This window comes from Belnapia sp. F-4-1, from assembly GCF_000802185.1.
Lineage (GTDB): Bacteria > Pseudomonadota > Alphaproteobacteria > Acetobacterales > Acetobacteraceae > Belnapia.
In genome coordinates this window covers 586,418-639,321 of sequence record NZ_KN676113.1, presented here as the reverse complement: position 1 = coordinate 639,321, position 52,904 = coordinate 586,418, and the positions used below count along the sequence as shown (strand labels likewise).

Annotated in this window: 61 protein-coding genes (2 of these 61 running past the window's edge); 32 read left to right on the top strand and 29 right to left on the bottom strand. The window is 72.1% G+C overall.

Annotation, left to right across the window (positions count from 1 at the left end; translation table 11 throughout):
- Positions 1-276: the final stretch of a maleylacetoacetate isomerase gene (gene maiA / locus LH62_RS03285; protein ID WP_043359240.1), read on the top strand. 381 nt of this gene lie to the left of the window's left edge; only the last 276 of its 657 coding nucleotides appear in the window; its start codon lies beyond the left edge, outside the window; the stop codon is at positions 274-276.
- 17 nt (positions 277-293) lie between these two features.
- Here the strand turns inward: maiA and LH62_RS03280 are convergent, their stop codons facing one another.
- From LH62_RS03280 to LH62_RS03270, 3 genes are all read right to left on the bottom strand, one after another.
- Complete coding sequence (locus LH62_RS03280) at positions 294-1,304, bottom strand: alpha/beta hydrolase (protein ID WP_144404357.1); 1,011 nt, start codon at positions 1,302-1,304, stop codon at positions 294-296.
- An 86-nt stretch (positions 1,305-1,390) separates the two neighbouring features.
- Positions 1,391-1,837 carry a MaoC family dehydratase gene (locus LH62_RS03275; RefSeq protein ID WP_043359237.1) on the bottom strand — a complete coding sequence of 149 codons (447 nt, stop codon included), beginning with the start codon at positions 1,835-1,837 and terminating at the stop codon, positions 1,391-1,393.
- 11 nt (positions 1,838-1,848) lie between these two features.
- Entirely contained in the window at positions 1,849-3,009 is a 1,161-nt protein-coding gene (locus tag LH62_RS03270) for an MFS transporter (RefSeq protein ID WP_052213655.1), read from the bottom strand.
- A 99-nt stretch (positions 3,010-3,108) separates the two neighbouring features.
- Here LH62_RS03270 and LH62_RS03265 point away from each other — a divergent pair, with 99 nt between their 5' ends.
- From LH62_RS03265 to LH62_RS28005, 3 genes are read left to right on the top strand one after another with little or no spacing between them, the layout of a single operon-like run.
- The gene (locus LH62_RS03265; RefSeq protein ID WP_043359235.1) at positions 3,109-3,573 is read left to right on the top strand and encodes a MaoC family dehydratase; all 465 of its coding nucleotides are present in this window, start codon (positions 3,109-3,111) and stop codon (positions 3,571-3,573) included.
- Complete coding sequence (locus tag LH62_RS03260) at positions 3,570-4,541, top strand: tripartite tricarboxylate transporter substrate binding protein (RefSeq protein WP_043359233.1); 972 nt, start codon at positions 3,570-3,572, stop codon at positions 4,539-4,541. The genes LH62_RS03265 and LH62_RS03260 overlap by 4 nt, the downstream gene beginning before the upstream one ends.
- Positions 4,538-4,975: a GNAT family N-acetyltransferase gene (locus LH62_RS28005; protein WP_052213654.1), complete on the top strand. Its 438-nt coding sequence runs from the start codon at positions 4,538-4,540 to the stop codon at positions 4,973-4,975. Before LH62_RS03260 ends, LH62_RS28005 begins: the two co-directional genes overlap by 4 nt.
- On the opposite strand, the gene rlmN is transcribed toward LH62_RS28005, so the two are convergent.
- Both rlmN and LH62_RS03245 read right to left on the bottom strand, forming a co-directional pair.
- The gene (gene rlmN, locus LH62_RS03250; RefSeq protein ID WP_043359231.1) at positions 4,972-6,135 is read right to left on the bottom strand and encodes a 23S rRNA (adenine(2503)-C(2))-methyltransferase RlmN; all 1,164 of its coding nucleotides are present in this window, start codon (positions 6,133-6,135) and stop codon (positions 4,972-4,974) included. The two genes, LH62_RS28005 and rlmN, sit on opposite strands and share 4 nt — an antisense overlap.
- Entirely contained in the window at positions 6,132-6,626 is a 495-nt protein-coding gene (locus tag LH62_RS03245) for an invasion associated locus B family protein (protein WP_043359229.1), read from the bottom strand. Before LH62_RS03245 ends, rlmN begins: the two co-directional genes overlap by 4 nt.
- 182 nt (positions 6,627-6,808) lie before the next feature.
- Between LH62_RS03245 and LH62_RS03240 the strand changes: the two genes are divergently transcribed.
- From LH62_RS03240 to LH62_RS03215, 6 genes are all read left to right on the top strand, one after another.
- Positions 6,809-8,053: a methyltransferase gene (locus LH62_RS03240; RefSeq protein ID WP_043359227.1), complete on the top strand. Its 1,245-nt coding sequence runs from the start codon at positions 6,809-6,811 to the stop codon at positions 8,051-8,053.
- Positions 8,050-8,553, top strand: a complete 504-nt coding sequence (locus LH62_RS03235; RefSeq protein ID WP_043359225.1) for a YdcF family protein — start codon at positions 8,050-8,052, stop codon at positions 8,551-8,553. The genes LH62_RS03240 and LH62_RS03235 overlap by 4 nt, the downstream gene beginning before the upstream one ends.
- Positions 8,554-8,605: 52 nt before the next feature.
- Positions 8,606-9,688: a TauD/TfdA family dioxygenase gene (locus LH62_RS03230; protein WP_052213653.1), complete on the top strand. Its 1,083-nt coding sequence runs from the start codon at positions 8,606-8,608 to the stop codon at positions 9,686-9,688.
- Positions 9,689-9,699: 11 nt separating this feature from the next.
- Positions 9,700-10,659, top strand: coding sequence for a tripartite tricarboxylate transporter substrate binding protein (locus tag LH62_RS03225; protein WP_043359223.1), 960 nt, complete (start codon positions 9,700-9,702; stop codon positions 10,657-10,659).
- Between the two features lie 95 nt (positions 10,660-10,754).
- Positions 10,755-11,981, top strand: coding sequence for a cupin domain-containing protein (locus tag LH62_RS03220; RefSeq protein ID WP_043359221.1), 1,227 nt, complete (start codon positions 10,755-10,757; stop codon positions 11,979-11,981).
- A gap of 136 nt (positions 11,982-12,117) precedes the next feature.
- Positions 12,118-13,059 (top strand): N-carbamoyl-D-amino-acid hydrolase, encoded by a 942-nt coding sequence (locus LH62_RS03215; RefSeq protein ID WP_043359219.1) that lies wholly within the window; start codon positions 12,118-12,120, stop codon positions 13,057-13,059.
- 9 nt (positions 13,060-13,068) lie between these two features.
- Here LH62_RS03215 and LH62_RS03210 read toward each other — a convergent pair whose 3' ends face one another.
- The 7 genes from LH62_RS03210 to mutM all read right to left on the bottom strand — a co-directional run bounded on the left by LH62_RS03210 (position 13,069) and on the right by mutM (position 20,825).
- The gene (locus LH62_RS03210) at positions 13,069-14,208 is read right to left on the bottom strand and encodes an HlyD family secretion protein (protein WP_052213652.1); all 1,140 of its coding nucleotides are present in this window, start codon (positions 14,206-14,208) and stop codon (positions 13,069-13,071) included.
- Complete coding sequence (locus LH62_RS03205; RefSeq protein WP_082012321.1) at positions 14,205-15,737, bottom strand: MFS transporter; 1,533 nt, start codon at positions 15,735-15,737, stop codon at positions 14,205-14,207. Before LH62_RS03205 ends, LH62_RS03210 begins: the two co-directional genes overlap by 4 nt.
- Before the next feature lie 79 nt (positions 15,738-15,816).
- A complete protein-coding gene (gene dnaN / locus LH62_RS03200) occupies positions 15,817-16,944 on the bottom strand; it encodes a DNA polymerase III subunit beta (RefSeq protein ID WP_043359215.1) in 1,128 nt (375 codons plus the stop codon).
- 83 nt (positions 16,945-17,027) lie between these two features.
- A complete protein-coding gene (gene dnaA, locus LH62_RS03195; protein WP_043359213.1) occupies positions 17,028-18,440 on the bottom strand; it encodes a chromosomal replication initiator protein DnaA in 1,413 nt (470 codons plus the stop codon).
- 334 nt (positions 18,441-18,774) lie between these two features.
- Entirely contained in the window at positions 18,775-19,041 is a 267-nt protein-coding gene (rpsT, locus tag LH62_RS03190) for a 30S ribosomal protein S20 (RefSeq protein WP_043359211.1), read from the bottom strand.
- 126 nt (positions 19,042-19,167) lie between these two features.
- A complete protein-coding gene (locus LH62_RS03185) occupies positions 19,168-19,947 on the bottom strand; it encodes an enoyl-CoA hydratase (protein ID WP_043359210.1) in 780 nt (259 codons plus the stop codon).
- Positions 19,948-19,979: 32 nt separating this feature from the next.
- Positions 19,980-20,825 carry a bifunctional DNA-formamidopyrimidine glycosylase/DNA-(apurinic or apyrimidinic site) lyase gene (mutM, locus tag LH62_RS03180; protein WP_043359209.1) on the bottom strand — a complete coding sequence of 282 codons (846 nt, stop codon included), beginning with the start codon at positions 20,823-20,825 and terminating at the stop codon, positions 19,980-19,982.
- A gap of 41 nt (positions 20,826-20,866) precedes the next feature.
- Here mutM and LH62_RS03175 point away from each other — a divergent pair, with 41 nt between their 5' ends.
- Together LH62_RS03175 and LH62_RS03170 are read left to right on the top strand one after the other, a co-directional pair.
- Positions 20,867-21,625 (top strand): class I SAM-dependent methyltransferase, encoded by a 759-nt coding sequence (locus LH62_RS03175; protein WP_043359208.1) that lies wholly within the window; start codon positions 20,867-20,869, stop codon positions 21,623-21,625.
- Positions 21,626-21,830: 205 nt separating this feature from the next.
- Positions 21,831-22,880: an SH3 domain-containing protein gene (locus tag LH62_RS03170; RefSeq protein ID WP_043359207.1), complete on the top strand. Its 1,050-nt coding sequence runs from the start codon at positions 21,831-21,833 to the stop codon at positions 22,878-22,880.
- Here LH62_RS03170 and LH62_RS03165 read toward each other — a convergent pair whose 3' ends face one another.
- Positions 22,881-23,711 (bottom strand): cation:proton antiporter, encoded by an 831-nt coding sequence (locus LH62_RS03165; RefSeq protein WP_236552634.1) that lies wholly within the window; start codon positions 23,709-23,711, stop codon positions 22,881-22,883.
- Complete coding sequence (locus LH62_RS31790) at positions 23,641-24,069, bottom strand: hypothetical protein (RefSeq protein WP_236552459.1); 429 nt, start codon at positions 24,067-24,069, stop codon at positions 23,641-23,643. Before LH62_RS31790 ends, LH62_RS03165 begins: the two co-directional genes overlap by 71 nt.
- Positions 24,070-24,234: 165 nt before the next feature.
- Between LH62_RS31790 and LH62_RS03160 the strand changes: the two genes are divergently transcribed.
- Entirely contained in the window at positions 24,235-25,209 is a 975-nt protein-coding gene (locus LH62_RS03160; RefSeq protein ID WP_043359205.1) for a 2-dehydropantoate 2-reductase, read from the top strand.
- A 20-nt stretch (positions 25,210-25,229) separates the two neighbouring features.
- Here LH62_RS03160 and LH62_RS03155 read toward each other — a convergent pair whose 3' ends face one another.
- A complete protein-coding gene (locus LH62_RS03155) occupies positions 25,230-25,448 on the bottom strand; it encodes a hypothetical protein (protein WP_043359203.1) in 219 nt (72 codons plus the stop codon).
- Positions 25,449-25,538: 90 nt separating this feature from the next.
- Between LH62_RS03155 and LH62_RS03150 the strand changes: the two genes are divergently transcribed.
- The 3 genes from LH62_RS03150 to LH62_RS03140 are packed head-to-tail and all read left to right on the top strand — an operon-like array spanning position 25,539 to position 27,174.
- Positions 25,539-26,165 (top strand): NeuD/PglB/VioB family sugar acetyltransferase, encoded by a 627-nt coding sequence (locus LH62_RS03150; RefSeq protein WP_043359201.1) that lies wholly within the window; start codon positions 25,539-25,541, stop codon positions 26,163-26,165.
- Positions 26,162-26,872 (top strand): AzlC family ABC transporter permease, encoded by a 711-nt coding sequence (locus LH62_RS03145; RefSeq protein ID WP_043359199.1) that lies wholly within the window; start codon positions 26,162-26,164, stop codon positions 26,870-26,872. The genes LH62_RS03150 and LH62_RS03145 overlap by 4 nt, the downstream gene beginning before the upstream one ends.
- On the top strand, positions 26,869-27,174 hold the full coding sequence (locus LH62_RS03140; RefSeq protein ID WP_043359197.1) for an AzlD family protein: 306 nt from the start codon (positions 26,869-26,871) through the stop codon (positions 27,172-27,174). Before LH62_RS03145 ends, LH62_RS03140 begins: the two co-directional genes overlap by 4 nt.
- Here the strand turns inward: LH62_RS03140 and LH62_RS03135 are convergent.
- The 4 genes from LH62_RS03135 to LH62_RS03120 all read right to left on the bottom strand — a co-directional run bounded on the left by LH62_RS03135 (position 27,165) and on the right by LH62_RS03120 (position 31,843).
- Positions 27,165-27,890: a DUF305 domain-containing protein gene (locus LH62_RS03135; protein ID WP_201445412.1), complete on the bottom strand. Its 726-nt coding sequence runs from the start codon at positions 27,888-27,890 to the stop codon at positions 27,165-27,167. The two genes, LH62_RS03140 and LH62_RS03135, sit on opposite strands and share 10 nt — an antisense overlap.
- A 56-nt stretch (positions 27,891-27,946) precedes the next feature.
- On the bottom strand, positions 27,947-28,312 hold the full coding sequence (locus LH62_RS03130; protein ID WP_043359193.1) for a cytochrome c family protein: 366 nt from the start codon (positions 28,310-28,312) through the stop codon (positions 27,947-27,949).
- Entirely contained in the window at positions 28,309-29,301 is a 993-nt protein-coding gene (locus LH62_RS03125; RefSeq protein ID WP_043359191.1) for a lyase, read from the bottom strand. The genes LH62_RS03130 and LH62_RS03125 overlap by 4 nt, the downstream gene beginning before the upstream one ends.
- A 61-nt stretch (positions 29,302-29,362) precedes the next feature.
- A complete protein-coding gene (locus LH62_RS03120; RefSeq protein ID WP_043359189.1) occupies positions 29,363-31,843 on the bottom strand; it encodes a mechanosensitive ion channel domain-containing protein in 2,481 nt (826 codons plus the stop codon).
- 86 nt (positions 31,844-31,929) lie between these two features.
- Here LH62_RS03120 and LH62_RS03115 point away from each other — a divergent pair, with 86 nt between their 5' ends.
- From LH62_RS03115 to LH62_RS03100, 4 genes are all read left to right on the top strand, one after another.
- Complete coding sequence (locus tag LH62_RS03115; RefSeq protein WP_043359187.1) at positions 31,930-32,124, top strand: twin transmembrane helix small protein; 195 nt, start codon at positions 31,930-31,932, stop codon at positions 32,122-32,124.
- 291 nt (positions 32,125-32,415) lie between these two features.
- Positions 32,416-33,165, top strand: a complete 750-nt coding sequence (locus LH62_RS03110; protein WP_043359185.1) for an electron transfer flavoprotein subunit beta/FixA family protein — start codon at positions 32,416-32,418, stop codon at positions 33,163-33,165.
- A 2-nt stretch (positions 33,166-33,167) separates the two neighbouring features.
- Positions 33,168-34,097, top strand: coding sequence for an electron transfer flavoprotein subunit alpha/FixB family protein (locus tag LH62_RS03105; RefSeq protein WP_043359183.1), 930 nt, complete (start codon positions 33,168-33,170; stop codon positions 34,095-34,097).
- A 3-nt stretch (positions 34,098-34,100) separates the two neighbouring features.
- Positions 34,101-34,979, top strand: coding sequence for a 3-hydroxybutyryl-CoA dehydrogenase (locus LH62_RS03100; protein WP_043359182.1), 879 nt, complete (start codon positions 34,101-34,103; stop codon positions 34,977-34,979).
- A 38-nt stretch (positions 34,980-35,017) separates the two neighbouring features.
- On the opposite strand, the gene LH62_RS03095 is transcribed toward LH62_RS03100, so the two are convergent.
- On the bottom strand, positions 35,018-35,533 hold the full coding sequence (locus tag LH62_RS03095) for a pyridoxamine 5'-phosphate oxidase family protein (RefSeq protein WP_043359180.1): 516 nt from the start codon (positions 35,531-35,533) through the stop codon (positions 35,018-35,020).
- A gap of 107 nt (positions 35,534-35,640) precedes the next feature.
- Between LH62_RS03095 and LH62_RS03090 the strand changes: the two genes are divergently transcribed.
- Entirely contained in the window at positions 35,641-36,660 is a 1,020-nt protein-coding gene (locus tag LH62_RS03090; RefSeq protein ID WP_052213651.1) for an enoyl-CoA hydratase/isomerase family protein, read from the top strand.
- A gap of 32 nt (positions 36,661-36,692) precedes the next feature.
- Here the strand turns inward: LH62_RS03090 and LH62_RS03085 are convergent, their stop codons facing one another.
- From LH62_RS03085 to LH62_RS03060, 6 genes are all read right to left on the bottom strand, one after another.
- Entirely contained in the window at positions 36,693-37,607 is a 915-nt protein-coding gene (locus LH62_RS03085; RefSeq protein ID WP_043359178.1) for a DMT family transporter, read from the bottom strand.
- A gap of 23 nt (positions 37,608-37,630) precedes the next feature.
- On the bottom strand, positions 37,631-38,608 hold the full coding sequence (locus LH62_RS03080) for a tripartite tricarboxylate transporter substrate binding protein (RefSeq protein WP_043359176.1): 978 nt from the start codon (positions 38,606-38,608) through the stop codon (positions 37,631-37,633).
- 56 nt (positions 38,609-38,664) lie between these two features.
- Positions 38,665-39,381 (bottom strand): transposase, encoded by a 717-nt coding sequence (locus tag LH62_RS03075; protein WP_052213650.1) that lies wholly within the window; start codon positions 39,379-39,381, stop codon positions 38,665-38,667.
- Positions 39,382-39,455: 74 nt separating this feature from the next.
- Positions 39,456-40,034: a sugar O-acetyltransferase gene (locus tag LH62_RS03070; protein WP_043359174.1), complete on the bottom strand. Its 579-nt coding sequence runs from the start codon at positions 40,032-40,034 to the stop codon at positions 39,456-39,458.
- 26 nt (positions 40,035-40,060) lie between these two features.
- Positions 40,061-41,116 (bottom strand): DUF6817 domain-containing protein, encoded by a 1,056-nt coding sequence (locus tag LH62_RS31785; protein WP_043359173.1) that lies wholly within the window; start codon positions 41,114-41,116, stop codon positions 40,061-40,063.
- Complete coding sequence (locus LH62_RS03060; RefSeq protein WP_043359172.1) at positions 41,113-41,577, bottom strand: L-2-amino-thiazoline-4-carboxylic acid hydrolase; 465 nt, start codon at positions 41,575-41,577, stop codon at positions 41,113-41,115. Before LH62_RS03060 ends, LH62_RS31785 begins: the two co-directional genes overlap by 4 nt.
- 99 nt (positions 41,578-41,676) lie before the next feature.
- Between LH62_RS03060 and sppA the strand changes: the two genes are divergently transcribed.
- The 11 genes from sppA (at position 41,677) to LH62_RS03005 (ending at position 50,131) form a co-directional block, all read left to right on the top strand.
- Entirely contained in the window at positions 41,677-42,591 is a 915-nt protein-coding gene (gene sppA / locus LH62_RS03055; RefSeq protein WP_043365059.1) for a signal peptide peptidase SppA, read from the top strand.
- A gap of 19 nt (positions 42,592-42,610) precedes the next feature.
- Positions 42,611-42,937, top strand: coding sequence for an integration host factor subunit beta (gene ihfB / locus LH62_RS03050; RefSeq protein WP_043359171.1), 327 nt, complete (start codon positions 42,611-42,613; stop codon positions 42,935-42,937).
- Between the two features lie 13 nt (positions 42,938-42,950).
- Positions 42,951-43,295, top strand: a complete 345-nt coding sequence (locus LH62_RS03045; RefSeq protein WP_043359170.1) for a lipopolysaccharide assembly protein LapA domain-containing protein — start codon at positions 42,951-42,953, stop codon at positions 43,293-43,295.
- A gap of 5 nt (positions 43,296-43,300) precedes the next feature.
- A complete protein-coding gene (pyrF, locus tag LH62_RS03040; protein ID WP_043359169.1) occupies positions 43,301-44,011 on the top strand; it encodes an orotidine-5'-phosphate decarboxylase in 711 nt (236 codons plus the stop codon).
- Positions 44,011-44,667 carry a phosphoribosylanthranilate isomerase gene (locus LH62_RS03035; protein ID WP_052214925.1) on the top strand — a complete coding sequence of 219 codons (657 nt, stop codon included), beginning with the start codon at positions 44,011-44,013 and terminating at the stop codon, positions 44,665-44,667. Before pyrF ends, LH62_RS03035 begins: the two co-directional genes overlap by 1 nt.
- Positions 44,668-44,950: 283 nt before the next feature.
- Positions 44,951-45,406, top strand: a complete 456-nt coding sequence (locus LH62_RS03030) for a response regulator (protein ID WP_052213649.1) — start codon at positions 44,951-44,953, stop codon at positions 45,404-45,406.
- A 52-nt stretch (positions 45,407-45,458) separates the two neighbouring features.
- Positions 45,459-45,821, top strand: coding sequence for a DUF4087 domain-containing protein (locus LH62_RS03025; protein ID WP_043359165.1), 363 nt, complete (start codon positions 45,459-45,461; stop codon positions 45,819-45,821).
- A gap of 63 nt (positions 45,822-45,884) precedes the next feature.
- Complete coding sequence (gene trpB, locus LH62_RS03020; protein ID WP_043359163.1) at positions 45,885-47,102, top strand: tryptophan synthase subunit beta; 1,218 nt, start codon at positions 45,885-45,887, stop codon at positions 47,100-47,102.
- Positions 47,099-47,917: a tryptophan synthase subunit alpha gene (gene trpA / locus LH62_RS03015; protein ID WP_043359161.1), complete on the top strand. Its 819-nt coding sequence runs from the start codon at positions 47,099-47,101 to the stop codon at positions 47,915-47,917. Before trpB ends, trpA begins: the two co-directional genes overlap by 4 nt.
- Entirely contained in the window at positions 47,914-48,846 is a 933-nt protein-coding gene (gene accD, locus LH62_RS03010; RefSeq protein ID WP_043359160.1) for an acetyl-CoA carboxylase, carboxyltransferase subunit beta, read from the top strand. The genes trpA and accD overlap by 4 nt, the downstream gene beginning before the upstream one ends.
- A 10-nt stretch (positions 48,847-48,856) precedes the next feature.
- On the top strand, positions 48,857-50,131 hold the full coding sequence (locus LH62_RS03005) for a folylpolyglutamate synthase/dihydrofolate synthase family protein (protein WP_043359158.1): 1,275 nt from the start codon (positions 48,857-48,859) through the stop codon (positions 50,129-50,131).
- On the opposite strand, the gene LH62_RS03000 is transcribed toward LH62_RS03005, so the two are convergent.
- The 3 genes in view from LH62_RS03000 to LH62_RS02990 are tightly spaced (each overlapping or abutting the next) and all read right to left on the bottom strand, a layout consistent with a single transcriptional unit that may run on beyond the window.
- Positions 50,089-51,138, bottom strand: coding sequence for an amidohydrolase (locus tag LH62_RS03000; RefSeq protein ID WP_043359157.1), 1,050 nt, complete (start codon positions 51,136-51,138; stop codon positions 50,089-50,091). The two genes, LH62_RS03005 and LH62_RS03000, sit on opposite strands and share 43 nt — an antisense overlap.
- Entirely contained in the window at positions 51,135-52,262 is a 1,128-nt protein-coding gene (locus LH62_RS02995) for an acyl-CoA dehydrogenase family protein (protein ID WP_043359155.1), read from the bottom strand. Before LH62_RS02995 ends, LH62_RS03000 begins: the two co-directional genes overlap by 4 nt.
- Positions 52,262-52,904, bottom strand: partial view of an acyl-CoA dehydrogenase family protein gene (locus tag LH62_RS02990; protein ID WP_043359153.1) — the 3' portion only. Its footprint extends 563 nt past the window's final position; only the last 643 of its 1,206 coding nucleotides appear in the window; the start codon falls outside the window, past its right edge; it ends in the stop codon at positions 52,262-52,264. Before LH62_RS02990 ends, LH62_RS02995 begins: the two co-directional genes overlap by 1 nt.

Sequence of the window (52,904 nt, the reverse complement as noted above, 5' to 3'; positions counted from 1 at the left end):
GGCCTGCCGGAGGAGGCAGTGACCGGCTGGGCGCGCGAGGTCATCGCCGAGGGCCTCGCCGCCTGCCAGGCGCTGGCGCCGGCGGGGGAGGGGCCCTTCCTCTTCGGCCCGGCGCCCGGCCTCGCCGAGCTCTGCCTGGTGCCGCAGCTCTTCAACGCCCGCCGCTTCGGCGTCGACCTCGCCCCGCTCGGCCGGCTGCTCGCGGTCGAGGCGACCTGCCAGGCGCTCCCGGCCTTCGCCGAGGCCGCGCCGGACCGGCAGGTGGATGCCGAATAGGCGCTACCCGCGATACTCTACCCGCATTGGCCCGGACGGCCCTCGATGAAGTCGAGCAGGCAAGGCGCGTAGCGCTGGGTGAAGGCCGGTTCCGACCCGCCGCCATGCCCGGCCAGGCCTGCCGGCCGGTCGAGGAAGAGCAGCCCCTTCACCCGCCGTGTCAGCGCATGGAACAGCCGGGCCCGCGCCCCGGGGTCCGGATCGTACTCGTCGCCCTCGAAGGTGGCGACGGCGACGCGGGCGTCGCGGTTGCGGGCGCGCTCCAGCACCTCGCGCAACTCCGCCACTGCCCAGCCCCAGGCCGGGCTGCCGCGCGGCCCATGCGCTGCGGGGGCGATGGCCACCACGCCATCGACCAGCCCCGGCTCGTCCAGCGACTGCAAGGCATTCCAGGCCCCACGCGACTGCCCGCCGACGACGATCCGCTGGTAGCCCTGCGCCCGCAGCGCCCGCAGCGCGCCGCGCAGCCAGCCGGCGGCGCTCTCCGTCTCGTCCAACAGCGGGTCGCGGTCGAAGCGCAGCACGTCCCAGCCGGCATTGTTGAACAGCCGGACATGCGGCTGCGGCTGGCTGCCGCGGCTGTCCTGCCCGCCAGCGGCGCGGCCATGCGCCCAGACATAGGCCCCGCGCGCCACCCGCGGCCCCTGCCAAAGGAAGCGCCCGTCCGGCACCACCGCCCAGCCCGGCCCGCCCTGCACCGGCCGGGCCGGGGCCGGTGGCGGCGCTCCTTCCCGCCCCGGCCAGACTACGGCGAGGTCGCGCGCATAGATGCGGCAGCCCTCGTCCCGCCCGCCCTCGCCGACCCACTGGGCGCAGAGGGCGATGGCCCGCGCCTCGGTGGTGGCGAGGTCCGGCTGCGCCGCCGCCCAGCCCCAGGCCCCGCTCGGGCTAAGGGCAAAGGCACGCGGCGTCGATTGCCGGAGGAAGCGGGCGTAGTCGGCATGGCCCTCGGTGCCGAGATGCGGCACAGCTTCCACATCCAGCACGGAGGCCGGCTCGGCGGCGGCGGGAGCGGCAAGGGCCAGCACCAGGGCTAGCCACAAAAGTATGTGATATCCCATGTTCGTGATGGAACCATGGGAAGCGCCGCCAGATCAACACAATTGGCTCGCCGTCAGCTGCGGCGCGGCACAACCAGTCTTGGCACGATCACCTGCACCACCTCGTCCCGCTGGTTGAGGGTGGTGCAGCGCGCGCGAAGCGTCCCCTGGTGCGGCTTCGACTGGCTCGGCCGCACCTCCAGCACCTCGATCTCCAGCCGCAGCTCATCCCCCGGCCGCACCGGCCGGGGCCAGGCCAGCTCCTCCATCCCGCCGCCGATGATGCCGCCCACGGGGCGGAATTCGCTGCCGACCAGCAGCTTCATGGTCAGTGAGGCGGTATGCCAGCCGCTTGCCGCCAGCCCGCCGAACAGCGTCCCGCGCGCCGCCGCGTCGTCGAGGTGGAAGGGCTGCGGGTCATATTCCCGCGCATAAGCGATGATCGCCTCCGGCGTCACCGTCAGCCGGCCGGAGCGGAAGACCTGCCCCGGCGCGAAATCCTCCAGATACCGCTCTTCCATGGCCCTGCCCCCTACTTGCGGGCGGAGTTTGCCCTCGCCGCGAGCGCCAGCGCCAGCACCCCGCCGCCCGCCACGGCGAAGGCGGCGCGGTAGCCGACCACCGCCAGCCCCAGCCCGAAGGCCAGCGAGCCGGCGCTCTGCCCGAGAAAGAGCGCAAGGGCGAAGGCGCCGACCGCGGTGCCGCGCGCCTCCGGCAGCGCCTCCGTCGCCCGCGTCTGCAGCACGCCATGGAACATGTAGAAGGCGAGGCCGAGCACCACCTGCAGCCCCGCCACCGCCTCCCAGCGATCGGTGAGCGCCAGCAGGCCAAGCGCGATGGCCACCGCCACCCCGCCCAGCGTCAGCAGCCCCCGCTCGCCGAAGCGCGCCAGCAGCGGCCGCGCCATCCGCGTATAGGCGAATGCGCCGAGGCCGAAGCCGGCGACGATCAGCCCCGCCTCTGCCGCATTGCGGCCGAACTGCTCGATCAGGAAGGAGCCGATGAAGGGAAAGGCCCCGCCGAACAGCAGGAACCCATCGAAGAAGGCGAGGCCGGCCAGCCACCGGCCGGAAGGCTTGCCGAGCAGCTCCAGATAGGCCCGCATGCCGCGCCCGCCGCCGTTCCCCTCCGGCCGCCGCCAGAGCGCGGGCCCGAGCCACCAGGCGAGCAGCCCGCCCACCGCCAGCGCCATCCCGCCCAGCAGCAGGAAGGGCAGCCGCCAGCCCGCCGCCTCCGCCACCATCCCGCAGGCCGGGCCGGCGACGAGCTGCGCCATCACCATGCCGGTGAGGAAGCGGCTGATCGCCACTTGCCGCTCCGCATAGGGCACCGCGTCGGCGATATGCGCCATCAGCAACGGGATGACGGCGCCGGCGAAGAACCCGCTCCAGGCGCGGAGCGCGATCAGCCCGGGCAGGGCCGTGGCGAAGCCGCTCGCCACCAGGCCGAGGCCGAAGAGCAGCACCGCCAGGCAGGCGATCCGCACCTTGCCCAACCGGTCGCCGAGCGGCCCGGCCACCAGCTGCACCAGCCCGTAGGGCAGCACGAACCCCGCCACCACCGCGCTCGCCTGCGAGACGTTGACCTCGAAGGCGCGGGCGATGGCGGGCAGCAAAGGGTCCAGCATCCGCATGCCGGAGCCGGTGGTGAAGCCGGCAAGCGCCAGCAGGGCGATGGGAATGGCGGGCGGCATGCAGGGCGATAGGGAGCCGCTTGCCGTGCCGCGTCAAGCGGCGGCGGCGCCGTTGACAGCGGCGCAACGAGCGCCGAGCCTTGCGGCAGGGGAGGGACCATGACGGATCGCACGGCACCGCTCGGCATGGGCTTCACCTGGCAGCAATTGCGGCCGGGGCAGCGCTTCCGCACCTTCGGCCGCACCGTCACCGAGCACGACCTGATGGGCTTCGTGGCGCTCACCGGCATGCAGGAGCCGCTCTTCGTCGATGCGACCCATGCCGGCGCGTTGGGAGCCCGCCCGGTGCCGGGCGCGCTGACCCATGCGCTGATCGAGGGGATGGTGCTGGCCGGCATGGCCCATGGCACCGGCCTCGCCCTGCTCGAGACCCATATCCGCCCGCTGGCGCCGGTGCGCGTCGGCGACACGATCCATGCCGAGATCGAGGTCACCGAGATCCGCCCCACCAGCCAGGGCGGCCGCGCCGTGGTCCGCAGCGCCATCCGCGTACTGAACCAGCGGGAGGAGCGGGTGATGGACTACGATGCGACGCGACTGATCCGGGGAGACGACACCGCATGATCCACCGCCGCCACCTGCTGGCACTCGGCGCCGCCGGCCTCGCCGCTCCGGCCCTGGCGCAAGGAGGGTTCCCGGATCGGCCGGTGCGGCTCGTCGTCGCCTTCCCGCCCGGCGGCCCGACCGATGTTGTCGCCCGCATCCTCGCCGAGCGTATGGCGCGCGAGCTGGGCCAGGCGATCGTCGTCGAGAACCGCGGCGGCGCCAACGGCAACATCGCCGCCGAGGTCGTGGCGAAGGCGGAGCCGGATGGCTACACGCTGCTCTACAACACCTCCTCCATCGTCATCAGCCGGGCGCTCTACCGGCGCCTCAGCTACGACCTGCTGAAGGATTTCGCGCCGGTCTCGCTCACCGCCGCCTCGCCGCTGGCGCTGGTGGTGAATCCGGCCGCGCCGCCGCGCACGCCGGCGGAGTTCGTCGCCTGGCTGCGCGCCAATCCCGGCAAGCTCAGCTATTCCTCCGGTGGCGTCGGCAACATCTCGCACCTCGTCACCTTCCTGGTGCTGAACCATATCGGCGGCGAGGCCGTCCATGTCCCCTATCGCGGCACCGCCGCGGCGCTGACCGACACGGCGGCGGGGAACGTGCAGTTCACCTCCGACACGGTGGTGACGGCGCTGCCGATGATTCAGGAGGGGAGGGTACGCGCCATCGCCGTCTCCTCCGCCGAGCGCTCGCCCCTGCTGCCCGAGGTGCCGACGATGACCGAAGCGGGGCTGACGCCGCCCGGCTTCGACCTCGGCGCCTGGCAGGGCATCCTCGCTCCGGCGCGGACGCCGCCGACGGCCATCGCCCGGCTGAATGCGGCGGTGGCGGCGGCGCTGACCGATGCGGATGTGCGCGCCCGCCTCGCCGCCCAGGGCGCGCGGCCGACCGGCGGCAGCGCGGCCGACTATGCCGCCTACATCCGGTCCGAGATCGGCTTCTGGACCAAGGTGGTGGCCGACAGCGGGGCCACGGCGGAATGAGCGGCGGCATCGCCATCCGGCCGGTGGAGGAGGCCGACCTGCCGGCGCTCCCCGGCCTGCTGGCCCAGCTCGGCTACCCGATGGCGGCGGAGGAGGCGGCCCGGCGCCTCGCCACCGTCCTCGCCGCGCCCGGCCATGCGGTGCTGGTCGCGGTGCGGGAGAAGGCGGTGCTCGGCCTGATGCACCTGTTCCTCCGCCCGGCACTCGAGAAGCCGCCGGAGGTGGTGGTGCAGGCGCTGGTGGTGGAGGCGGGGCTGCGCGGCTCCGGCCTCGGCGGACGGCTGCTGCGCGCCGCCGAGGACTGGGCGCGGGCGCAGGGCCAGCCCTCCGTCTCGCTGCATTCCGGCGCGCAGCGTGAGGCGGCGCACGCTTTCTACGCGGCGCAGGGCTACGGGCGCATCGGCGGCGCGGTGCTGTTCCGCAAGGCGGTTTAAGCGCTGACGCGCCGCGTCCGCTCGCTCTCCGTCTTCAGTTGCCCGCAGGCCGCCAGGATGTCCCGCCCGCGCGGCCGGCGGATCGGGCTGGAATACCCCGCATCGTTGAGGATGGCGGCGAACTTCGCCGTCTGCTCGTAGGTGCTGGTCTGGTACGGGCTGCCCGGCCAGGGATTGAACGGGATCAGGTTGATCTTCGCCGGGATGCCCTGGAGCAGCCGCACCAGCTCCCGCGCCTCCGCCTCGCTGTCGTTCACCCCGCGCAGCATGACGTATTCGAAGGTGATGCGCCGCGCATTGCTCGCCCCCGGATAGCGCCGGCAGGCATCGAGCAACTCCTGGATCGGATACTTCCGGTTCAGCGGCACGATCTCGTCGCGCAGCTCGTCGGTGACCGCATGCAGCGAGACGGCGAGGTTGACGCCGAGCTCCTGCCCGCAGCGGTCCATCATCGGCACGACGCCCGAGGTGCTGAGGGTGATGCGCCGACGCGACAGGCCGATGCCCTCGCCATCCATGATGATGCGCAGCGCCTTCGCCGTGTTCTCGTAATTGTAAAGCGGCTCGCCCATCCCCATGACGACGATGGTCGAGAGCAGCCGCGGCTGGTCGTCCTTCGGGCTCGGCCACTCGCCGTAGCTGTCCCGTGCCGCCATGAACTGGCCGACGATCTCGGCGGCGCCGAGGTTGCGGACCAGCTTCTGCGTCCCCGTATGGCAGAAGCGGCAGGACAGCGTGCAGCCCACCTGCGTCGAGATGCAGACGGCGCCTCGGTCGGCATGGCGGTCGGGGATGTAGACCGTCTCCACCTCCTGCCCGTCACGCCAGCGGAACAACCATTTGCGCGTCTCGTCGGCGCTGGTCTGCACCGTCGCCGCCTCGGGCCGGCCGACGGTGAAGCGCTCGGCGAGCTTCGCCCGCATCGGCCCGGCGATGCTGGTCATCGCGGCGAAGTCGGTGACGCCCTGGTGGTAGATCCAGTGCCAGAGCTGCTTCGCCCGGAAGGGCTTCTCGCCGAGCGCCGCCAGCTCCGCCACCAGCTCCTCGCGCGAGAGGCCGACCAGCTCCCGCCGCCCGTCCGGCAGGGTGGCCTCGGGCGGGTTGAAGAGCGCGGACTTGGCGAGGATGCGCTCGCGCTCGACGCTGGTGAGATCGCTCATCCACGGCCTCCCGAGGGACATTCCTTGCTGATCGCCTCATAGGCGGCGGTGAAGCCGGCGAGGGGGAAGGTGTCGGAGGTCGTGCCCCGCCCATTCGCCCCCGGGCCGCGCAGCAGCATCTCCCGGCCGTTGCGCATTGCCTGCACCACCATCTTGCCGTCCCGCGCCGCGGCGGTGGAGCCGGCGGTGTAGAAGGGCAGGTCCGTGCCGCTGATCACCGCCGTCGCCTCGGCACTGCGCGGATAGGTGTAGCCGGCCGAAACCGTCACCGTGTCCCGCCGCCCCGGCCGGTGGGTCACCGTGAGCAGCACCCCCTGCCGCGTGGTGCGGGTGAAGGCGTAGCAGACCTTCTGCCCGCCCTCCGTATAGGCCGCGGCGATCCAGGACTGGTAGTCGCCGAGCTTCTGCGGCCTGGCCTGCTGGGCATGGGCCGCCGAGGAGGCCACCGGGGCAAGGACTAGGGCGAGGAGGAGGCGGAGAAGCGCACGCATGCCGCTGGAAGCACCTGTCAGGGCCGGACCGGCACGGCCGCGGGGGAGGCGGCGCCGGGTCGGCGGAGGTCGGATGAAGGTGAGGCCGCGGGGGAAGCGGTCTTGGCCGCTAGATAGGCCCGCCGCCGCGCCGCAGCAACCGGGCTGGTGCCCCGGCGCGCCCCGCCTTATGCAACCCGGCCATGACCGACGCTCCCGACCGGCATCTGGCCGCCCAGTACGAGGCCTTTCCCTACCCCGCCCGCGACCCGCGGGAGGAGGCCCGCCGCCTGATCGTCGGCAGCCCGAGCCATCTCCGCGAGATCGACCACTGGATCTTCGGGAGCCGCCGGCCAGCTTCGGTCCCATTGCGCGCCCTCTTCGCCGGCGGCGGGACGGGCGACGGCACCATCATGCTGGCGCAGCAGATGGCCTGGGCCGGCCGCCCCGGCGAGGTCACCTGGCTCGACCGCAGCGCCGCCGCCCGCCGAATCGCCGATGGCCGCGCCGCCGCCCGCAAGCTCGGCAACATCCGCTTCGAGAACGGCTCCCTGCTCGACCTGCCGGGGAGCGGCCTCGGCCCCTTCGACTACATCGACTGCTGCGGCGTGCTGCACCACCTGCCGGACCCGCTGGCCGGGCTCTGCTCCCTGACGTCCGTGCTGGCGCCGGGCGGCGGCATCGGGCTGATGGTCTATGCCCCGCATGGCCGCACCGGCGTCTACATGCTCCAGGACGCGCTCCGCCTGCTCGCACCCGATAGCGAGGCGCCGCCCGCGCGGATCGACATCGCCCGCCGGCTCTGGCGCCAGGTGCCGGAGACCGCCTGGCTGAAGCGCAACCCCTGGCTGACCGACCACATCTCGGGCGGCGATGCCGGGCTCTACGACCTGCTGCTGAACCCCCGCGACCGCGCCTATACCGTCCCCGACCTTGCCGCGCTGGTCGCCGAGGCCGGCCTCCGCATCGCCTGCTGGGTGGAGCCGGTGCGCTATGACCCGGACGCCTACCTGCCCGACCCACGCCTCCGCGCCCGGACCGCCACGATGACGCCGATCGAGCGTGCGGCCTTGGCCGAGGCCATCACCGGCAATATGGGCATCCACATCCTCTACTGCCGCCGCGCCGACGAGGCCGAGCCGGAGCGCCCCTGGGAGGACCCGGCTTCCGTCCCCACCCTCCGCGAGATGGACGGCGCCGCCCTGGCGAAGGGCCTGCCCCGCGACGGCACGCTGCCTGTCACCTTCGACGGGCTGCGGGTGAACCTGCCGCTGCCGCGCCTTGCCGGCGCCATCCTCCAGCGCGTCGATGGCCGCCGCAGCTTCGGCGCCATCGCCGACGAGCTGGCGGCCAACGGCGTCTCCCGCGAGGCCTTCTGGCGGGACCTCGCCGCCCTCCGCCAGAGCATGGAGGCGATGAACCGCCTGCTGATCGCTGCCCCGGCGTGAGGGCGGCGATCATCATCTTCGGCGCCGCCGTCCGCCCCGATGGCAGCGCCAGCCCGACGCTCCGCCGCCGCGTCGAGGCCGCCGCCCGCTTCGGCGCCCGGCTCGCGGACCCGCTCTACATCCCGACCGGCGCGCAGGGCCGCTTCGGCCCCGCCGAGAGCCATGTCATGTCGGAGCTGCTGCAATCCCTCGGCGTGCCCGCCGGCAGCATCGTCGAGGAGCCGACGGGCACCGACACGCTCTCCTCCGCGCTCGCCAGCGCCGCCCTGCTGCGGCGCCTCGGCCATGCCGGCCCGGTCCTGGCCGCGACCAGCCGCTTCCACCTGCCGCGCTGCCTGCTGCTGCTGCGGGTCATGGGCATGCCGGCACGCCCGGTGCCGATCGGCGGCTCCGCCGGGGCCGAGGGCTGGCGGCGCCGCTGGTACTGGCGGCTGCGCGAGGTGCCGGCCATTCCCTACGATGCCGGGCTGGCGCTCTGGCACCGGCTGCGCGGCCGGTAGCTCGACAGCCCCCTCCCGCCTTGCCATCCTCCCTTCCGGAGGAGAACCAAGAATGATCCAGCCCATCGCAACCGCGGCGGCCTGGCGGCCGGCTGCGCTCGAAGCATCCGGCGCCTGGCTCCGCCCGCTTGCGCCCGCCGAGATCGAGGATCTGCGAAGCGCCTTCCGCCGCCTCCAGGCAACGGGCAAGCCGATGCTGGATATCACCCGCGAGGACTTTCCCCTCGGCCCTTTCGGCGCCGTGCTGGCCGAGGCGGCGCGGGAACTGGAGGGGGGCATCGGCTTCCGCACCCTGCGCGGCATCCCGGTCGGCGACTACACGCCGGAGGAGGCGCGGCTGCTGTTCTGGGCGATCGGCACGCATCTCGGCGTCGCCCGGCCGCAGGGCAAGGCGAGCCAGCTGATGTCCGACGTGCGCGATGCCGGCGGCACCTATCGCGGCCATGGCGGCCGCGGCTACAACACCAATGCCGAGCTCGACTTTCACACCGATGGCAGCGACGTCGTCGCCCTGCTGTGCCTGAAGACGGCGCGGAGCGGCGGCCTCAGCCGCCTCGCCAGTTCGGTCGCCATCCATGACGCGCTGCTGGCCGAGCGGCCGGAACTGGTCGAGACGCTCTACGGCCTCCTCCCCCATAGCCGGCAGAAGGAGGAAGCGGCCGACGAGACGCCGACCTACATGGCGCCCGTCTACAGCCTGCAGGACGGCCACTTCGCCGCCCGCTACATCCGCAACCACATCCGCGCGACGCAGCAGATCGAGGGCGAGCCGCGCCTCTCGGAGCGGCAGCACGAGGCGCTCGATGCCATCCAGGAGATGGCGAGCAGCGACGCCTTCTGCTTCTCGATGTGGCTGGAGCCGGGCGACCTGCAGCTCGTCAACAACCACGTCCTGATCCACAGCCGCACCCATTACGAGGATTTCGAGGAGCCGGAGCGGAAGCGCCACCTGCTTCGCCTCTGGCTCGCCGTGCCGGAGGGCCGCCCGCTCTGCGACGCGATGCAGGAGGTCTACAAGAGCACGGCCCCCGGCAGCGTGCGCGGCGGCTTCAAGGGGCAGAACCTGCCGCCTGGCCTCGCCGCCTGGCAGGCCCGCGCCGCCGCCGCGCTCGGCATGCGCGACACCCCCTACTGAGGAGCGGGCCGATGACCCTCACCCGCCGCACCGCCCTCGCCGCCGCGTTGCTGGCCGGCAGCGCCCGGGCACAGCCCGCCTGGCCCAGCCGCCCCGTCACCATCATCGTCCCCTATGCGCCGGGCGGCGGCACCGACATCTTCGCCCGCGCCCTCGCCGAGGGGATGCGCGAGGCGATCGGCCACCCCGTCGTCGTCGAGAACCGCGCCGGCGCCAATGGCGTGGTCGGCGCCGAATACGTCCAGCGCTCGCCGCCCGATGGCCACATGCTGATGGTGGCGACCGGCGCGCATGTCATCAACCGGTATGCCATGCCGGCCATTCCCTTCGACCCCGTCAAGGACTTCGCCCCGGTCTCGATGCTTTCCGGCTATCCGCTGGTGCTCGCCGCGCATGGCGGGCAGCCCTATGGCGACATCGCCGGACTCATCGCCGCGGCGAAGGCCCGGCCCGGCGGCATCGCCTTCGGCTCCACCGAGGCGGCGACCAGCTATGCCGGCAACTCCTTCGCCCGCCAGGTCGGTATCCGGCTGATCGAGGTGCCCTATCGCGGCAGCGGGCCGCAGCTGAACGACCTAGTCGCCGGCCACATCCCGCTCGCCACCACCAGCACCGTCGCCGTGCTCCAGCATGTGGCGAGCGGCGCGGTGAAGGTGCTCGCCGTCACCTCGGCCCGCCGCTCCGCCCTGCTGCCGCAGGTGCCGACGATGCAGGAGGCCGGGCTCGCCGGCTACGAATTCAACGGCTGGTACGGCCTGTACGGCCCGCCCGGCCTGCCGCCAGCGCTGGCGGCGCGCGTCTTCGCCGCGGTGCAGGCCGCGCTGGCGAAGCCTGCCATCGGCCAGCGCCTCGCCGAACTCGGCGCCGACCTGGCGACGCTCGGCCCCACCGACTTCGCGGCCTTCCTCGAGCGCGACAACCGCCGCTGGGCCGAGGCCGCCGCCGCCGGGCTGATCACCGCTGCGAACTGAACCCGGTTAGCGGCGGATGAAACTCCTTTCACTCCGCGACTTCCATCCCGGGGCCCGCGCTACAGCCAGGTCCCCAGGTTAGGAGGTGCGTGACCATGGATGCATTTTCCCGTCGCGGCGCGATCGGCGCCGCGGCCGGCGGCTTGCTCGCCGCCCAGGCAGCCCGCGCCCAGGGCCCAGCCCCCGCGGGCACGCCGAATGCCCCGGCATCCGACCCGCGCCACCGGATCCTCGGCCCGCAGAACGAGGCACGGCAGGGTCAGAACCCGGATCTCCTGACGCCACCCTCGACTGACCACGGCACGCTGCCCAACCTCCGCTTCGCCTATTCCGACGCGCACCGGCGCCTCGAATCCGGCGGTTGGACGCGCGAGATCACCACGCGCGAGCTGCCGATCTCGACATCCATGGCCGGCGTCAACATGCGGCTCAATGCCGGCGGCGCACGGGAGCTGCACTGGCACAAGGAGGCCGAGTGGGCCTTCATGATCGCCGGGAAGGCTCGCATCACCGCGGTCGACGAGCGGGGGCGCTGGTTCATCGACGACGTCTCGGCCGGCGACCTCTGGTACTTCCCGCCTGGCATCCCGCATTCCATCCAGGGGCTGCAGGACGACGGCTGCGAGTTCCTCCTCGTCTTCGACAACGGCGCTTTCTCCGAGGACAGCACCTTCATGCTGACCGACTGGGTGAAGCATGTGCCGCGCTCCGTCCTGGCGAAGAATTTCGGCCTGCCGGAAAGCGCCTTCGAGAATCTGCCGAAGGAGCACCTCTACATCTTCGACGCGCCGATGCCGGCCGCCATGCAGGCCGAGATTCCCCGGAGCGTCGAAAAGGTGCCGGTGGGCTTCAGCCACCGCATGACGGCGCAGGAGCCGGCGGCGAGCGGCCGCGGCGGCAATGTCCGCATCACCGACAGCTCGCACTTCCCCGCCTCGAAGACCATCGCCGCCGCGCTGGTGGAGCTGGAGCCGGGCGGGCTGCGCGAGCTGCACTGGCACCCGAACGGCGACGAGTGGCAGTACTACCTCGAGGGCGAGGGACGCATGGGCGTCGTCGGGCCGGAGGAACATGCCCGCACCTTCGACTACCGCGCCGGCGACGTCGGCTACGTGCCCTACGCGATGGGCCACTACATCGAGAACACCGGCAGCGGGCCGCTCCGCTTCCTCGAGATCTTCAAGAGCGACCACTATGCCGACATCTCGCTGAACCAGTGGGCGGCGGTGACGCCGCAGGCCCTGGTGCAGGCGCATCTCCGCCTGCCGGACGGCGCGCTGGCGCGGCTGCCGAGGGATAAGGAACCGGTGAAGCCGGCCTGACCCGGCGAGGCGCCGCGCCGCGCCCTTCCGCGCAGCGGCTCGTTGCGCGGAAGGGCATTGAAATGCCAGCCGATCCGGCGCCTTCTGCGGCCGTTCAGCGGTGCGCCGCACCGCCCGGCCCAGAGGTAGCCTTGCCATGTCCCGCATCCTTCGCCTTGCCGCCGCGCAGATGGGTCCCAACCAGCGCGCCGACAGCCGCGAGGCCATCCTCGCCCGCATGATCGCGCTGCTGGAGCAGGCGGCGGGGCAGGGGGCGAAGCTGGTGGTCTTCCCCGAACTCGCCTTCACCACCTTCTTCCCGCGCTGGCTGATCGAGGGCGCGGAGCTCGACCAGTATTACGAGGGCGCGATGCCCAACCCGCAGGTGCAGACGCTGTTCGACCGGGCGCGCGCGCTCGGCGTCGGCTTCTATGTCGGCTATGCAGAGCGGACGCCGGACGGGCAGCGCTTCAACGCCGCCATCACCACCGGGCCGGACGGCGCGATCCTCGCCAAGTACCGCAAGGTCCACCTGCCGGGCTCGGTCGAGCCCCGCGCGGGCGACCGTTTCCAGCAGCTGGAGAAGCGCTACTTCGAATACGGCGACCTCGGCTTCCCCGCCTTCCGCGGCCCGGCCGCATGGGGCTCGCCGGTCATGGGCATGCTGATCTGCAACGACCGCCGCTGGCCGGAGGCCTGGCGCGTCTACGCCCTGCAGGGGATGGAGCTGATGGTGCTCGGCTACAACTCGGCCGCCTACGACCCGAATGGCGGCACGACCGAGAACGAGGAGCTCCGCACCTTCCACTCGGTCCTGGCCGCGCAGGCCAATGCCTACATGAACGCCACCTGGGCGGTCGCCGTGGCGAAGGCCGGGAACGAGGACGGCTCGGGCCTCATCGGCGGCTCCGTCATCGTCGATCCGAACGGGGTGGTCGTGGCACAGGCGAAGACGCTCGGCGACGAGGTGCTGGTGGCCGATTGCGACCTCGACCTCTGCCGCCAGGGCAAGGAGAAGATGTTCAACTTCGCCGCCCATCGCCGGCCGGAGCATTACCGCCGCATCGTCGAGCAGGTGGGCGCGGAGCCGCCGCGGTAATCGCGGCCCCTACCGGCCGGAACCCGGCGCTGGGTCGAGCCCGGGACGCAGCGGCTGCCGCGGCAGGCTCGGCGGCCGCCGGGCGCGCGCCGCATCGAAGCGGCAGCCCGCCACCTCGGCCTCGCCGACGCCCACCCGCACCACCGCCGACATGCCCGGCCGCAGCAGCCCGGCATTCGGCTCGGTCGCGTTCGGCCTGAGGCGGACGGGGAAGCGCCGCACGATCTTGGTGAAATTGCCCGTCGCGTTGTCGGCCGGGATCAGCGCGAACTCGCTGCCCGAGGCCGGACCGACCGACTCCACATAGCCGCAGAGCCGGAGGCGCGGGTAGCGATCCAGGCGGAAGGCCACGGGCTGGCCGGGCGCCATCCGCTCCATCTGCGTCTCGCGGAAATTCGCCTCGATCCAGAGCCCATCGAGCGGGACGATGGAAAGCATCCGCGTCCCCACCGCGACATACTCGCCGACGCGCGTCCGCCGGTTGGCGACGATGCCGTCGATGGGCGCCCAGACCTCGGTATCCTCGAGGGCGATGCGAGCCGAGGCAAGCGAGGCCCGCGCCGCGGCCAGCGTCGCCCGCGCCACCAGCGCATCCGCATCGACCTGCTGCAGGGTCTGGCGTTGCAGGTCGAGATTGGCCTTGGCCTCCAGCGCCGTGGCGCGCGTCGCCTGGTCGGCCGCGGTCGCATCGTCGAGCCGCGCCTGGGTGCCGGCGCCGGTCGCCCGCAGCTCCCGTGCGCGCGAAAGGTCGATGCCGTTGCGCTGCGCCTGGGCCTGGGCGGAGCCGAGCGCCGCCTCGGCCGAGGTAATCTGCAGCTGCTGGTTCTGCCGCTGTACCTCGGCGCGGGCGAGCTGCGAGATCGCCTGCCGCACCTGCGCCTCGGCCCGGTCCACCGCCGCCTGGTAGTCGCGCGGGTCGAGCCGGACGAGCACCTGGCGCGCCGTCACCGCCTCGTTGTCATCGGCCGTGATCTCGACCGCATAGCCGGAGACGCGCGGCGAGAGGGCAGTGATGTCGCCCCGCACATAGGCATCCTCGGTGGATTGCACGGCACGCGACCCGTCCCAGGCCCGCCAGCCATACCAGCCGAGCGCGGCCAGGGCGATGACGAGGGCCAGCACGACCCCCAAGCGGCGCAGGGCACTCATGGACGATCCCCGAGCCGCGGCAGCAGCGGGATGAGCAGGGCGGCCACGGCGAGCACAGCCGCGATGCCGAGGAAGACATCGCCGAAGGCCAGCGCATAGGCCTGGGCCGAGGCCTCGGCGGCGAGGCGGGCGAGCGCCGCGGAGGCCGCCGCCCCGGCATCGGTGGTGACGCTGCCATAGAGGGTGCCGAGCTCCGCCATCCGCTCGGCCGCCGCCTGGCTCGCCGGCGTCACCTCCTGCACCAGCCGGGCGGAGTGGAAGCCCTCGCGCAGCCGGAGCAGCGCGCCGAGCATCGCCGCCGCCCCCGCCTGGCCGAGGACGCGGCTGAGGTTGAACAGCCCGGCCGCCGTGGAGCCACCCGTCGCCGGCACTTCGGCGGTTGCGAAGCGCAGCACGGCGGTGAGGAAGAGGCCCTGGCCCAGGCCGGCCAGCGCCAGCATCGGGACGAATTCCGGCACGCTCCAGCGCGGATCGATCATCGCCCCCCACAGCGCCGCCCCGCTAAAGGCGGCGAGGCCGAGGGCAAGCGCCCAGCGCCCATCCGCGCCCGGCCGTCGCAGCCACAGCCAAGCCAGCGGGAAGCCGAGCGCCTGCCCGGCCGCCAGCCAGAGCACTGCTTCCCCCGCCTGCTCCGGGCGCAGGCCTTGCAGCCGCAGCAGGGCCTGCGGCGCGGCGAAGGCGCCGAGCATGAGGGCGAAGCGCAGCGAGACCGCCTCCGCCAGCCCGACCGCGAAGCTCGGGATGCGCAGCAGGCGGAGGTCGAGCCAGGGATGTGGCGAGGCCAGCAGGCGCGCGACGGCGAGCGCGGCGAGGGCGCTGCCGAAGGCCGTCAGCGGCAGCATGAAGGGCGTTGCCAGCCAGAAGCGCCGCTCGCCCTGCGACAGCACGACAACCAGCATCGCCGTCCCGCCGGCGAGCAGCAGGTAGCCGGCCCAGTCCAGCGTGGCGAGCAGCCCTGGCTTCGCCTCCTCCCGCGGCAGCAGCCAGAGGGCGAGGAGCGCCAGGGGCCCGGTCCAGGCGAGGTCGAAGAGGAACCCGGCCCGCCCGCCGAGATGCAGCGTCGCCAGCCCCGCCACCGAGGCGGCGAAGGCCGAGGGCAGGGAGGAGGCGAGGGCGAAGAGCATCAACGGCAACGGCCGCTGCGGCGCCGGGAAGTTGCGCATGGCCCAGACCATCATGGTCACCGGCAGCAGGCCGATGGCGAAGCCGCCGAGCAGCCGGCCCAGCAATGCCGCCTCGGGCGGCAGGTCGAGCCAGCCGGGCAGCGCCGCAAGGCCACCGCCCAGCGCCCCGGCGAGCACCATCCGCCGCGCGCCGAACGCGGCGAAGAGCGGGGCGGCGACCAGCACCGCGGCACCCTCGGTGGCCGCGCCCGCCGTCGTCACCCAGGAAGCCTCGTCGGCCGAGAGCCCGAGCGCGCCGCCGAGATCGGCGGCCGCCAGCCCATGCACCTGCCCCGACAGCCCGCCAAGCAACGCGGCGATCCCGGTGCAGGCAAGGCCGCGCCAGGCGGCGGCCATCGGGCTCATGGGGCGGGCAGCGCCGCCCGGCCGAGGCCTGGGCGGCGGGTCACGGGCAGCAAGGCAGGGGCAGGTCCTTCGCCGCCCCTCAGACGCGCATGGGCATCAGCACGTAGAGCGCTTCCGGCTTCGCCGCATCCGTCACCACCGTCGGCGCGCTGCCGTCGGCGAAGCGGAACTCCACCATGTCGGCGATCTGGTCGGTGATGTCGTTGAGGTAGCGCGCCTGGAAGCCGATCTCGAGCGGCGAGCTGTCATACTTCACCACCTCGTCGTCCAGCTCCTCCTGCGCCTGACCCTGCTCGGCGGAGGTGGCCGAGAGCAGCAGGCGGTTGCGGTCGAGCGAAAGCTTCACCGGCCGCGAGCGCTCCGAGCTGATGGCGGCGACGCGCCCCACGGCCTCGGCGAATTCCCGCTTCTGCACGCGCAGGATCTTATCGTTCCCGCGCGGGATCACGCGGTCGTATTCCGGGAAGGTGCCGTCGATCAGCTTGCTGGTGAGCTGCACCGCGCCGATGTCGAAGCGGATTTTGGTGTCCGACAGGCGGATGGTGATCTCCTCCTGCGTTTCCTCGGCGAGCTTGCGCAGCTCGTTGACGGTCTTGCGCGGGATGATGACGCCCGGGATGCCGGCGGCGCCATCCGGCAGCGGCTCCTCGACCCGGGCCAGCCGGTGCCCGTCCGTCGCGACTGCCCGCAGCACGGGGGAGCCCTCGCTCTCCGTGGCATGCAGGTAGATGCCGTTGAGGTAGTAGCGCGTCTCCTCCGTGCTGATGGCGAAGCGGGTGCGATCGACCAGCTCCCGCAGCTGCCCGGCGGAGAGGGCGAACTGGTGCGGCAGCTTGCCCTCCGTCATGGAGGGGAAGTCCTCCACCGGCAGCACGGAGAGGTCCGTATTGAACCGCCCGGCCCGGAGCTTCAGGGCCGCATCGCCCCCGGCATGGTCGAGCTCCACCTTGGCACCCTCGGGCAGCTTGCGGACGATCTCGTAGAGGGTCGCCGCCGGCGCCGTGGTGCGCCCGGGCCGGGCCACCTGCACCCCCGGCACTTCCTCGACCACGGCGATCTCCATATCGGTCGCCGTCAGCTTCAGCAGGCCGTCCTGGGCGGAGAGCAGGACATTGGCGAGGATGGGGATGGTGTTGCGGCGCTCGACCACGCTCTGCACATGGGCGAGCGCCTTGATGAGGATCGCCCGTTCAACCGTGAACTTCATCTGACCCAGGCTCCCCCGACACCCGCAACGATTCCAGGCCTCATACTAACAGCCTTGATTCGCAAGGGTAAGCGGCGGATTTCTCAGGTTTCCAGCATCTTCCTCAGCAGCGCCACGTCCTCGGCGAAGCCGGCATCGGCCTCCATCAGCTCGGCGATGCGGGAGACGGCATGCATCACCGTGGTGTGGTCCCGGTTGCCGAAGCGCCGGCCGATCTCGGGCAGGCTCCGCTGGGTCAGCTGCTTCGCCAGGTACATCGCCACCTGCCGCGGCCGGGCGACGTTCCGGGCCCGGCGCGCGCTGCTCATGTCGGTCAGGCGGATGTTGTAGTGCTCGGCGACCTTCTTCTGGATCTCCTCGATCGAGACCCGCTTCTCATGGGCGCGGAGCACGTCGTGCAGCACCTCATGGGCGCTGTCGATGGTGATCGGCCGGCCGAAGAGGTTGGCATGCGCCACCAGCCGGTTCAGCGCCCCCTCCAGCTCGCGGACATTGGTGGTGATCTTGTTCGCCAGCAATTCCAGCACCTTGGGCGGCACCACCACCTGCGCCGAGGCGGCCTTGGCCTGCAGGATGGAAAGGCGCAGCTCATAGGTCGTCGCATGGATGTCGGCGACCATCCCGCAGCCGAGCCGCGTCCGCAGCCGGTCCTCGATCCCCGCCAGGTCGGAAGGCGACTTGTCGGAGGAAACGATGATCTGCTTGCCCTGATCGACCAGCGCATTGAAGGTGTGGAAGAATTCCTCCTGCGTATTGTCCTTGCCGATCAGGAACTGCAGGTCGTCGATCATCAGCACGTCGACGGCGCGGAGCGTCTCCTTGAACTCCATGGTATTCTGGGAGCGCAGCGCCGCGATGAAGCGATACATGAATTTTTCTGCGGACATGTAGGCCACGGTCCGCTGCGGATCATGGGCGCGGATCGCCCAGGCCGTCGCATGCATCAGGTGCGTCTTGCCCAGGCCCACGCCGCCATAAAGGAAGAGCGGGTTGAAGCCCGGGCTCGCCGGCTTCTCCGAAACGCGCCGCGCGCAGGCATGGGCGAACTCGTTCGGCTTGCCGACCACGAAGGTGTCGAAGGTGAAGCGCGCCTCGAGCGGCACCACCCAGTCGGAGCGCGGCTCGGGCGCCATGCGCGGCTCCGCCGCCCGCGGCGCCAGCGGCTCGGCGAGGCCCCGCCCATCGACGCCTGCGCGCTCCTCCGCACCGGCCAGCACCGCCTCGGGCGGCGGGCTAGCGGAGACGCGGATGTCGACACGCCGCACCTCCGGGTATTCCGCCTGCCAGAGCGCACGCAGGCGGTCGCCATAATGGCTGTTCACCCAGTCGCGCAGGAAGCGGGTGGGGAGGAGGATGACGGCATCCTCGCCCTCCACGCCAGCGAGCGTCATCTGACGCAGCCAGGTGCGGTATTCGACCTCGCCGACTTCTTCGCGCAGGCGGCCGCGGATGCGGGCCCAGCCGGCAGCCAACTCTCCGGAAGATTGGGGTGGCAAGCGGGCCGGCCTCCTGTTCGATCCATACGAAAGCCAGCAGTCGCCAGCCGATGGGTCGCGCAAGGGTGCGGACCTGCGCGGCGTTTCGGGTCTGTGCTGCCGGAAAATGGATGGCTGGGCCGCACGTCGATCCGACGGGCGGGATGATACCGCGGGCCTAAACGCCGCGACAATAGCAACTTTCGCTCAGGCGCCGGCGACCGACTATCGCTTGAACACAGGCGCAAGCAAAAGGGTTCCGGCAAAAGATCGTTATTTGCCGGAACCAGTCATCGATTTTGCGTGAGATCGTCACACGGGTGGTGACGAAGCGCCTGCCGTGGTCGGGCCGGCGTCAGGCGCCGATCGACTTGATCCGCGCCGAAAGGCGGGAAAGCTTCCGCGCCACCGTGTTGCTGTGCAGCACGCCCTTGGTCGCCGCGCGCTGCAGCTCGGGCTGGGCCGACTTGAGGGCTTCCTGCGCCTGGGCTTTGTCGCCGGTAGCGATGGCCGTTTCCACCTTGCGGAGGAAGGTCCGCACCCGCGAACGCCGCGCACGGTTGCGGATCGTCCGCTTCTCGGTCTGACGGATGCGTTTGCGGGCGGAAGCCGTGTTCGCCATAGCGGTGTATCTTCAACTCGGGCAGGGGTGAAAGCAGGTCCGCATGCCCTGGCCGACGGCCCGGGCTGCGCGAGGAAGGGGCTTCTACCCCCGCCCCGCGCGCCACGTCAAGCGACGCAAGCCCTTCTAGCGATTCCGGAAAGCCGGCTTCCGCTTCTCGGCGAAGGCGGCCATGCCCTCCTTCTGGTCCTCGGTGGCGAAGAGCGCCTGGAAGGCCCGGCGCTCGAATTTCACCCCCTCGGCCAACGTCGTCTCGAAGGCGCGGTTCACGGCCTCCTTCGCCACCGCCACGGCGGGTGCCGAGAGCGTGGCGATCTTCTCTCCGACCTTCACCGCCTCCGCCACCACATCCGCCGTCGGCACGATCCGGGCGACGAGGCCGGAGCGCTCGGCCTCCTGCGCGTCCATCATCCGCGCGGTGAGCACGAGGTCCATCGCCTTCGCCTTGCCGATGGCCCGCGTCAGCCGCTGCGTCCCGCCCGCGCCGGGGATGACGCCGAGGTTGATCTCGGGCTGGCCGAATTTGGCGTTCTCGGCCGCGATGATCATGTCGCACATCATCGCCAGTTCGCAGCCGCCGCCGAGCGCATAGCCCGCGACCGCCGCGATCACCGGCTTCTGGACATAGGTCACGGCCTCCCATCGCTTGCCGATGAAGTCGTCCAGATAGACCGCCGGATAGGTGCGGGACTGCATCTCCTTGATGTCGGCGCCGGCCGCGAAGGCCTTCTCGCTGCCGGTGATGACGACCGCCGCCACCGCCGGGTCGGCGTCGAAGCCGCGCAGCGCCTGACCGAGCTCGTCCATCAGTTGGTCGCAGAGGGCGTTGAGCGCCTGCGGCCGGTTGAGGCGGATCAGCGCCACCCGGCCCTGCATCTCGGTCAGGATCATCTCGTACTCGGCCATCGGCGCATCCTCCGTCTTGATGGCGGAGGATATCAGCGCTGCAGCCGTGGGCAATAAAAGCTGGCCCGGCCCGCCTGGACGATCCGCTTGATGCCCGCGCACTCGGGCGGCCCCGGGCAGGCCTCGCAGGGCAGCCCCTCCCGGTCATAGACCTTGAAGCGTTCCTGGAAGAAGCCGATCCCCCCATCCGCCTGCACGTAGTCGCGCAACGAGGAGCCCCCGGCCTCGATGCTCTCCTCCAGCACTGCCTTGATCGCCGGCACCAGCCTGACGGTCCGCGCCCCTGCGACGCTCGCCGCCACCCGCCGCGGCGAGATGCGCGCCCGGTAGAGCGCCTCCGACACATAGATGTTGCCGAGTCCGGCCACGACCTTCTGGTCGAGCAGCGCTGCCTTGATCGGCGTCTGCTTCCCCGCCAGCGCCACGCTCAGCACGGCGGGCGAGAAAGCCTCATCCAGCGGCTCCGGCCCCAGCCCCGCCAGCAGCCTGTGGCTGTCCTCGCTTGCGGTCGGTACCAGGTCGATGCTGCCGAAGCGCCGCGGGTCGACGAAGCCGACGCGGATGCCCTCCTCGGTCTCCATGGCGAAATGCTCATGGGCGATGGGCGCATTCGGCAGGTCCTCGATGCGCCGTGCCACCATCCGCCCCGACATGCCGAGATGGATCAGCAGGGAGTCCCCGCCCGAGAGCCGCATCAGCATATACTTGGCCCGCCGCCGGAATCCCTCTACCCGGCTGCCGGCGAGCCGCGCCGCCAGCCCCTCGGGGAAGGGCCATCGCATGTCCGGCCGGCTGATCGAGGCCGCCCGGATCACCCGCCCCTTCAGCACCACGGCCAGGCCGCGCATCACCGTCTCGACTTCGGGCAATTCAGGCATAGGTTCCGCATCGGCTCCGCTGCCCCTAAGGTGCGCCCCGCATGACCGAACGCAACTCCCCTTCCGACGACACCATCGACTTCGGCTACCGCGAGGTGCGGCGCGAGGAGAAGGCGGGCATGGTCCGCCAGGTCTTCGACAGCGTGGCGCCGCGCTACGACCTGATGAACGACCTGATGTCGCTCGGCCTGCACCGCGCCTGGAAATCGGCCTTCGTCGCCGCCATCGGCGCCTCGCCGCGAGAGGCGCTGCTCGACCTCGCGGGCGGCACCGGCGACATCTCCTTCCGCGCGCTCGAGGCGGGGGCAGGCCGCGTCATCCTTTCCGACATCAACCCCTCGATGCTCCAGGTGGCGCAGGGCAGGGCGCTCGACCGCGGCCATGCCACCCGCCTCGCCTTCCTTTGCGCCGATGCCGAGCAACTGCCGCTGCCCGACCGCAGCGTGGAGAAGGTCTCGATCGCCTTCGGCCTGCGCAATTGCACCGACAAGCCGGCCGTCCTCCGCGAGGCCCGCCGCGTGCTCCGTCCCGGCGGCCGTTTCCACTGCCTGGAATTCAGTCGGGTCGAGGTCGCGGCGCTGGCTCCGCTCTACGATGCCTGGTCCTTTCAGGTCCTGCCCCGCCTCGGCGCCCGCATCGCCCGCGATGCCGAGAGCTACCAGTACCTTGCCGAGAGCATCCGCATGTTCCCCGACCAGGAGAGCCTCGCCGCCATGATGCGCGAGGCGGGGCTGGAGCGCGTGGCGCACCGCAACCTCTCGGGCGGCATCGTCGCCATCCATACCGGCTGGCGGTTGTAGCCATGGCGGCGTGAGCCGATAGCCATCCTGTGAATGAGCAGATGACCGCGCCCGGGTGTTTTCCACTCATCCGGGAAACGCATGAGGTCAGCCTCTTATCTGTCATGCTGCACTGCAAAAAGGGGTAACGTATACTATTATAAGACTGAGGGGACTCGCCGCCTTCGGGCATGCGGGTCGGAGCCTTTAGGGGGTCACTGCACCCATGAACCATCAGCCGGAGGCCACTCTGCGCCTCGACCCATCCACCGGGCCCAGCCCGGTTCCGACAACCGACAGCGGCGCCTTGCCCGAGGGCTGGATCAGCCTTTCCGATTGCCTCCTCGAGCCCCGCCCGGTGGAGGGCGTGCCCGCCAGCACGATCCTAGTGCCGATGGCGCTGCTGCATCCGGAGTTCGGCGTCGCCCTGCTCGGCGTGCCGGGCGCGGTGGCGGAGGCGGCGGCTGCCGCCTTCCGCCAGCGCCTGGAGGATGCGCGCTTCCCCGCCATCTTCCCGGGCCACCTCCCTGTGGTCACGCTCGCCATGCTGCCGGGCGAGCAGCTGAACCTCCGCCGCCGCCTCGCCGCCGCCTTTGCCGCGGTGCCGCCGCTGGAGCTGGCCGGGGGCGATGGCTGGATCACGCTGGTAAGCCGCCTGCTGCAAACCCGCCCACTGGTTCGCCCGCCGAGCCCTGGCCCGCGCCGCCAGCGCCCCGCCCCCCAGCGTCAGGCCGCTGCCGCCGCCCAGCTGCAGGAGCAGGCCAGCTTCGCCTCGCCGAACCTGCCCTGGCGGAATTTCGCCCCCATGCTCGGCCTTGCGGGCGGCGGGCTGCTGATCGGCCTGCTGCTCGGCCTCAACCACACGCCCTCCGCCCCGCCGCAGAGCGGCGCCGAGGCTCCGGCGCGGCCCGTCAGCAGCGCCTCGCCGCCGCCAGCCCCCCGAGCCGAGGCTCCGGCGCCGCAACCGCCACCCCAGCGCCAGGCCTCGCTCCCGCCGCCGCCCGTGGCGCCTGCCCCGGCGCCCACGCCAGCCCCGGCCCCCGCCATCGTCCAGCCGCCCGCCGACCTCGCCCCCGGCTCCACCAGCCTGCCGCGGGTGCTGGTCCGCTCCGCCGCCAACCTCCGGGCCGGGCCGGACAGCAGCGCACCCATCCTCCGTACCGCCGCCCGGGGCGAGGCCTTCCGCGTCCATGGCGAGGCGCGCGGTGGGTGGATCCAGGTCGGCGGCACCTCGCCCGAGGGCTGGATCCATTCCAGCCTGCTGACCGAGCCCTGATCAGGCGATCTCCAGCGGCAGCACCCCCTGCCGCCGGCGCCGCGTGTCCAGCCAGCGCATCGCCGGCGTCACCGTCACCCCATGCAGCCCGACCGAGATCAGCACGGTCAGGCTGACCACCGCCCAGAGCCGGTCCATCTCCGGGAAGGCCGCCGCATTGGCCGCGAAGGCGAGGTAGTAGAAGCTGCCGAGGCCGCGGATGCCGAAGAAGGCGATCGCCGCCCGCTCCGCCATCGGCTGCGGCGTGCGGAGGAGCGAGAGCATCCCCGCCGCCGGCCGCACCACGAAGATGAAGCCGAGCGCCGCCGCCACCGCCGCCCAGTCGAGCGGCCAGAGCACGCCCCCCGCCACCGCGCCGCCGAACAGCACCAGCAGCACCATCATCAGCAGCCGCTCGGTCTGCTCGGCGAAGTCGTGCAGCCGGTCATGGTAGCGGTGATGCCGCTCCGCCGCGCGCATCCCGAGCGCCGCCACGAAGACGGCGACGAAGCCGTAGCCGTGCACGATCTCGGTCAGCCCATAGGCGAGGAAGGTCGCCCCCAGCGCGACGAAGCCATCCCCCGTGCGCGAAAGCTTCGCCCGGTTCGGCATGCGGAAGGTGAGCCAGCCCAGCAGCCGCCCGATGCCCCAGCCCGCGCCGAGCCCGGCGCCGAGCTTCCACAGCACGTCCATGCCCACCCAGTGGCCCAACCAGTCCTCGGGTGCCATGCCGACCGTGGCCAGGGCCACGGCAAGGTTGACGAAGGGAAAGGCCAGCCCGTCATTCAGCCCCGCCTCGGCGGTGAGGGTGAAGCGCACCTCGTCCTCTTCCCCCGAGCGCGGCGGCCCCACCTGCACGTCGGAGGCGAGCACCGGGTCGGTCGGCGCCAGCGCCCCCCCCCAGCAGCAGCGCCGCCGGCAGGCCGAGCCCCAGCCCCCAATAGCCGATCGCCCCGATGCCGAGGATGGAGAGCGGCATCGCCACCCCCAGCAGCCGCCAGGTCAGGCCCCAGCTGCGCCAGTCGAGCGGCCGGTCGAGCTTCAGCCCCGCCCCGGTGAGAGCGACGATCACGACCAGCTCGGTCAGCCGCTCGGCTGCATGAGGATATTCGGCCGGATTCGGCCGGTCCCCATTCGACAAGGCGAAGGCGACAAAGCCGAAGGCGATGCAGAACATGGGCAGCGAAAGCGGCAGCTCCCGCAGCGCCATCGGCAGCCAGGCGACATCGGCAGCCAGGCGACAAGGAGGATGAGGGCGCCCGCGCCGACAAGCAACACGATGTAAGGATCCATTGCTGTCCAACGCCCAGGCTCGCGCTGGTTGCCCTGGTCGTCGATGCGCCATAAGCCTCGGCAGGGCAGGGGAGGCGATGCCATGCGGGTCACGGTCCTGGGTGCCGGCGCGGTCGGCGGCTGGCTGGCGGCGGGGCTGGCGCGGGCGGGCTGGCCGGTTTCGGTCCTCGCCCGCGGCGCCAGCCTCGACGCTTTTCGCGCCGATGGCCTCGTCTTCCTCGAGGGCGACCGGCGCGAGGCCTTCCCCGTCGCGGCGGCGGCCGACCCGGCGGAGCTGCCGCCGGCCGACCTCCTCCTCCTCGGCCTCAAGAGCCACGACCTGCCCGGCGCCCTGCCGCTGATCCAGCGACTGATGGGCCCGGAGACCCTGGTCGCCACCGCGCAGAACGGCCTACCTTGGTGGTTCCTTCAGGGCTTCGGCGGCCCCGCCGAGGGCCTCACCCTGCAAGGCGTCGATCCCGGCGGCGCCCTGGCGCGCGCCATCTCCGTCGAACGCGTGCTGGGAGGCGTCGCCCATGTAGGCAGCCGTGTCGAGGCACCGGGCACCATCCGCCTGATGAAGCAGGACCGGATGCTCTACGGCGACCCGTCCGGCCGAAATCCAGGCCCGTTGGCCGCCCTGGTCGAGGCGCTCCGCCAGGGCGGTATCCCGGCCGAGCCCGCGGCCGACCTCCGCCGCGAGGTCTGGCTGAAGCTTTGGGGCAATTCCAACATGAACCCGCTGAGCGCGCTCTGCCGCGCCGACATGCAGGCGATGCTGGACGACGACGGCATCCGCGGCCTGGTGGAGGCAATGATGGCCGAGATGTCAGCCCTCGGCGACCGCATCGGCCTGCCGACCGGCCAGAGCATCGACGAGCGCATGACGGTCACCCGTCGCCTCGGCCCCTTCCGCACCTCCATGCTGCAGGACCTGGAGGCCGGCCGGCCGCTGGAACTCGGCCCCGTGCTCGGCGCGCTGGTGGAACTCGCCGGCCATCTTGGCCAGCCGGCCCCGATGCTGGCCGCCATCCATGGCCTGACCCGCCTGCTTGCCCGGAACTCCGGGCAGGGCTGAAACGGGCCGGCCGGATGGCGCTACTGCTTGGGCGTCTCGTCCGGCGCGTCCGTCGAGCGCCAGTCCTCGAGCCCGGTCCGGTCCCGCCGGTTGGGGAAGACGTCGATCGGCCCGCCCAGCTGGGAGGCCCGCTCGTTGAAGTCGCCCGGCTGCGCGTCGCCGGGCCCGATCGGCCGGTCGATGGTGCCGCTGGCCCGCTCGGGGGCGGAGTCGTCCTGGGTCTTGCGATCATCTGTCATGCGAGGCCAACGCGGCCGCGCCGGGGCCGGTTCGCTGGCCTGCTTCCCCTTCCGGTGGGACAATGCCCGCCGCAACGGGGGAGGGCAGGGATGCAGGGCAGGCTGGTGATCTTTGGCGCCGGAGGGCATGGCCGGGCGCTGATCGAACTGGCCCGCGACCTGCCCGGTATCGAGCTGGCCGGCCTGGTCGATGCCGCGCCCCGCGCCCGGGAAATGCTCGGCCTGCCCATCCTTGGCGACGAGGGGGCGCTGCCCGGCTTGCTGGCGGGCGGCACCCGCCTCGCCTGCGTGGCGATCGGCGACGCCGCCGCCCGCCTCGCCGCCGCCGCCCGGCTGGAAGCGCTGGGCTTCGCCCTGCCGCCGCTGGTCCATCCCTCGGCCATCCTCGCCCGCAGCGCCCGCATCGGCCCGGGCGCGGTGGTGCTGCCGCGCGCCGTGCTCGGGGCGCTGGCCGAGGTCGGGCGCCTCGCCATCGTCAATACCGGCGCCATCCTGGAGCACGACACCGTGGCGGGCGAGGCGGCGCATATCGGCCCCGGCGCGGTGCTGGCCGGCGGCGTCCGGGTCGGGGCCCGCAGCCAGGTCGGCGCCGGCGCCGCCTGCCGCCCCTATGTCTCCATCGGCACCGATGCGGTGATCGGCACCGGCGCCGCCGTTATCGCCGATATCCCCGACGGCGCCCGGGTCGGCGGCGTGCCCGCGAAGCCGCTCGCGTGACGACGGCCACCTTCACCCGCGCCGGCTTCCGCCGCGGCGCCCAGGCGGCGTTCGGCCTGACCCTCGGCCTCGCCCCTTTCGGCCTCGTCGTCGGCATGGCGGCCGATGCCAAGGGCCTCTCCCTGCTGGAAACCCTGCTGATGAGCGCCCTCGTCTTCGCCGGCACCTCGCAGCTGGTCGCCCTGCAGCTCTGGTCCGACCCGGCGCCGATCCTCGCCGCGACGCTCGCCTGCCTCGTCATCAACCTCCGCCTGGCGCCGATGGGCGCCGCCCTCGCCCCGGCGCTCGACCGGCTGAGCGGCCTCCGCCTCTGGGGCACGCTCGCGGTGCTGGTCGACAATTCCTTCGCCCTGATGGTGACGGAGATCCGGGCCGGCCGGCGCGACGCCGCCTTCCTGCTCGGCGCGAGCCTCGCCATGTGGGCGGTCTGGATGGTGACGACCCTTCTCGGCCATGCCTTCGGCGCCGCGGTGCGGCTGCCGCCGGATCATCCGGTCTTCTTCGCCTCGGTCGCCGCGCTGATGTCGATCCTGGTGCCGCTCTGGCGCGGTCGGTCGGATGTCTTCCCCTGGTGCGTCGCCGGGCTGCTGGCGCTCGCCGCCCAGGGGCTCGGCCTCGGCGCGCCCTGGCCGGTGCTGGCCGGCGCGCTCGGCGGCGCCGCGACGGGCGCGGCGCTGGACCGGCATCGGGACCGAGGCCGCGCATGACCCTCCGCTGGGACGTGCTGGCCGCCATCCTCGGCATGGTGGCGGCGACCTTCCTCTGCCGCGCCGGGGGCTATGCCATCCTGCGGGTGACGCGCCCGCCGCCCTTCATCCAGGCCATGCTGCAGCACCTGCCGGGCGCCATCTTCGTCGCCTTCCTCGCCCCGGCGCTGGCCCAGGGCGGCTGGCCCGCCTGGGTCGCCGGCGGGTCGGCGCTGCTGGTCCAGGCGCTGATCGGCCGGATGGCGCTGTCGATCCTCACCGGCGTCGGCGTGCTCTGGGCGATCCAGGCCCTTCAGTGGTGATGGTGGTGCGCCATGCCCTCCATCCCATGGATCATGCCGGGCTCCACCGCCACCGCCGCCGCATCGCCCTGGTAGGCGGCCGTCACCGCCCGCATCAGCGCGATCTCCTGGCTCTGGTCGGTGACGATGTCGACGTTCATCAGCGCCAGGAAGCCGTTCCGTGCCGCCGGATTGGCCTGGTAGGCCCGCGCCATGTCGAGCGCCGCCTGGTGATGCGCCGTCATCGCCTTGGCGAACTGCACGTCGCGCGCCGAAACCGGCCCCGCCGCATCGAGCACGCCCGGGATCGGCGAGCGCATGAAGCCCTGCCGCTGCGCCATCCCCTCGGTCGCCATCGGCTGCAGGGCGAGGCTGAACGGCCCCACCCCCAACCGCACCGGCGGCCGGTCGAGGTGGCGTGCCACGTCGTCCAGCAGCCCGATCTCGAAGCTCTGGTTGCGGATAATCGCCTCCGCCAGCCGCCGCAGCGCCGGGCTCCGCGCCTCGGGATCGGCAAGGTAGTCCCGTGCCATGGTCAGCGCGCCCGCATGGTGGGGCCGCATGCCGCGGATGTAGTCCCAGTCGGCCTGGATGGCCGCGGCATCGGGGGAGCCGTACCAGGTGCTGGGCACCGGCGCGCCGCCCGGCACATAGCCCTCCTCGATCGCCGCCCGGGCAGGCATGGCCGCGAGCAGGGCAAGGCCGGCCCCGGCCAGCATCGCGCACAGGGAACGCATGACGGTCCTCCTCTCCTTGAAGGACCACCGAGATAGGTCTTCCCATAGTGGGAAGGTCAAGGGCCGCGCCGTTTCGCCAGGTAGCGCGCCACCGCCGCCCGGTCGGCTGCCCCGCGCAGCCCGTTGGCGCCCATCCAGAGGCCGGGGAACATCGCCTCCGGATCGACGAGGAAGCGCTCCAGCATCGCCGCATCCCAGCGCTGCCCGGCCTCGCCCGCTGCCTGGAGCACCGGCGAGTAGTCGAAGCCCGGATCGCCGCCGACCTTCCGCCCCACCACCCCGCCAAGGTTGGGGCCAGGCCCGACCGGTGCCCCCGCCGCGACGGCGTGGCAATTGGCGCAGTGGCCCCGGAACACCGCCTCGCCCTCCGCCGCCGCGGCCGGCAGGGCGAGCACCAGGAAGGCGATGAGCGGCCGCCTCACAACCCGTACTGGATGCGCAGAATCCGGTCGGTGCCGCTCTCGCCGCCCCAGGCCTCGCCCGGCACGCCGTCCATCTGGCGGATATTCGCGCCAGCCCGGTCGGACGGGAAGGACAGGAAGCTCTCATCCGCCGGATCGAAGCGCACCACCGCATTGGCGGCGAAATCCGTCAGCCAGACCTTGTCCGACGGATCGACCCAGACCGAATAGGCCCGCGGCCGCTGCCCCGGCAGGCGCCAGACCTTCCAGGACCCGTCGCGCGGGTCGTGCATGGAAACGTTGCCGCTGTTCCACTCGCTGATCCAGAGCCGCCCGGCGCTGTCGGACCAGACGCGGCGCGCGCCCTGGCCCGGCGTCGGCGGCTCGACGATCCGCACCCGCCCGGTCTCCGGGTCCTCGATCTGCGCCAGGTGGTTGCCGGCCAGCGAGACGTACCAGAGCCCGCCCTGCGGCGTCCGGGTGATGCCGTAGGCGCCGGGCCCGCGCGGCGCCTCCCAGACCTGCATCGCCTCCCGCCTCAGGTCGAAGCGGCCATAGACGCCGTTCTGCCCGGTGAACCAGTAGAGGCCCTGCCGGTCGAAGACGCCGGTATTGAGGTTGGCATTGGCGAAGCGTTCCGGCAGCCGCCAGAGCTGCACCCGGTGGTCGGCCGGATCGACCCGGGCGATGGCGTTCTGCCCGCCCTCCGTCACCCAGGCCGCCCCGTCCGGCCCGCGGATGACGCCATGCGGCGCCGCCCCCTCGCCGAGCCTCACCACGCGGATCGAGCCGTCGCGCGGGTCGAGCCGGTTCAGCGTGCCGTTGCGCTGGCCGCAGAACCACATCGTCCCGTCGCCCGCCGCCGTCACGTCGCGGGAGCCGACCCGGCTGCTGCCCGGCGTCGTGGCGTCGAACCAGGTGAGGCGATAGCCGGGCGGCACAGCGGCCGCGGCGCGGCCCGCCGGCAGGGCGAGGGCAGCGCCCAGGGCAAGGAGTCCACGACGTTGCATCGTTCCAACCTCCGGATTGCGCGGCGGCAACCCTAGCACCCGGCGGCGCGGTGCCGAACCTCTATTCCGCCGCCTTCGCCTCGCCCTTCTTCGCCGGCGCCTTCGGCGGCGCCTCGTCCCCCGCCTCCGCCGGCAGCCTGGCCGAGCGCTCCAGCGGCGCCAGCGGCTGATGCGGGATGTTGATCCCCATCTCGTAGAAGCGCCGCTTCACCCGCCGCATCATCTCGCGCTGCACCGGCCAGCGCTGCGTCGGCTCGGTGCGGACGCGGCCGCGGATTTGCACGCCCACCTGGCCCAGGCTGTCGACGCCCCAGAAGTCGAACTCGTCGCGGATCGCCGTCTTGAACCGCGCCTCGCTCCGCATCTCGGCGACGACCTCCTTGATCGCTGCCCCGGCCGCATCGGTGTCCGTCTCGTAGGCAACGAGGATGTCGACCATGGCGAAGGCGAAGTCGCGCGTGCTGTTGGTCACGGTCGTGACCGTCGAGAAGGGCACGATGTGGATCGACCCGTCCCCGTCCCTGAGCTTGATCGAGCGGATGGAGAGATGCTCCACGACGCCCCCCTTGCCGCCGACATTCACCACGTCGCCGACCGCGACGGCATCCTCGAGCAGCAGGAAGACGCCGGTGATGACGTCCTTTACCAGCGTCTGCGAGCCGAAGCCGATGGCCAGGCCGACGACGCCGGCGCCGGCCAGCAGCGGCGCCACGTTGAGCCCGAGCTGCGACAGCGCGTTCAATATGACGAAGACGAGGATGAAGACGCCGAGCACCGTCCGCAGCATGGGCAGCAGCGTCCGCACCCGGGCGCTGCGGGCGGCGTGGCTGTCGCGGGCGAGGCGCGTCAGCCGCCGCTGGATCGAGGAGTTGGCCACCTCCCACACCACCAGCGCCAGCAGCAGCGTGCAGGCGATGTTGAACAGCGTCTGCACCAGCCGGTTGCCGAGCGTCCCGTCGCGGAACCAGGCCAGCGCGCCGAAGCCCCAGGTTTCCAGCAGCAGCACCACCGCCGCCGCGCCGATCACCACCGAGACGGCGGCGCGCACCGGCGGCACATAGGTCGCCGCCCGCGCCGGCAGGCCCGGCCAGCGCTTGGCGAGGTCGTGCATCGGGTCGAGCAGCCGGTCGGTGAGGCGGATGAAGCCCTCGTCCAGCGCCTTCGCCACGCCGACGACCAGCAGGGTCAGCGCCGTGCCCCAGGCCAGCCGCTGGAAGCCGTTCTCCAGCGCCAGCGCCCAGACCACCCAGCCGGCGACCAGCCAGAGGATGACCATGACGTGCCAGATCTCGGCCAGCCGGTTGCGCAGGCCGCGCAGCACCAGCCGCGTGCGGTCCGGCACCTCGCCCGGCTCCAGCGGCTTGGCCCGCAGCGTCGAGGCCACCGCCTCGCGCTGCTGCAGCACCAGCCGCACCAGCAGCAGCGAGTTGACCAGCAGGGTGACGTTGATGATCGCGTCATAGGCCGCCCAGGGCAGGCCCAGGAACAGCCCCGCCTCGGCCACCACATAGCCGCCGACGCCGACCAGCATCAGCCGCCGCAGCCAGCCGATGCTGGCCGCCGCCGCCTGCTGCGAGCAGGGGATCAGCCGCAGGTGGTTGGAGGCCGGCGAGAGCAGCGCCCGCGCCAGGGCATAGGCCGTGCGCGAGCCCATATAGACATGAGCAATCATCAGCCCGACCAGCCGCGTGGTCGGCAGCGGCTTCACCAGCCCGATCAGCCCGTAGACCGTGAGCCCGAAGGCGGCGATCGGCAGCAGGTCGAGCAACAGGCGCAGCAGCACCAGCGGCATGCGCTTCAGCCAGGTCCATTTCTCGTGCTCGCGTGGCGCCGCGGCGTCCAGCCAGCGCCGCAGCCGCCCGAAGGCGCGGGCGACGGCCGCCTCCGCCGCCAGGCCGAGCCCGACCAGCAGCAGCAGCTTCCAGGCCGCGTCCAGCATGCGGGTCTGCGCCACCGGGTCGCGCGCCAGCTGCACCGTCGCCTCCCACAGCGCCGGCAGGTCCGCCATGGAGCGGACCGCATCGAGCAGGCTGTCGGCCATGGCGCCGATCCGGCCGGAAAGGCCCGTCAGCAGCTGCGCGCCAACCGTGTTGGGCGCGATCAGCGGTTCCGCCGGCGGGGCATCGGCCGCCGGGGCCGGGGGCGTCGCCGCTGCGGCGGGTGGGGCGGCGGGCTTGGCTGCCTGGTTCGCCCCTTGGGGCGGGCTCGCCTCCGCCTCGGCCTGCGCGGCTTCGCGGCCGGAGGGGGAGGCAGGGGTCGATGCCGGATCGGCCGCCACCGGTGCCGCGGCGCGCCCGGCCTGCGGCAGGGACCCCTCGCCGGCCGTGCCCCCATGGGCGCGGCTGGCCGCCGACAGCGCCTCCAGCGTGCGCAGGAATTCCGCCCGGCGGCCCGGGTCCTGCAACAGCGAGGTCAGCCGGTCGATATCCTCGGCGTTGAGGCTGCTCGGGGCCGTGGCCGGCCGTGCCTGGGGCGCAGGCGCCTGGGCCAGGGCAGGGCCCGCGAGCAGGAGCAGCACAGGGATGATGCGGAACAAGCTCATGGGGCCGGCAGCAACCCCATCCCCCGGCGCGGGTCAAGCGGTGAGCGCGGCATTGTAACCCGCGGTAAAGCGTTTACCTGGGAAGGATGAAGACGATCCTGACCTTCCTGGTCGCCATCGGCATGCTGGCGACCCTCGGCACACTCTTTGCCGGCATGTTCGGGCTGGCGCGGGGCGACGGCAGCGGGGAACGCTCCAACCTGCTGATGCGCTGGCGCGTGGTGATCCAGGGCATCACGCTGCTGCTATTCGCCCTGCTGCTGGCGGTTTCCCGCGGATAGCAGCCGACCGGCCCGCTTTGACAGGGCGCGCCGGGCCGACCTATTTTGCCGCGGAATTCCTGGGGGCCCGCCCCCGCCTGAGCATGACCGGCGGTCCGAGGGCCGCCGATCATGCTCAGGCTTACTGCCTTGTCGCATGGTTCACGCCTACGGCCGTTCCAGCCTTCGGCGATCATGCTTAAACGTATCGGTCTGGGGGATAGAGGTCGTGCCACGCCCCCACGATCGGCTCCGCCGCCCGTACGGGGCGCCGGGGGAATCATCAACAGCACGCAGGAAACGGCAGAGGCGATGAAGCTCCTCGTCCCCGTCAAGCGGGTCGTCGATTACAACGTGAAGGTCCGCGTGAAGGCGGATCATACCGGCGTCGAGACCGCGAACGTCAAGATGTCGATGAACCCCTTCGACGAGATTGCCGTCGAGGAAGCGGTTCGCCTGAAGGAGAAGGGCGCCGCGACCGAAATCATTGCCGTCTCCGCCGGCCCGACCGCCTGCCAGGAGCAGATCCGCACTGCCCTCGCCATGGGTGCCGATCGCGGCATCCTGATCGAGCATGACGGCATCCTGGAGCCGCTGGCGGTGGCCAAGCTGCTCAAGGCCGTCATCGCCAAGGAAAGCCCGGACCTCGTCATCCTCGGCAAGCAGGCGATCGACGACGACATGAACGCCACCGGCCAGATGCTGGCGGCGCTGCTCGGCTGGCCGCAGGGCACCTACGCCTCGAAGGTCGAGCCGGCCGACGGCGGCATCAAGGTGACGCGCGAGGTCGATGGCGGCCTCGAGCGCCTCCAGCTCAAGCTGCCGGCGATCGTCACCACCGATCTCCGCCTGAACGAGCCGCGCTACGCCTCGCTCCCCAACATCATGAAGGCCCGCAAGAAGCCGATCGAGACGCTGAAGCCGGCCGATCTCGGCGTCGACGTCTCGCCGCGCCTGACGGTGCTCAAGGTGGAGGAGCCGCCGAAGCGCCAGGCCGGTAAGAAGGTCGGCTCGGTGCAGGAACTTGTCGAGAAGCTGCGCAACGAAGCGAAGGTGATCTGACCATGGCAGTCCTGGTTCTGGCCGACCATGATGGGTCGGCGGTGACGCAGCCGACCCGCAGCGCCGTTGCGGCGGCAAGCAAGCTCGGCGACGTGACGGTGCTGGTCCTCGGCCCGCGCTCGGCGGCGGACAGCGCCGCCAAGGTCGCCGGCGTGGCGAAGGTCCTCCATACCGAGGACGCGCTCTACACCAACGGCCTCGCCGAGCCGCTGGCCGCCCTGCTGGTCTCGATGGCGCCCGAGTATTCCCACCTGCTGGCCCCGGCCTCGGCCGCCGGCAAGAACGTGATGCCGCGCCTCGCCGCCCTGCTCGACGTGCAGGTGATCTCCGACATCGCCGGCGTGGTCGATGCCGACACCTTCGTCCGCCCGATCTATGCCGGCAACGCGCTGGCGACGGTGAAGTCGGCCGACCCGAAGAAGGTCATCACCGTCCGCGCCGCGAGCTTCGACCCGGCCGCCGCCGAGGGCGGCAGCGCCGCCGTCGAGGCTGCGCCGAAGGGCGAGGATCCCGGCCTCTCCAACTTCCTCGGCGCCGAGATCGCCAAGTCCGAGCGGCCAGAGCTGACGGCAGCGAAGGTCGTCGTCTCCGGTGGCCGCGCCATGGGCTCGGCGGAGAATTTCCACATCATCGAGAGCGTGGCCGACAAGCTCGGCGCCGCCGTCGGCGCCTCGCGCGCCGCGGTCGATGCCGGCTACGCGCCGAACGACCACCAGGTCGGCCAGACCGGCAAGATCGTGGCGCCGGACCTCTACATCGCCGTCGGCATCTCGGGCGCCATCCAGCATCTGGCGGGGATGAAGGACAGCAAGGTCATCGTCGCCATCAACAAGGATGAGGAGGCGCCGATCTTCTCGGTGGCCGATTACGGCCTGGTCGGCGACCTGTTCAAGGTCATGCCGGAATTCGAGTCCGAGCTGGCGAAGAAGTAGGCCATGGCGGAGGTCAAGAAGCTCGGCGTCATCGGCGCCGGGCTGATGGGCAACGGCATCGCGCATGTCGCGGCCCTTTCCGGCGTGCCGGTGGCGCTGGTCGATGTGAACCCGGCGGCGCTCGAGAAGGCGCTGGCGACCATCGGCAAGAACCTCGACCGCCAGGCGGCGAAGGGTGGCATCGCGGCCGGTGCGAAGGAGGAGGCGCTGGCGCGCATCGCCGCCGGCACCGACTTCGCCGCCTTCGCCGATTGCGACCTCGTCATCGAGGCGGCGACCGAGAACGAGGAGATCAAGAAGAAGATCTTCTCGAGTGTCTGCCCGATCTTGCGGCCGGACGCGATCCTCGCCACCAACACCTCCTCCATCCCCATCACGCGCCTGGGTGCGGCGACGGACCGGCCCGGCCGCTTCGTCGGCATGCACTTCTTCAACCCGGTGCCGATGATGAAGCTGGTCGAGGTCATCCGCGGCCTCGCTACGGAGGATGCGACGGTTGCCGCCGTCACGGCCCTCGCCGAGCGGATGGGCAAGACGGTGGTGGCGGCGGCCGACTACCCGGCCTTCGTCGTCAACCGCATCCTCTGCCCGATGCTGAACGAGGCGATCTTCGCGCTGATGGAGGGCGTCGGCGACGTCCGCGCGATCGATGCCGGCATGAAGCTCGGCGCCAACCATCCGATGGGGCCGCTGGAGCTCAGCGACTTCGTCGGCCTCGACACGCTCTACAGCGTGCTCAAGGTGCTGCACGAGGGCTTGGGCGACCCGAAATACCGGCCCTGCCCGCTGCTGGCGAAGTATGTCGAGGCGGGATGGCTCGGCCGCAAGTCGGGCAGGGGCTTCTACGACTACTCGACCAACCCGCCGACGCCGACGCGGTAGGGCGAAGGCCGGGCGGTTTGCCGCCCGGCCATGGCGCCTCAGCCGGCCTTCTTGGTGAAGTCGACCTTGTCGTTCTCGCCGGGATGCGGCGGCTCGCCGGTGGTGACGGCCTTGATGTAGCCATAGGCATGGACAAGCGTGCTGCTCGGGCTGTCCCAGTACTCGGCGCCCTGGCATTCGACGCGGATCAGCTCGATCTTAGGGTCCTCGGCGCCGGCCGGGAACCAGACGCGCAGCGGCTCGCTCCAGAGCGCCTTCTGCTTCGCCACATCCTTCACCACCTCGGCCATGCCGTAGATGGAGACGTAGTTCTGGCTGCTGGGATCGGAGAAGGCGAGGAGGACGCGGCCGTCATCCTTGGCCTCGCCGGTGACGGGGCTGCCGGCGCTGGCGAAGAACCAGAGCACGCCGTCGAACTCCTTGTTGACCGCGCGCATCGGCCGGCCGCGGAAGCGGCCCTCGCCGTCCTGCGTGACCATCATGGTCACGTCGATGTCCTTGATCATTTCCCAGACCTTGCGCTTGGCCTCGGCGTCGCTGCGGGTTTCCGGCATGGGGGTCTCCGTTTCGGGGTGTCGGGGGACCAACGATCAGGGCGGCGGCCGGTTGCAGGCGGCCCGGCCGCGGCATAGCTTCGGCCGGCATAACCGAGGAAACCCGCGTGAGCGACGCCACCGAGCCCACCATCATCGCCCGCCGCGAAGGCGCCGCCGCGACCCTGCTGATGAACCGGCCGAAGACGCTGAACGCGCTCGACCTCGCCATGATTCGCGGCTTCCAGTCGGCGCTCGACACCTGGGGCGCGGACCCGGACGTCGCCCTCTTCATCGTCGAGGGCGCGGGCGGCAAGGCCTTCTGCGCGGGCGGCGATGTGCGGCGGGTGCGCGAGCAGGCGATCGCCGGCGACACGGCGGCCATCGAGTCCTTCTTCGCCGAGGAATATGCGGTGAACCGCGGCATCGCCACGCTGGCGAAGCCCTGGGTCTCGCTGATCGACGGCGTCTGCATGGGCGGCGGCATCGGCGTCTCGGTGCATGGTCGGCCGGTGGTCGTCACCGAGGCGGCGCTGCTGGCCATGCCGGAGACGGCCATCGCCCTCTTCCCCGATGTCGGCACCAGCCACATCCTGCCGAAGCTGCCGGGGGCCGTCGGCACCTGGCTGGCGCTGACCGGCGCGCGGCTGCGCGGGGGAGATGCGGTGGCGGCGGGGCTCGCCAGCCATTTCGTGCCGAAGGCCAGGCTGCCGGAACTGCGCGAGGCGTTGCTCGGCGGCGATGCCTCGGTGGCCGACCGCTTCGCCGAGGCGCCGCCGGAGGCCGGCTTCGCGCCGCATCGCGCCGCCATCGACCGTTGCTTCGGCCGCGACAGCATGCCTGCGATCCTGTCGGCGCTGGAGGCCGAGGGGACGGACTGGGCGGCGGAGCAGGTGAAGATCCTGCGGCGGATGTCGCCGACCAGCCTTTCGGTCTCGCTCGAGCTGCTGCGGCGCGGGGCCGGGGCCACGCTCGACGAGTGCCTGGCGATGGAGCTGGCGCTCACCCGGAGCGTGGTGAACCGGCACCCCGACTTCCGCGAGGGGGTGCGCAGCGTGCTGGTCGACAAGGGCAGCACGCCGCAATGGCAGCCGGCGACGATCGAGGAGGTCGACCCGGCCGCGATCGCCGCGATGTTCGAGGGCTAGGCCGGGGACGGCCTGGGCCCGCATCGCGGGCCCTAGCGCCCGACCAGCACCAGCACCACGCCCGCGACGACGGTGAGCGCGCCCAGCACTTCGGCCCGCGTCGGCTGCTCGCGCAGGTAGAAGCGGCTGAAGAGCAGCGTCATCAGGATTTCCACCTGACCGACGGCGCGCACCAGCGCCACCGGGGCCAGGGCGAAGGCGGTGAACCAGCAGGCCGAGCCGCAGGCGGAAAGGGCGCCGACCTGGGCGCTGGTCCGCCAGGTGGCGAAGACCGCGCGGAACTGCGCCGGCTCCCGCGCCAGCAGCCAGCTGCCTTGCATGACGGTCTGCATGATGTTGGCCGCCACCAGCGTCACCAGGGCACGCAGCACCGGATCCTCGCCGGGCAATGCCAGGTTGGCGCTTTTGATGAGGACGCTGGTGAGGGCGAAGAAGAAGCCCGAGGCGAGGCCGCAGACGGCGGCCGGCTGCACGGTGGCGCGGGCCAACTCCCGCCATGAGGCGGCGCGGCCGGCGAGCGAGAGCCAGAGCACGCCGGCCACCCCGATGCCGATGCCGCACCAGGCGAGGGCCGAGATGCGCTCGCCGAGCAGGATGAGGGCGAGGATGGCGCCCTGCACCGCCTCGGTCTTCGCATAGGCCGTGCCGACGGCGAAGCCGCGATGGCCGAAGGCCATGATGAGCAGGTTGGTGCCGAGGATCTGGCCGAGCCCGCCGGCGGCGGCGAAGAGGAGGAAGGCGAGGGTCGGCGACGGCAGCGTGCCGCCGAAGATCAGCAGGTACAGCGCCAACAGCAGGGCGCCGACCGGCACGCCGTAGAGGTAGCGCACCACCGCCGCCGCATTGACCGAGAGCTGGCCGCGCAGCCGCTGCTGCATGGCCGTGCGCCAGGTCTGGAACAACGCGGCGGCCAGGGTCACCGGCAGCCAGAGCGGCGAGAGAATCATTGCGGACGAAGCTGCGGCGAGCCTCAGCCCGCGTCAAGCTGCAGCCCCTCCTTGCGGATCACCTGCCCCCACTTCTCGATCTCGCCGTTGACGAAGGCGGCGTATTGCTCGAGCGAGCCGTAGAGCGAGACGCCGCCCATCTCGCGCCAGCGGGCCTTCACCTCCTCCGTCTCGTGCCAGGACTTCATGGCGCGGTTGATCGCCTCGGCGATGGGGCGGGGCGTGGCGGCGGGGACGAAGATGCCGAACCAGGTGTTGACGTCGAACTGCGCCAGCTCCGGCATCGTCTCGCGCGCGGCGGGGATGTCGGGAAGGGAGAAGTTGCGGTCGGCGCTGCTGACGGCGAGCGCCCGGACGCGGCCGGCCCTGATCTGCTGGATGCCGCTCGTCAGGTTGTCCCACATGTACTGGATGTTGCCGGCCACCAGCTCCACCGCCGCCGGGCCGGCGCCGCGGAAGGGGACGTGGATCGACTCCGTCCCGGTCGCCTGGTTGAACCAGACGCCGGTGAGGTGCGGCGACTGGCCGACGCCGGGAGAGCCGTAACTGATCTTGCCGGGATTGGCCTTCAGATAGGCCACGAGCTCGGGCAACGAATTCGCCGGCACCGACGGGTGGACGACGAGGACGTTCGGCCCACGCACGGTGCCGGCGACGGGGAGCAGGCTGGTGCGGTCATAGGGGAGGCTGCGGTAGAGCGAGAGGCCGATGGCCTGCGGGCCGATATTGCCGAGCAGCAGGTTCAGCCCGTCCGGCGCGGCGCGCACGATCTCCGCCGTGCCGATGACGCCGCCGGCGCCGGAGCGGTTCTCGACCACGCAATTCTGGCCGAAATGGCTCTGCAGGTAGGGGGCGAGCAGGCGGGCGCTGATGTCGGCCGTGCCGCCGGGGGCGGCCGGGACGACGATGCGGATGGGCTGGCTCGGGCGCCACTCGGCCTGGGCCAGGGCGGGGGTGGCGAGCAGGCTGGCGAGCGCCGTGCGGCGGGTGATGCGTGTCATGGAGTTCCTCCCGGGAGTTGGCGGGGAAGATGACTCGAAACGATCGGCCGGGCCAGTCATGCCGGCTCCATCCATCGCGGGATGCGGGCGCGGCCTGCGACGAAGCGGTGCATCGAGTGCAGCGTGCGCCAGAGCTGCCTGGGCGGGTGCCAGGGGCGCTCCAGCATGGACTGGGCGAAGCGGGTGAAGACGGGTTGGTAGGTTTCGGACAAATCCGGGTCGGGGAGGAACTGCGACGGCGCAGGCAGCGCGGAGAACAGCTTCAGGCGGCGGGCGAGGACGATGGCGTGGAGATTGCCGCAAAGGCGGATGGCGCGGCGGAAGGCGCAGATGCGGTGCGCCAGGGTTGCGAGGCGCCGCGGGTGCATGGCCAGCGCCACGAGCAGGCGGGGCCAGAGGCCGGCGCGGGCCCAGCGGCGGTAGGAGCGCGAGACGGTGTCCGGCTTGCCGTGCCCGGGCGGCAGCAGGCGCCAGGGCGCGCGGCCGCCCTGGTGCTTGGTGGTGGCCCAGCGGAAGATGGCGTCGAGCCGGGCGCGCGGGGTGCCGTCGAGCGGCCGGCCGCGCTCGTGCAGTCCGCCGCAGCCCATGGCGGCCATGAGCGGTTCCATTTCGGCCCATTCGCGGTCGGTCATGGGCGCCCAGGGTCGGGGCGGCGTCAGGCAGGTGAGCGGGTCGAGGTAGATGCGGCGGAGGATGTCGTGCCGCGCGAGGAAGTCGGCAGGGAAGAGGCCGGCGGGGATGGGGTCGGGGCGGCGCGGCTTGCAGCGGGGCATGGGGTTGGGCTCCGCGGTGGAGCCTCGAACATAGCAAGAACGATACGAAAACGCAAGGTCGTATTGCCGGGCCGTCAGGGCGCGGCCGGGCGGTCCTCCCCGGTGATCGCGCGGATGACGCGGCAGGGGTTGCCCGCCGCGAAGACCCCGGGCGGGATGTCGCGCGTCACGACGCTGCCGGCGCCGATCACGCTGCCCGCGCCGATGTTGACGCCGGGCAGGATGAAGGCCCCGGCGCCGACCCAGACATCGGCGCCGATCTCGACCGGCTTGCCGTATTCCTGCCGCCGCCGGAGCGCGGCATCGAGCGGATGCATCGGCGTCAGGATCTGCACGCCGGGCCCGAACAGCGTGTAGTCGCCGATGCGGACCCGGCAGACATCGAGGACGATGCAGTTGAAGTTGAAGAAGACGCGCTCGCCGAGCTCGATGTTGGTGCCGTAGTCGCAGAAGAAGGGCGGCTGCATCCAGACCGTGTCGCCGCCCCGGCCGAAGAGCTGGCGGCAGAGGTCGCGGCGGAGCTCCTCGTCGGCCTCGTTGCCGGCGTTGAGCCTTTGGCACAGCTCGCGGGCCCGGATGCGCCCGGCGACGAGGCCGGGATCGAGGGCGTCGTAGAGCTCGCCGGCCAGCATCTTCTCGCGTTCGGTGGGCATGGGCGGGTCCTGTCCTGTTTGGCGGGTCAACCCTCGACCAGGCCGAGGCCGTTGAGGCCCGGCAGCATCTCCGGCCAGCGGCGGGCCTCGGCGGATTGCAGGAGGATGCGGGCCCAGGCCACCCAGCCGGACCAGGCGATGCGCTTGTCCCAGGCGACGCCCCAATCGGACAGCAGGGCGAGGCCGGCGCCGGCGTGGAGGGCGGCGGCGTTCCAATCGCCGGCGGCCAGGGCGAGCTGGGCGAGGAGCAGGCGCGGTTCGGCGACATAGGGGTTGTGGGTCGCGGCGACTTCAAGCGCGCGGCGGGTGGGGTCGGGGCTGGCGACGGGCAGGGCACGCGTCACCGCCTGCCAGTAGAGCGCCGCGGCGGCGAGCTCGTCGGCAGGGTCGAGGCGTGCCGTGCAGCGGGCGAAGACCGGGGGCGTGGGGATGCCCCATTCGGGCGGCATCTCCGACAGCGGCAGGGCGAGGCGGGAAAGGGTGGAGAGGGCGGTCGAGGTCGGCTTGAGGGGGCCGGGCCAGAGGGCGGCGGCCCAGTGGTCCGCGACGCGCCGGGGCTTGGATGGGCCAGGGAAGCCGGGGAAGAGTTCGTCCTGCCAGGAGTGCCACTGCTCGGCGATGTCGGCGATGGTGGCGATGGCGAAGACCGCGACGTCCTTGGTGCTCAGCAGGATGGCGGGGGCGCCTTCGCGCTCGAGGACCATGCCTTCCTCGGGCAGGTCGCCCTCCTCCAGCAGGCGCCGGGTGAAGAGGGTGCGGGGCATGGTGCAGAAGAGGTGGACCAGGCGCTCCGCCTCCTCGCCGAGGGCCTGGCGGAGCGGGGCGCGGTCGGCGAAGAGCTTCAGGTCCACGTATTCGTTCGAGTAGACGCTGTGGAAGAGGCCGAGCAGGCGGATCTCGCGCGGCATGTCCCAGAGGGCGAGCGTGCGGTAGAGGCCGAGCAGGTGGTCCTTGAAGGTGCCGGCCTTGTGCCAGTCCTCGCCTGCGGCGCGGGAGAAGAGCAGTTCCAGCAGCTGGGGGAGCTCGGGGTCGATCGCGGCCCAGTCGTCCGCAAGCAGGGGCCTGACGAGGGGGTGCATCATGGCTCGACCTGGTAGCGGAAGTCGCAATGGGTGGCGCCGCCCATCAGCGTCTGGGTGCGGGTCAGCCTGAGCTTCGGGTCGTAGCCCTCGCAGAAGGCGCCGTCGCGGTTGCAGGAGAGGACGGCGCCGAGATCGGCGAGGCCCATGGCACGGTACATCTCCGAATACTTGCAGCGGGTGACGTTGAAGCCGTAGCTGGTCTCGGTGCGATCGGTGACCTCGATGCGGAGCGCGTCGTCGCGGGTCCAGCGCTCCTGGATGGCGATGAAGTGGTCGAGGCTGGGGCCTTCGGGCGCTTCGGCGGCCATCTCGGCGGCGGTCTGCTTCGCCAGCTTGACGATGGCGCGCGACAGGATGGCGCGGGCCTGCTCGGGGCCGAGCTCGGCGGCCATCTCCTCGTAGATGCCCTTAGCGAAGGCGGCTTCGATGCGGCGCTGTTCGAGGATGCCGATGCTGCTCATCGCGGGGCTCCGGTGGTGGGGAAAGGGAGCGTAGATGGGCGGGGGCTGGACCGGAAGGCCGCCCGGGGCCAGATGAGCGGCGACGGGAGCGGGAAGGTCATGGCACTGGACGCCGATCTGCTGATCGACAGGAGGCGGCTGAAGCGGCGCCTGGCGCTGTGGCGGGGCTTCGCCCTGCTGCTGGTGCTGGGGGCGGCGCTGGCCTGGCTGGGGCGCGCGGGCGAGTTGCCGGGGATCGGCGCCGGCCGGGTGGAGCGGCTCACCGTCTCCGGCTTCATTGGCGACGACCGCAAGGTGCAGGAAGCGCTCGACCGGCTTGCCAAGGATTCGGGGGTGCGGGCGGTGATCGTCGCCATCGACAGCCCCGGCGGGACGGTGGGCGGGGGCGAGGCGCTGCATGCGGCGCTCAGTCGGCTCAGGGCGGCGAAGCCGGTTGTCGCGGTGATGCGGGGGACGGCGGCCTCGGCGGGCTACATGACGGCGGTGGCGGCGGAGCGGATCTTTGCGCGGGAATCGACGCTGACGGGCTCCATCGGCGTCATCCTGCAGACCTTCGATACCTCGGAGCTGCTGGCGCGGCTGGGGGTGAGGGGGGACGCGCTGGTCTCGGGGCCGCTGAAGGACCAGCCGAATCCGTTCCATCCCCTGTCGCCGGACGGGCGGGCGGCGTTGCAGGGTGTGGTCGGCGACATGTATGCGCAATTCGTCGAGAAGGTGGCGGCGGGGCGGCGCATGCCGGTCGAGCAGGTGCGGGGGCTGGCGGACGGGCGGGTCTTCACCGGGCGGCAGGCGCTGGAGGCGGGGCTGGTCGATGCGATCGGCGGCGAGGCGGAGGCCAGGGCCTGGCTGGCGGCCGAGCGGGGGGTGCCGGCCGAGCTTCCGGTGCGGGACATCGAGACGCGGAACATGGCGGAGCGGCTGGCCGGGGCGGCCTTTGGCGGCTTGGCGAAAACCGTGGTTTCAGAATGGCTTGGCGTTGACGGGATCGGCCTGCTCTGGCAGCTTCCGCGGTGAGGGGCAGGATGGGGCGGCGATGACGAAGAGCGAGCTGATCGCGCATCTGGCGGCGGAGAACCCGCATCTGCGGCAGCCCGATATCGAGCTGATCGTGGCGACCATCTTCGAGGAGATCACCGACGCGCTGACCCGGGGCGACCGGGTGGAGCTGCGCGGCTTCGGCGCCTTCTCGGCCAAGAAGCGGGACCCACGGACGGGGCGCAACCCGCGCACCGGGGCGGCAGTTCCGGTGGAGGGCAAGGCCGTCCCCTATTTCAAGCCGGGCAAGGAGCTGCGCGAGCGGGTGAATGACGGGCCCGCCCCGGCCGCGCCGCGTCCGGCCCGCGCCGCGGCCAGTTCGTGAAGGACACCTTTTGATGCTGCGACTGATCCTGCTGCTGCCCGTGCTGGTGTTGCTGGTGCTTTTCGGCCTGTCGAACCGGGAGGAGGTGCTGCTGCATCTCTGGCCCTTCGACCTGGCCTGGGCGGTGCCGCTCTCGACCGCGATGCTGGTCTTCGCCGCCGTGTTCTTCCTGTTCGGCGCGCTGGTGGCCTGGGTGGCGGGGCTGCCGGCCCGGGCGCGGGCGCGGCGGGCGGAGCGGGCGGCGCAGGTGCTGGAGGCGGAGCTGAACGAGCATCGCGCCGCGGCGGCACGGCAGGTGGGGCCGGTGCCGCAGCGGGCGGGGACCAGCCTCGTGATCTCGCAGCGGCCGGCGGCCTGAGGCGCATGCTGGCGCGTCCCCGAGGGGGGGCCGAGCGGGTCATCCCGGCGATCGATACGCCGGATATCGGGCGTGCCGAGGCCTTGGCGCGGGCGCTGGCGCCGGGGTGTGGGGCGGTGAAGCTCGGCTTGGAGCTGTTCACGGCCTGCGGACCGGAGGCGGTCAGGCGGGTGGCGCCGGTGGCGCCAGTGTTCCTCGACCTCAAGCTGCATGACATCCCGAACACCGTCGCCGGGGCGGTGCGGTCGCTGCTGCCCTTGCGGCCGGCGATGCTGACGCTGCACGGTGCGGGCGGGGCGGCGATGATCGCGGCGGCGCGCGAGGCGGCCGAGGCGGCGGGGGAGGCGAGGCCGATCTTGCTCGCCGTTACCGTGCTGACCAGCCTCGATGCCGGGGCGCTGGCGGAGACGGGCATCGCCGGCGGGCCGGTGCAGCAGGTGCTGCGGCTGGCGCGGCTGGCGCTCGGTGCCGGGGCGGATGGGCTGGTCTGCTCGCCGCGCGAGGTGGGGCCGGTCCGCGATGCCTTCGGCGAGGCGCCCTTGCTGGTGGTGCCGGGGGTGCGGCCGGCGGGGAGCGCGGTGGGCGACCAGGCGCGGGTGGCGACGCCGGAGGAGGCCGTGGCCGCTGGGGCGGACTGGATCGTGGTCGGGCGGCCCATTACCGGGGCGGCGGATCCGGTGGCGGCGCTTCGGGCAATCGGCGGGGCGCTGGCGTGATCGAGGTGAAGATTTGCGGGGTCCGCGATGCGGCGGGCTTCGATGCGGCGGCGGCGGCGGGGGCGGCGATGGTCGGCTTCGTCTTCTACCCGCCCTCGCCGCGGGCGGTGACGCCGGAGGAGGCTGCGGCGCTGTCGGCGCGGATCGAGGGCGGGCCGGTGCGGGTCGGGCTGTTCGTCGATCCGACCGATGAGGAAATCGCGGCGGTGCTGGCCGTGGTGCCGCTCGGGCTCATCCAGCTGCATGGGGCGGAGAGCCCGGAGCGGTGCGCGGCGATCCGGGCACGGTTCGGGGTGCCGGTGATGAAGGCGGTGGGCATCGGCGGCGAGGCGGATTTCGCTGCCCTCGATGCCTATGCGCCGGTGGTGGATCGGTTCCTGCTCGATGCCAAGCCGCCGGCGGGGGCGAGCCTGCCGGGGGGGAATGCGGCGGCCTTCGACTGGGGGCTGACGGCGGGGCGGGTGATCGCGCGTCCCTGGCTGCTGGCCGGCGGGCTGACGCCGGAGACGGTGGCGGAGGCGATCCACCGGAGCGGCGCGGCGGGGGTGGACGTGTCCTCCGGCGTCGAGCGGGCGCGGGGGGTGAAGGATCCGGGGCGGATCAGGGAATTCGTGCGGGCGGCGAGGAGGCTGCGCGGAGGCGCATCGGAAGGCTAGGGCCGCCGGTGCCTGAGATGGGCAAGATGGGACCATCGAGCGGGATTGCCGGCCGCAAGGCCGATGGCAGGGTTTCGAACCGCCGCCCGAGTGCCTCGCCTGGCAGCTGATAATCAATGAAACGTTATGTACATTTATGGTTGAAAATTGTGTATGGTTGTGTCCCTCAACGCTCCGGCCTGTCGGTGGCGTAACTCAAGGCACCAAGTCCATGCCAGCCGAACTACCCCTCGGCGACACGATTCAGCCCAAGCCGGAACCTGGCGGACCCAGGATCCTCGTCGTGGAGGACCAGGCCCTCATCGGCCTGCTGATCGACACCATTCTGCAGGAGGCCGGCTACCAGGTCTTCCTGGCCGGGAATGGGGAGGAAGCGCTCGCCATGGCGCAGTCGATCGACGAGCTGTCGGCGGTCATCGCGGACATCCACCTGCTGGGCCAGCTGGACGGCAGGGCGGTGATCCGCAGCCTCCGCCGGAACCGCCCCTTCCTGCCGGTGGTGGTGGTGACCGGTTTCCACCCGGAGGCGCCGGAGGCCAACCTGCGGGGGCTTGGGGGCCCCACCGTCCGGCTCGGCAAGCCCTTTGCCGCCGAGGACCTGATCGCCAGCCTGGCCGATGTGCTCTCCAGCACGACCGGACGGGCGACGAGCCCATCGGGCGAGGCCCCGCGGCGGCGGAACGGGGCGGCGCCGAGCCGGGCGGGATTGCTCGTCGGCGGCCCTCCCTTGCGTCGCTAGCGGCGGCGGTGATCGGGCTGGATCGGCGGGCTTCCACGCCGGAGGAGAGCCGGTGACGCCGAAGGTCATCGCCCTGGGCCTGTGGCTGCTGTGGCCCGGCATACCCTGTGCGCTGTCGGCCGAGCGCCGCTGCGGCTGGCTCGAGAACCCGACCCCGGGGAATTGGTCCTTGCTCGACCGCGACGGGACATGGCTGCTGTCCTCCCAGGGAGGCCATGAGGCCGAGGGCATGGAGGCGATGCCCGACATGACCGGCGCCGGCTGGGTCGTCACCAATGGCACCTCCTACGGGCATGGCTGTGCCTGCCTGACGGTGGAAGCAGATCCGCAGGGGCGGCGCATCCTCCGGCTGCTGGCGGCCCAGGCCTTGCCGCTGGGGCGGTGCCGGGCGGACCGGAGCCTGCCGCCGCCCTGAGCGGGCTGGCTTTCCCGCTTCGCCGCGCTGCTCTATGAGGGCGGCCAGAAAAGGGGAAAGCCTGTGAACAAGCCGCTGCCCAATTCCTATCGCCAGGGCCCGGACAGCCAGGGCCGCTTCGGCCAATTCGGCGGTCGCTTCGTCGCCGAGACGCTGATGCCGCTGATCCTCGAGGTCGAGCAGGCCTATGAGGCGGCGAAGCGCGACCCCTCCTTCGATGCCGAGTGGCGGCGGCTGCTGACGCATTACGTCGGGCGGCCGAGCCCGCTCTGGTTCGCGGAGCGGCTCACCAGCCACCTCGGCGGGGCGAAGGTCTACTTCAAGCGCGACGAGCTGAACCACACCGGCGCGCACAAGATCAACGCCGTGCTCGGGCAGATCCTGCTGGCGAAGCGCATGGGCAAGACGCGCATCATCGCCGAGACCGGGGCGGGGCAGCATGGCGTGGCGACGGCGACCGTGTGTGCGCTGTTCGACCTGCCCTGCACCGTCTTCATGGGCGCGACCGATGTGGAGCGGCAGCAGCCCAACGTCTTCCGCATGAAGCTGCTCGGCGCCGAGGTGATGCCGGTGACCTCCGGCGCGGCGACGCTGAAGGATGCGATGAACGAGGCGCTGCGCTACTGGGTCGCCAATGTCGAGGACACCTATTACTGCATCGGCACCGTCGCCGGGCCGCACCCCTATCCGGTGATGGTGCGCGACTTCCAGAGCGTCATCGGCGAGGAAGCCAAGCAGCAGATGATGACGGCCGAGGGGCGGCTGCCGGATGCGCTGGTGGCCGCCATCGGCGGTGGCTCCAATGCGATGGGGCTGTTCTATCCCTTCCTCGACGATGCCGCCGTGCAGATGTACGGCGTGGAGGCGGCGGGGCATGGGGTGGAGACGGAGCAACATGCGGCCTCGCTGACCAAGGGGCGGCCGGGCGTGCTGCACGGCAACCGCACCTACCTGCTGCAGGACGCCGACGGGCAGATCACCGAGGCGCATTCGATCAGCGCCGGGCTCGACTATCCGGGCGTCGGGCCGGAGCATTCCTGGCTGCATGAGCTGGGCCGCGTGCAGTATGTGAGCGCGACGGACGACGAGGCGCTGGCCGCCTTCCAGCTCTGCTCGAAGCTCGAGGGCATCATCCCGGCGCTGGAGCCGGCGCATGCGCTGGCGCATGTGATCCGCATGGCGCCGACGCTCCCCAAGGACGCGATCGTGCTGATGAATCTCTGCGGGCGGGGGGACAAGGACATCTTCACCGTGGCGAAGCATCTGGGAGTCGAGATGTGAGCCGGATCGCCGCCAAATTCGCCGCGCTGAAGGCCGAGGGGCGCGGGGCGCTCGTCACCTACCTCCAGGGCTTCGACCCGGACCGGGAGACCTCGCTGGCGCTGCTGCGCGGGTTGCCGGAGGCGGGGGCGGACCTGCTGGAAGTGGGCGTGCCCTTCACCGACCCGATGGCGGATGGCCCCTCGATCCAGCGGGCGGCGCAGCGGGCGCTGAAGGTCGGGGCGACCCTGCCGGGCGTGCTGGAGCTGGTGCGGGCGTTCCGCGCGGGCGACGACACGACGCCGGTGATCCTGATGGGCTACTACAACCCGATCCTCGCCTATGGCGTCGACCGGTTCTGCACGGATGCGGCGGCGGCGGGCGTCGACGGGCTGATCGTCGTGGACGTGCCGCCCGAGGAGGCGGGGGAGATCGAGCCGCAAGCGAAGGCGGCGGGGCTCGACCTGATCCGCCTGGTGGCGCCGACCACCGACGATGCGCGGCTGCCGCGCGTGCTCGCTGCGACCAGCGGCTTCGTCTACTACGTCTCGATCACCGGCATCACCGGCACGCGGAGCGCGACGGCGGCCTCGCTGGAGGAGGCGGTCCCGCGTATCCGCAAGCATACGGACCTGCCGGTCGCCATCGGCTTCGGCATCCGCACGCCGCAGCAGGCGGGGGAGGCGGCGCGGCTCGCCGATGGCGCCGTCGTCGGGACGGCGCTGGTGGACACGCTGGCGGCCTCGCTCGACGAGGAGGGCAAGGCCAGGCCGGAGACGGTGGGGCTGGTGCTGGAGCAGGTGCGGGCGCTGGCCGGAGCCGTGCGCGGCCGATGAACTGGATCAGCGAGTGGGCGCTGCCCAAGATCAAGACGCTGTTCGGTGCGCCGCGGGAGGTGCCGGACAACCTCTGGCACAAATGCCCAGCCTGCGAGCAGATGATCTTCCACCGCGACCTCGAGCGGAATCTGCATGTCTGCACCCATTGCGGGCACCACATGCGGGTCGGCGCGCGGACGCGGATGGACTACACGCTGGATGCCGGCTGGGCGCGGATCGAGCTGCCGAAGGCGCCGCAGGACCCGCTGCGGTTCCGTGACCAGCGGCGCTATGTCGAGCGGCTGCGCGAGGCGCAGGTGAAGGTGGGGCAGGAGGATGCCGTCGTCGTCGCGCATGGGGCGATCGAGGGCAACCGCGTCGTGGCCGCGGCCTTCGAGTTCAGCTTCCTTGGCGGGTCGATGGGCGCCGGCGTGGGCGAGGCGCTGGTGACGGCGGCGCGGCTGGCAGTGCTGCAGGATGCGCCGCTGATCGTCTTCACCGCTTCGGGGGGCGCGCGGATGCAGGAGGGCGCGATCAGCCTGATGCAGATGCCGCGCACCGTCATCGCCACGCGCATGGTGAAGGAGGCGGGGCTGCCCTTCATCGTCGTGCTGTGCGACCCGACCACGGGCGGGGTGACGGCGAGCTTCGCCATGCTGGGCGACATCCAGATCGCCGAGCCCGGGGCGATGATCGGCTTCGCCGGGGCGCGGGTGATCGAGCAGACGGTGCGCGAGAAGCTGCCCGAGGGCTTCCAGCGGGCGGAGTACCTGCTGCAGCACGGCATCCTCGACATGGTGGTGCCGCGGGGCGAGATGCGGGCGACGCTGGCGCGGCTGATCGGCCTGCTGCGGCTGCCGGAGCAGGTGGCGGCGCCCGTCGGCGCAACGGGTGAGGTCGAGGCGTTGGCGCTGCCGGCGCCGGAAGGGCCGGCAGTTCCCGCGTGAGCCAAGGGGCATGAGCCGGAGCGAGGCCATCCTGGAGCGGCTGCATGCGCTGCATCCGGTGGCGATCGACCTGAGCCTCGGGCGGCTGGAGGCGCTGCTCGGCAAGCTTGGGCATCCGGAGCGGCGGTTGCCGCCGGTGGTGCATGTCGCCGGAACCAACGGCAAGGGCTCGACCTGCGCCTTCCTGCGCGCCATCGGCGAGGCGGCGGGGCAGCGGGTGCATGTCTTCACCTCGCCGCATCTGGTGCGGTTCCATGAGCGGATCCGGCTGGCGGGCGAGCTGGTGGGGGAGGAGGCGCTGGGGGCGGCGCTGGAGGAGATCGAGGCGGTGAATGCGGGGGCGGCGATCACCGTCTTCGAGGTCATCACCGCCGTCGCCTTCCTGCTGTTCAGCCGGGTGCCGGCCGACCTGCTGGTGCTGGAGGTGGGGCTCGGCGGGCGGTTCGACGCAACCAACGTGATCCCGCCGCCGGCGGTGGCGGCGATCACCTCCATCTCGATGGACCACATGGAGTTCCTCGGCGACCGGCTGGAGCGGATCGCCTTCGAGAAGGCGGGGATCATCAAGCCGGGCGTGCCCTGCGTGACGGGGGCGCAGGAGCCGGTGGCGCTCGGGGTGCTGGAGCGCGTCGCGGCGGATGTGGGGGCGCCGCTGCTGGCGCGCGGGCGGGGCTGGAGCGTCGAGCGGCGCGAGGGCGGGCTGCGTTTCGCCGATGCGGCGGGGGTGGTCGAGTTGCCGCCGCCGGGGCTGCTCGGGGCGCATCAGGCGGACAATGCGGGGATCGCCGTCGCGGCGCTGAGGGCCTGGGGGCCAGGGTGGCTGAGCGAGGCTGCGCTGGCGGCGGGGGGTGCGCGGGTCGAGTGGCCGGGGCGGATGCAGAGGCTCACCGGGCGGCTGGCGGCGATGCTGCCGGCGGGGTGGGAGCTCTGGCTGGATGGCGGGCACAATGCCGGGGGCGGGCTCGCCATCGCGGAGCAGGCGCGGGCCTGGGGCGACCGGCCGCTGCATCTCCTTGTCGGGATGAAGGGGACGAAGGTGGTCGAGGACTTCCTCAGGCCGCTGTTGCCGCTGGCGGGGAGCCTCTGGGCGGTGGCGGAGCCGGGGCAGCACCTGGCGACGCCGGTGGAGCGCATCGTCGCCGCGAGCGGCGGCGTGGCGCGGCCGGGGCCGACGGTGGAGGCGGCGCTCCAGGCCCTGCCGAGGGAGGGGCCACCGGCGCGGGTGCTGGTGTGCGGGAGCCTCTATCTGGCGGGCGAGGTGCTGAAGCTGGATGGCAGCCCGTAGATGCGGGCGGCGGTGCCGTGGAACAGCGCCGTCTTCTCCTCGGCGCTCGCGCCCGAGGCGAGGCGCTTGAAGCTGTTCCAAAGGACCGGGTAGCCGCACATGCCCTTGTCCACCGGGAAATTGCTCTCGAACATCGAGCGCGCGGGACCGAAGGCTTCGATGCAGGTCTCGATATAGGGGCGCCAGGCCTCGGCCAGGGCGGCGGAGCCGGGCGGACGCTCGGCGAGGTGGAAGTCGAAGCCGTTCACCTGCATCGCGAGGCCGCCCAGCTTCACCGCCATGTTGGGGAGCGCGGCGAGGGCGAGAATCGACTCGCGCCAGGCGGGGAAGACCTCGGCGCGGCGGCCGGCGAAGGGGCCCACGCCGAGCGGGCCGCCGCAATGGTCGAGGATGATGGCGAGCTCCGGCACGGCGCGGGCGAGGGCGAGCACCAGCGGCAGCTGGGTGTGGTAGGCCCAGACATCGAGGGTGAGGCCGGCGCGGGCGAGCTGCCGGGCGCCGTCGGCGAAGCCCGGATGCTCCAGCGGCCCGGGCGGCGGCGTCACCAGGTTGGAGCGGATCTCGGGCGAAGGGTGCCAGGCGGTGCGGTTGCGGACGCCGCGGAAGAGCGGGCCGGCAATCGCGCGGTGCGCCTCGATCAGCGGGGCAACGCGGTCGCCGAGCGTCAGGTCCACCATGCCGATGATGCCGGCGCAGGCATGGGTCCCGCCATGCCGGCCGCTGGCCTGGGTGACGAACTCCGTCTCGCCCAGGGGGCGCTCATCCTCGGGGCCCTCGGCGCGGTACATGGCGCCGCACTGGACGAAGACCGTCGCCTCGATCCGGTGGCCGCTCGCCGTGTCGCGCAGCAGGTCCGGCAGCAGGTAGCGCTCGCCGGGATGGTCCCAGAGGTGGTGGTGCGGGTCGATGATCGGCAGGTCCGGGTCGAGGATCGGCTCCCCGGTGAGGGCGAGCCAGTCCTCGCGCACCGCGACCTGGCGGGATGGCGTGAGGAGCGCGGCGCTCACGCGACCTGGTCTGCCAGGCGGTCGAGGTGGTGGGCGGTGTCGCCGAAGAGGTGCTCGATCACCATCACGCGGCGGAAGAAGTGGCCGACCGCGTATTCCTCGGTCATGCCGATGCCGCCATGGAGCTGCACCGCGTTCTGCGAAACGAAGCGGCCGGCCTGGCCGACGCCGACCCGGGCCATGGCGATGCTGCGGGCGCGCTCCTCCGCATCCGGCTCATCGAGCGACATGGTGGCGAGCATGGCCATGGAGCGGCCCTGCTCGAGCGCGATCATCATCTCCGCCGAGCGGTGCTGGAGCGCCTGGTTGTCGCCGATCGGGCGGCCGAATTGCTGCCGCGTCTTCAGGTAGTCGAGCGTCATCGCCTGCATGGCCTCCATGGCGCCGATGGTCTCGGCGGCGGTGGCGGCGATGCCGGCCTCGACGACGCGCTCGATCACCGGCAGGGCGGCGTCGCGCTCGCCGAGCAGCTCGGCCGGGGTGCCGGTGAGGGAAAGCTCGGCGGCGCGGGTGCCGTCGCGCAGCGCATAGCCGCGCCGGGCGAGGCCGGACGCCTCGCCATCGACGAGGAAGAGGGAGATGCCCTCCGGCTCGTCGCGGCTGCCGCCGGTGCGGGCGCTGACCACCAGCCGGTCGGCGCAGTCGCCGTGCAGGACGACGCTCTTCGCGCCGTCGAGCCGCCAGCCGCCGCCCTCCTGCCGGGCGGTGGTCTGCACGTCCGTCAGGTCGTAGCGGGACTGCCGCTCGCCATGGGCGAAGGCGAGCTTCAGCGAGCCGTCGGCGAGTGCCGGCAGCAGCTCGTCGCGCTGCGCCGGGCTGCCGGCGAGGCGGAGCGCGGTGCCGCCGAGCACGATGCTGGCGAGGAAGGGCTCCAGCACCAGGTGGCGGCCGAAGGCCTGCATCAGCAGCATGACGTCGACCGGGCCGCCGCCGAAGCCGCCATACTCCTCCGGGATGGGCAGGCCGAGCAGGCCGAGCTCGGCATATTGCGACCAGAGCCGCTCGCTCCAGCCCGCCGGGGTCCTGAGCAGGGACTTGCGCTGCTCGAAGCCGTACTGGTCGGCGAGCAGGCGGGTGACGCTGTCGGTCAGCAGGCGCTGCTCCTCGGTGAGGTCGAAGTCCATCAGAGCCCCAGCACGGCTTTGTTGAGAATGTTCTTCTGGATCTCGTTGGTGCCGCCATAGATCGAGGCGGCCCGCAGCATGAGATAGGCCGGCGCCATGGCCGGGGCCCAGTCGGGGACGGGCGCGGGCTCGTTGGCCAGCGCCGCCAGCTCCTGCTGCCAGGCGGGCATGGCGAGCGGGCCGCCGACATCCATCACCAGCTCGGAACTGGCCTGGAGCAGCTCCGTCCCCTTCACCTTGAGGACGGAGGAAAGCGGGTCCGGCTTCTTGCCGCCCGACTTGGCGAAGGCGGAAACGACGCGGAGCTGGGTGATCTCCAGCGCCTTCATGTCGACCTCCAGCTGGGCGACGCGGGTGCGGAAGGCGCGGTCCTCGATCAGCGGGCGGCCGCGGGCGCGGACCTCGCGCGCCACCTCCTTGGCGCGGCGCACCGCGGCCTTGCTGGTGCCGAGCCGGGCGATGCCGGTGCGCTCGTTCCCCAGCAGGTACTTGGCGACCGACCAGCCCCGGTTCTCCTCGCCGACCAGGTTCTCCGCCGGCACCCGGACGTCGGTGAAGAAGACCTCGTTCAGGTGGTGGCTGCCATCGATGGAGATGATCGGCCGCACCTCGATCCCCGGCGTGCGGATGTCGATCAGCAGG

Excerpts from the sequence above, each read along its gene's own strand:
- LH62_RS03085 (WP_043359178.1), bottom strand. The coding sequence starts at position 37,607 with ATGATTCTCTCGCCGCTCTGGCTGCCGGTGACCCTGGCCGCCGCGTTG.
- LH62_RS03205 (WP_082012321.1), bottom strand. The coding sequence starts at position 15,737 with ATGAGCCCGATGGCCGCCGCCTGGCGCGGCCTTGCCTGCACCGGGATC.
- rpsT (WP_043359211.1), bottom strand. The coding sequence starts at position 19,041 with ATGGCGAACACGGCTTCCGCCCGCAAACGCATCCGTCAGACCGAGAAG.
- LH62_RS28005 (WP_052213654.1), top strand. The coding sequence starts at position 4,538 with ATGAGCGGCGGCATCGCCATCCGGCCGGTGGAGGAGGCCGACCTGCCG.
- LH62_RS03075 (WP_052213650.1), bottom strand. The coding sequence starts at position 39,381 with ATGCCCCGCTGCAAGCCGCGCCGCCCCGACCCCATCCCCGCCGGCCTC.
- mutM (WP_043359209.1), bottom strand. The coding sequence starts at position 20,825 with ATGCCTGAATTGCCCGAAGTCGAGACGGTGATGCGCGGCCTGGCCGTG.
- LH62_RS03060 (WP_043359172.1), bottom strand. The coding sequence starts at position 41,577 with ATGAGCAGCATCGGCATCCTCGAACAGCGCCGCATCGAAGCCGCCTTC.
- pyrF (WP_043359169.1), top strand. The coding sequence starts at position 43,301 with ATGCTGGCGCGTCCCCGAGGGGGGGCCGAGCGGGTCATCCCGGCGATC.
- LH62_RS03155 (WP_043359203.1), bottom strand. The coding sequence starts at position 25,448 with ATGACAGATGATCGCAAGACCCAGGACGACTCCGCCCCCGAGCGGGCC.
- LH62_RS03220 (WP_043359221.1), top strand. The coding sequence starts at position 10,755 with ATGGATGCATTTTCCCGTCGCGGCGCGATCGGCGCCGCGGCCGGCGGC.
- LH62_RS03110 (WP_043359185.1), top strand. The coding sequence starts at position 32,416 with ATGAAGCTCCTCGTCCCCGTCAAGCGGGTCGTCGATTACAACGTGAAG.
- LH62_RS03265 (WP_043359235.1), top strand. The coding sequence starts at position 3,109 with ATGACGGATCGCACGGCACCGCTCGGCATGGGCTTCACCTGGCAGCAA.
- LH62_RS03120 (WP_043359189.1), bottom strand. The coding sequence starts at position 31,843 with ATGAGCTTGTTCCGCATCATCCCTGTGCTGCTCCTGCTCGCGGGCCCT.
- sppA (WP_043365059.1), top strand. The coding sequence starts at position 41,677 with ATGGCACTGGACGCCGATCTGCTGATCGACAGGAGGCGGCTGAAGCGG.
- LH62_RS03080 (WP_043359176.1), bottom strand. The coding sequence starts at position 38,608 with ATGACACGCATCACCCGCCGCACGGCGCTCGCCAGCCTGCTCGCCACC.
- LH62_RS31790 (WP_236552459.1), bottom strand. The coding sequence starts at position 24,069 with ATGGCGCTGCGGGAGCTGCCGCTTTCGCTGCCCATGTTCTGCATCGCC.
- LH62_RS03005 (WP_043359158.1), top strand. The coding sequence starts at position 48,857 with ATGAGCCGGAGCGAGGCCATCCTGGAGCGGCTGCATGCGCTGCATCCG.
- accD (WP_043359160.1), top strand. The coding sequence starts at position 47,914 with ATGAACTGGATCAGCGAGTGGGCGCTGCCCAAGATCAAGACGCTGTTC.
- LH62_RS03135 (WP_201445412.1), bottom strand. The coding sequence starts at position 27,890 with ATGCGTTCCCTGTGCGCGATGCTGGCCGGGGCCGGCCTTGCCCTGCTC.
- LH62_RS03105 (WP_043359183.1), top strand. The coding sequence starts at position 33,168 with ATGGCAGTCCTGGTTCTGGCCGACCATGATGGGTCGGCGGTGACGCAG.
- LH62_RS31785 (WP_043359173.1), bottom strand. The coding sequence starts at position 41,116 with ATGATGCACCCCCTCGTCAGGCCCCTGCTTGCGGACGACTGGGCCGCG.
- rlmN (WP_043359231.1), bottom strand. The coding sequence starts at position 6,135 with ATGAGCGATCTCACCAGCGTCGAGCGCGAGCGCATCCTCGCCAAGTCC.
- LH62_RS03225 (WP_043359223.1), top strand. The coding sequence starts at position 9,700 with ATGACCCTCACCCGCCGCACCGCCCTCGCCGCCGCGTTGCTGGCCGGC.
- dnaN (WP_043359215.1), bottom strand. The coding sequence starts at position 16,944 with ATGAAGTTCACGGTTGAACGGGCGATCCTCATCAAGGCGCTCGCCCAT.
- LH62_RS03270 (WP_052213655.1), bottom strand. The coding sequence starts at position 3,009 with ATGCCGCCCGCCATTCCCATCGCCCTGCTGGCGCTTGCCGGCTTCACC.
- LH62_RS03245 (WP_043359229.1), bottom strand. The coding sequence starts at position 6,626 with ATGCGTGCGCTTCTCCGCCTCCTCCTCGCCCTAGTCCTTGCCCCGGTG.
- LH62_RS03240 (WP_043359227.1), top strand. The coding sequence starts at position 6,809 with ATGACCGACGCTCCCGACCGGCATCTGGCCGCCCAGTACGAGGCCTTT.
- LH62_RS03070 (WP_043359174.1), bottom strand. The coding sequence starts at position 40,034 with ATGCCCACCGAACGCGAGAAGATGCTGGCCGGCGAGCTCTACGACGCC.
- LH62_RS03215 (WP_043359219.1), top strand. The coding sequence starts at position 12,118 with ATGTCCCGCATCCTTCGCCTTGCCGCCGCGCAGATGGGTCCCAACCAG.
- ihfB (WP_043359171.1), top strand. The coding sequence starts at position 42,611 with ATGACGAAGAGCGAGCTGATCGCGCATCTGGCGGCGGAGAACCCGCAT.
- LH62_RS03230 (WP_052213653.1), top strand. The coding sequence starts at position 8,606 with ATGATCCAGCCCATCGCAACCGCGGCGGCCTGGCGGCCGGCTGCGCTC.
- LH62_RS03045 (WP_043359170.1), top strand. The coding sequence starts at position 42,951 with ATGCTGCGACTGATCCTGCTGCTGCCCGTGCTGGTGTTGCTGGTGCTT.
- LH62_RS03170 (WP_043359207.1), top strand. The coding sequence starts at position 21,831 with ATGAACCATCAGCCGGAGGCCACTCTGCGCCTCGACCCATCCACCGGG.
- LH62_RS03185 (WP_043359210.1), bottom strand. The coding sequence starts at position 19,947 with ATGGCCGAGTACGAGATGATCCTGACCGAGATGCAGGGCCGGGTGGCG.
- LH62_RS03100 (WP_043359182.1), top strand. The coding sequence starts at position 34,101 with ATGGCGGAGGTCAAGAAGCTCGGCGTCATCGGCGCCGGGCTGATGGGC.
- LH62_RS03275 (WP_043359237.1), bottom strand. The coding sequence starts at position 1,837 with ATGGAAGAGCGGTATCTGGAGGATTTCGCGCCGGGGCAGGTCTTCCGC.
- LH62_RS02995 (WP_043359155.1), bottom strand. The coding sequence starts at position 52,262 with ATGGACTTCGACCTCACCGAGGAGCAGCGCCTGCTGACCGACAGCGTC.
- LH62_RS03260 (WP_043359233.1), top strand. The coding sequence starts at position 3,570 with ATGATCCACCGCCGCCACCTGCTGGCACTCGGCGCCGCCGGCCTCGCC.
- LH62_RS03095 (WP_043359180.1), bottom strand. The coding sequence starts at position 35,533 with ATGCCGGAAACCCGCAGCGACGCCGAGGCCAAGCGCAAGGTCTGGGAA.
- LH62_RS03150 (WP_043359201.1), top strand. The coding sequence starts at position 25,539 with ATGCAGGGCAGGCTGGTGATCTTTGGCGCCGGAGGGCATGGCCGGGCG.
- LH62_RS03175 (WP_043359208.1), top strand. The coding sequence starts at position 20,867 with ATGACCGAACGCAACTCCCCTTCCGACGACACCATCGACTTCGGCTAC.
- LH62_RS03140 (WP_043359197.1), top strand. The coding sequence starts at position 26,869 with ATGACCCTCCGCTGGGACGTGCTGGCCGCCATCCTCGGCATGGTGGCG.
- LH62_RS03115 (WP_043359187.1), top strand. The coding sequence starts at position 31,930 with ATGAAGACGATCCTGACCTTCCTGGTCGCCATCGGCATGCTGGCGACC.
- LH62_RS03125 (WP_043359191.1), bottom strand. The coding sequence starts at position 29,301 with ATGCAACGTCGTGGACTCCTTGCCCTGGGCGCTGCCCTCGCCCTGCCG.
- LH62_RS03160 (WP_043359205.1), top strand. The coding sequence starts at position 24,235 with ATGCGGGTCACGGTCCTGGGTGCCGGCGCGGTCGGCGGCTGGCTGGCG.
- LH62_RS03210 (WP_052213652.1), bottom strand. The coding sequence starts at position 14,208 with ATGAGTGCCCTGCGCCGCTTGGGGGTCGTGCTGGCCCTCGTCATCGCC.